We start from the raw sequence: 57671 nt of genomic DNA on the forward strand, positions 1-57671 counted from the left end.
CTTATATGAAGGCACTATTTGGAAGATAGACATCCATGAACTATCCGGTATGCTTGCCATCGAATGGAGAGATCAGGATGGGCTGCCCTACTTTTCGGTTATTCATTATCGCAGTGGTCGTTTGTTATCCGATCACATACACTATGGCGATCGTTGGTGGACGCTGGCAGCGGTGAATACCAACCAACTGTTCCTGCAGCATTATCCGCAACCAAACCAAGGGCAAACGCAGGGACTTGTAGCTATCGATATACATAGTAAACAGGTCACCTGGGAGCAATTCAATCTGCAATTCGTAGAGCTTACACAGGAAGGAATAGCGGTAAAGCAACGATTTTCAGATACGAATGCGGTCAGCTTGCTGGAGCCTTTGTCGGGAAGTATACTTGAAAATCATACATTACTAAATAAACTGTCGCCTTTGCCCAGAAATATACGCTCGGCCTCCCCTGTTCACCGGACTCCTCCACTTCCAATTACAAGCACTTTAGTTGGCCCCTATTTCTTTCTGGAAACTGACGGTAAAGAGCTGTGGGCCTATCATGAGAGGAAAGAAGATAAGTTACAACTCATATTAACGGTTATTCAAGAGCACAACGTACAATTTAAGGAATGTATAGTTGATCGATTAGATCATCTGCTGCCGGAAGTCTTTTTTATGGTTGGCCAACAATTGTTTTTTGTAACGAATAATAAACGAGAAATTGTTTCGTATTTTGTATAATTGTAATGTATATGAAGAATAAAAAAATATTAAAAGGCTTAGGCGTGACTGTTGCCTGTGTCTTAACAAGTAGTGTTGTTTTTGCGAATCCGATAACAAGGGATTCGATAGGAGTTGAAAATCAAAATGGTAAAAAAGTAATTCTACATAAACTACAGACCAGAGAATCTTACTACTCTCTTGGACGCAAATACAACCTGAAGCCAAAAGACATCATTGATTTTAATGCTAATAAGTCGCTCAAAGCTGGTGATGTCGTTAAAATTCCGACCGGCGCACCCTTCTCGAACCCTGCAAACAATGTTGTAAAAACTGCGACTCCTAGCTCAAAGCCTCCCGTTAATGGCGGTGCAGCTATTACCTCCCAGGGAACCGATTATATTGAATACAAAGTAGGTGCAAAGGAAACGCTTTTTTCCATTTCAAAACGCTTTGGAGTAACTGTTGATGCGATTAAACAAGCGAACAATTTATCCGGCAACTCTTTAAAGGAGGGGCAATTAATCAGAATCCCGAATACATCTATAGAGGAAGCCGCCACTGATCCCAGTGTTCCAAAGAAAGTAATTAGCAACGAAGAGTTAAACGGTGTAACAAGCGAAAACGAACAGCAGGTTGCAAGCGGCAACGCCAATACGATTGAAGAAGAACCGGAAGAAACACCTAAAGAGGATAGCACACCGGCCAATCGCTACGGAATCAAGCAGGTGACAGCAAGCGGCATTGGAATCTGGATGGACGACTTAAATGGCGAAAGCGGCAAAATGCTCGCCTTGCATAACTCCGCTCCGGTCGGCACCGTAGTTAAAATTACCAACCCGATGACCAATCGAACTACTTATGCAAAGGTTGTAGGTAAATTCAATGAGACATCGGAAAATAAAGATGCTATCATCGTTATTTCCAAATCCGTGGCTTCATTAATCGGTGTAATTGACAGACGGTTTCAGGTTAATATCTCTTATTAGTTAAGTGGTTAAGTAGTTGAGTGGTTGAGTCGTAAAGATGTCATGTAGTTAATTAGCTAATTTGATAATGGGACTACGTGAGATTAAAGCCTACGGCTATAGCTTACGCCTTAATAATAGTTAAGTAGTGAATCAATACTAACAACGAATAGCTAATAACGAATAACTAAAGTCTAATAGCTAAAAAAATGTCTAAAAAACCTTATGTCATTGGTATCGCTGGCAGTAGTGGTTCGGGAAAGACGTTCTTTCTGAAGTGTTTTCTTAATCACTTCAAAGATCATGAAGTTACGTTAATCTCTCAGGATGATTATTACCTGCCAGCCAACACCAAAACGCAAGAGGAAAACAAACTGTATAATTTTGATGTGCCTGCTGCTATCAACCGAACGCTCTTTTATCATGATATTAGCGCGCTGATTGCAGGGAAGACGGTTTTTAAAGAAGAATACACTTTTAATAATCCGGCAATTAAGCCAAAAATGTTGGAGATAAAGCCAGCTCCCTTATTAATAGTAGAGGGGCTTTTTATTTTCCATTTTGAAGAAATCAATACACTTCTTGACGAGCGTATATTTCTTCACGCAGATGAACATATTGCATTAGAGCGCCGACTTCGACGGGACCTTATCGAACGGGGGTATTTTGAGGAAGATGTCAAATACAAATGGTATAATCACGTACTCCCCAGCTTTGATGAATATCTTTTTCCCTACAAATCGCAGTGTGATTTAATTATCGAAAACAATAAGGACGATACCGCGATGATGGTACAAGTAACTGATGAAATTTCCGCACGCTTACGGAAAAAACTATTTTAAAGTCTCATTTCCGGAATATTATCATCGGCTATAAACTTGCCGGCGGTTGCATTCCGGATTTCATCCACACTCAGTCCAGGTGCTCTTTCTAAGAGGCGAAAGCCTCCGTGTGGTTCAATAACAAAGACGGCTAACTCGGTAAAAATCTTCCGAACGCACCTCACTCCTGTCAAAGGCAAGGTGCAGGATGGAAGCAATTTACTTTCACCTTCCTTGTTAACCTGTTGCATCGCAACAATGATATTTTTGGCAGACGCTACCAGATCCATGGCTCCCCCCATTCCCTTGACCATTTTGCCCGGTATTTTCCAATTGGCAATATCGCCATTTTCCGAAACCTCCATAGCTCCCAGAATCGTCAAATCTACCTTCTGAGCCCGGATCATTCCAAAACTCATTGCTGAGTCAAATATTGCCGATCCGGGAAGCGTTGTAACCGTTTGTTTGCCCGCATTAATTAAATCCGGGTCGACTTCCTCTTCCGAAGGGTATGGTCCCATACCAAGCAAACCATTCTCCGATTGCAATACCACCTGGATATCTTCAGGTATATAATTGGCTACCAAGGTTGGTATACCGATACCGAGGTTAACGTAATAACCGTCTTTTATTTCCTGCGCAATGCGTTTGGCTATTCCTTGTTTGTCTAGGGTCATGGTGTTAGTTGTTAAGTTGTTAAGTTGTTGAGTTGTTAAGTAGTTAACAGCAGTGTCGAATATATTGTCATTCCTTTCGTTTCTTAAGGTAAAGTATATATCCATTCAAAAGTGCTATACATTTTTCTAGATCGGCTTTGCATTTATCAAATGTGGCGTTGTCAATATATTGTTCATCCAAAGCACATATTAAATGATCGAGTATCTCATACAGTGACCCTCTTGATTGTCTACAAAATTGGATGTTTTCTTGATAATGAAATCGGCCGTACCCTTCCGCAATATTTGCAGTAACTGATCTAGCTGCTCTTTTCAATTGATCTGATAACCTATATTTTTCTTCATTCGGAAGAAGTTTTATAACTTCACCCAATTTGTTTCTAAAGCTTCGACAGTGTTTCCAAACCTCTAGATCCTCAAACGTGCTGGTCATTGAATTGTACTGTTTTTCAATTTTTGATGCGAATCTCACTACTTAACTACTTAACAATTGGTCTACTTGACTACTCCCTTATGGTTCTCTTCTCAATTCTTTTTTCATATTTTTCTCCTTGGAATATGCGGTGTACATAAATCCCGGGCGTATGGATATGATCCGGATCCAAGGATCCAACAGGTAGCAACTCCTCGACTTCCGCAATGGTTATTTTTCCGGCCATGGCCATGATAGGATTAAAATTACGGGCCGTTGAGCGAAAGATAAGATTCCCGGTTGTATCTCCTTTCCAAGCCTTTACAATGGCAAAATCAGCATTGAATGCCATTTCTAACAAATAGTCTTTATCGTTAAATCTTCTGATTTCTTTACCTTCTGCCACTTCGGTTCCTACTCCTGCGGGTGTAAAGATTGCCGGCATTCCATAACCGGCCGCCAAGCATCGAGTGGCCAAGGTGCCTTGCGGTATTAACTCAACCTCCAGTTCTCCCGAAAGTAGCTGACGCTCAAATTCTGCATTTTCTCCAACGTAAGACGCGATCATCTTTTTTAGCTGCCTTTTTTGAAGCATTAAACCGATTCCGAAATCATCTACACCGGCATTATTGGAAATACATGTTAAGTCTTTCACTTCTTTTTTCACCAATGCGGCAATGCAATTCTCGGGTATCCCGCATAGACCAAATCCCCCGAGCATAAGTGTCATTCCATCCTGAATGTCTCTAATAGCTTCATCGGCATTGTTCACTACTTTATTAATCATGGCTATCAAGTTTAAAAATCGGCTGCAACGATGTTAATTTACAATTTTGGTTCTATAAAACAAAAGGCTGTAAACAATAAACTATAGGCTGTAAGCAATAAGCCATAAAGCCAACTGATGCGCGTAACTAAGAACGCCGCCCCTCGTTATCACATTGGCTCATCATCAAATTGGCTAATCGGCTAATTAACGAATTAACTACTCAGCCACTCCACAGCTCAGTGACTTAACAATTCCAAAAAACATTTAGAATTAATTTAAATAATACTTACCTTTGGCAGCGTAAATTGATGAAGATGAAGATATTGAACATTTTTGAGATGGAGCTGGTAAGAAATGGCTGCCCGTTAGATCCTGAAAACCACAAAGGACTGAATCCTTATACCGGTTGTTGTGAGTTCAAGAAGTGTTGCAAAAAATATAAGAAGGGCAAGCGTTGTAAAAAATGTCCCAATAGGTAAAGAATTAGCCCATTCGATAGGCTAATTCAAATATACATACGTTATTCCATCACCGCCTCTATCAGCATGTTCGTCTTCCATCCTGTTAACCTGCGAATATTTACGTAAATAATCCCGTATCATTTTTCTAAGAATACCATCTCCTTTACCGTGAATAACCTTTAGGCTTGGAAAACCCAACATAATGGCCTTATCTAGGTGCTTTTCGATCGCCTGAAGGGCGTCTTCTGTGCGCATGCCCCTTACATCCAATTCAGGATAAAATCCCGTTAACTCTTCGGTAACCATTGCGCTATGAGATTTACGAATTTCTTTTGGAACCTCTTTTGTTGCTACTTTTTCTACACGTTTTCTTTTCACCACCGATCGCAAATCACCCATCGCCAAGATAAGGTTATCTTTCGCAACTTCCAGTACCTGAGCCACATTACCTGATTCTATAATTTTCACCCAATCGCCAACGTGTATTTCTTGGTTATTAGCGACCGTAGCTCCTTTCGTTTTTGGTTCATTGAGTTGGTGGCGTTCAAGCTCTTGCTGCAAGTGTTGTCTAGCTGCCTTCGTTCTCTCTCTATCTGCTTTGCTCTCCTTAATTTCTGAAATCGTGTTTTCCACTAACCTGTTGGCATTTTTTATAATTTCCTGGGCTTCTAGCTTAGCTTGTTTAAGGATGGTCTTTTTATTCTCGTCTAAATAGCGTTGCAAAGCTTCGGTATCTTGTTGTAACTTATTGAGCGCAGTTTCTCTTTTCTCAACTAAACGCTTGGTATCCAGGATTGTCTTCTTTTCCCGCTCTAAGTCAACAAGTAAGGTGTCAACCCGCTTTTGTTGTGCACCTATCTTTTGTTTTGCTGCTTGTAGAACCTCCGTTGGCAATCCAATTTTTTGTGCAATTTCAAAAGCATAAGAACTACCCGGTTTCCCGATTTCTAAAATATAAAGTGGATGCATGGCTGCATTATCAAAAAGCATGGAAGCATTTTCCAGGCCTTCTGTCGCATTAGCAAAGTTCTTCAAATTAGAATAGTGAGTAGTAATTACCCCTCTTATTTTTTTACGGTTCAAAACTTCCAATACCGCTTCCGCTATCGGGCCACCGAATTGTGGATCAGTACCTGTGCCAAATTCGTCAATAAGCACCAACGTTTTACCGTTCGCGTGTTCCGTAAAGTATTTCATCTTCGAAAGATGGGCACTATAGGTACTTAAGTCACTTTCGATCGACTGGTCATCGCCGATATCAGCAAAAAACTGTTTAAAAACACCTATCGTCGACGACTCGTCCGCCGGAATCAATAATCCGGCTTGGCCCATTATTTGCAACAAGCCGATGGTTTTCATCGCTACCGATTTTCCGCCTGCATTAGGTCCTGAAACAACGATTACGCGCTGCTGATTATCTATTTTGACATTCAACGGCACAACTGTTTGTTTCTCCTTCTTAAAATTGAGCATCAGAAGGGGGTGTCTGGCGTTTATCAGTTCAACGGCAGCTTCTTTTGACAACTGTGGCATATCCGCTTCCAATTCGATTGCAAAAAGTGCCTTGGCTCGCACAAAATCAAGTTTACTAAGCAATCCATGATAGGCTAACAAGAGCGGAATATTGGGACGTAATGTATCCGTTAATTCAATTAAAATACGGATCACTTCTCTTCGCTTATCAAATTCAAGATCGCGGACTTTGTTGTTTAAATGAAAAACTTCTTCGGGTTCGATGAATACCGTTTGCCCCGTAGCCGATTCGTCATGAATAAAGCCCTTCAACTTGCGTTTGTTTTCTGCCAATAGCGGGATGCATAAACGGCCATCTCGAACGGTTAGGTTTCCGTCTGCCGTCCAGCCGTTTCCCTGAGCGCTTTTAAAAACATGGTCAATCCGTTTGCGCGCCTCCTGCTCTGCTTTGGCAATATCGGTGATAATTTCTGAGAGAAGCGATGAGGCGTTGGGCTTAATTTTACCTTTCGCATCGATTACGCGTTCGATAGCATTTACAATCCCTTTTTCTATTGGCAAGTGTTCGAATAATGCTTCCAGGTTAGGATAATGTCCATTTCGGTCGTTAAAATATCGGATAACTGCAAATACAGTTTTCAACGACAGTAGCACATGAAAAAACTCTTCTTCTGTCAAAAACACCCCCTCTACCCTAGCCTTTTCTGCGAGGGCACGTATGGGATACAAATGTTCTATGGGCAAGGGGGAATCGTTCAGTAATATTTCTTTAAATTCATAGGTTTGACGCATGAATTTATTGATCTGGTCAAACTGATGCATCGGCTGGATTTTGTCCACCATTTGCCTTCCCATTTCACTTAAACAGTATGCTTTTATTAGTGCCTTGATTTCGGTAAAACCTAATTTATCAACAGCATTCTGAGGATATATCATTCTATTTAACTTTAGGTAGCGCTGTAGGCTGTAAGCCGCAGAGGGTTAGTCCCTACTCAAGTACTTACTACTCCACTACTTAACTACTCAACTTTTAACCATTGACTAATTGGCTAATTAAAAATTTGGCTAATTAACAACTTAACGCCTCTTCGACTTAACCGGCCCCTTTATTTTCAACGAGTCTGCCGGTTTGGACTTCTTGATTGAATCTATGGGTAACAACAACTTACTCAATTCGCTATTTCCATTCGGAATATAAAGGATTCGTTTAACCAATGCCTTCTCCAGGGGCAAAGACCATGCCTCCGATTTACGGTTAGCCGAATCGGTATGCTTCCGATAAAGTAAATTTTTGGTCAACTGAAAATTCACCGAATCAGCCTTTATTTTGTCTAGACTATCTTTAATGGACGCACTCTTTAAAGAATCGGCCACGAAGACCTTTCTCATTTTTGCATCTATCTTCGCTTGTTCATCCTTTTGATATTGCTGCAACCGCTTTTGCACCTCGGCATAAATCTGATTCAATAAGCCCGGATCTTTTGAATAGAAGACGAGGCTTTTGTTAAACCCAGCCGAATCAGTGTCATATTTTTTAAAGATGGAAGCATAATAATTTTTCGCCAGCAAGCGAGACGAATCCATGGGTAAGGAAGACAGGTATCCTTCAGCCAGATGAAAATCACATAAAAGTGGGACCATCTTCTTTTGGGCGATAACTCCTTCAGGCACCTTCTCCTTATTACAAGCCGCTAACAAAAACACTGAAAGAATTACTATTAATAACCGAGTCATTTCTTTAAATTCGCACAAACTTAGATAAAATGCTTTTCATATGCAATTAGTTACCTTTGCGTCCGCTTTAAAGCAGGCGTTTAGGTTGCGATGAGTAATTGTCCAAGAAAGGTACAAGTGTGGGCGGGCGAAAAAAATTGATAAGAGAAATGAGTATTAGTGATAATTTAGAAAAGATTAAAAAAGAAACAGATTCGGTAGGTGTAACATTGGTAGCCGTTTCAAAAACCAAGTCAGTAACTGAGATTCAAGAAGCTTATGACGCCGGACAGCGCACGTTTGGAGAGAACCAGGTACAAGAATTGCGCGATAAATACGAAGTTTTACCGAAAGATATTGAATGGCATATGATCGGTCATTTACAAACAAATAAGGTAAAATATCTTGCGCCCTTTATCAAATTAATTCACTCTGTTGACAGTTTGAAATTGCTTCAAGAAATTAATAAACAGGCGTCAAAACATGACCGAATCATTGATTGTCTTTTGCAAATTTATATTGCGGACGAGGAAACGAAATTTGGCTTAGCTTACGACGAAGTAATCGAACTACTACGATCCGACGAATTCAGCATACTTAAAAATGTTCGTATTGTTGGTCTAATGGGAATTGCTACCAATACCGATAATGAGAAGCTGATCAAAGAAGAATTCTATGAGTTAAAAACACTTTTTAATGGCATTAAAGCCAGCTTCTTTCGAAAAGACGACGCTTTCAAGGAGTTATCGATGGGTATGTCGTCCGACTATAAAATTGCCATTGAACAAGGGAGTACAATGATTAGATTGGGAAGCACCATATTTGGGTCACGTTGAGTTGTTGAAACGTTAAGTTGTTGAGTCGTTAAATAGTTGAGTCGTTGCGACGTTGAATAGTTAGGTGACTACTTAACTATTTTCCTACTAAACTACTTAACTACTCCCCAACTATTTCCCTACTAAACTACTTGACTATTTTATTACACAAAGCATGATACGTAAAGCGCAAAAAGAAGACTGTTCGAGAATTTTAGAATTGATACATGAGTTAGCCTTGTATGAGAGGGCCCCGGAAGAGGTGACCGTTAGTCTGGAAGAAATGGAAGATGCCGGCTTTGGAGCGAATCCCGTATGGGAGGCTTTTGTAGCTGAAATTGACGGCGTTATACAAGGTATTGCTTTATACTATACACGTTATTCGACTTGGAAAGGGCGACGGCTTTATTTAGAGGACTTAATTGTTACCCAAGAAATGCGAGGTCGTGGCATCGGCAAGCTTCTGTTTGATAAAGTTATTGAAGAGATGCAGAACAAAGGCTATAGCGGTATGGTATGGCAAGTATTGGAGTGGAATGAGCCTGCGATAAACTTTTACAAAAAGTATCGCGCAACTTTTGATTCCGAATGGGTTAACGTTTCGATAAACAATTAATAGATTACCTTGTTAATTTGTCTAATATGCCGTTTTGTCTCTTCCTTTAATAAAGTGCTGATATGTTTAGAATAAAAAAATCTTTACTGATAAACGCTAGCCTGCTACTAACTTGTGCAAACATGCTGTTCCTATCATGCAATCTTAACAACGAACGGAGAACTGTCGCAAAAGCTGACACGCTCCGTTATCGGTATCAGCATTATATATTATCAAGTAAGGAGGTTGTGGATAACGATGGAAAAAAAGACACGACTTATTTCAAAGCGATTTTTCCTGAATTTGAACAAAAGGAAATCAATGATTTAATCAAAAGACAGTTTACAGCTAATAGGCAGCCCGACACGCAATATAATTCAATTGAACAAGAAGCAAAAGCATTTATTGAAAACTATGAAGATTTTGTAAAAATGGACGAATATCCCCGTGCCTGGTATTCTGAAATGCACGCAAAGGTATTACAAAACAAACCTTCTTTTCTTTCTCTATCCTTAGAACTTAGCGACTATACAGGCGGAGCACACGGGAACTATAATACACTTTTTTACAATTACGACCCGTTAAAAGTCGACACCATTGGACTTGAAAAGATTATCCCTGTGGAAAAGCAACAATCGCTAACCAAGATAGCAGAAGTGATATTCAGAAAACAGGAGGGACTATCTACCGAGCAAGCACTGGACGAATCCTATTTTTTTGAAGATAATCGTTTTCATTTAAACAATAACTTTACCCTTACCCCAAAAGGTTTATTATTTTTGTATAATGTATATGAAATCAAACCTTACGCAGCAGGCATCACAGAATTGATGATTCCCTATGAGCAGATCGACTCATTGATGACGGAGGAAGGCAAACATATACGAACCCAGCTAAGACAGAATATTACAACAAATTAATGCAGGTATTTAAATTTGGAGGTGCATCTGTAAAGGATGCCGACGGGGTTAGAAATGTTGCCCGTATCGTAGAAGATTATAAAGATCAACAGCTTATTATTGTAGTTTCAGCCATGGGCAAAACTACGAATTTATTGGAAGAAGTAACAAAGGCCTATTATAACCAAGAGCCGGAGCTATACAACCTTTTCGAAAAAGCCAAAAAATTTCATGAACAGGTGCTAGACGAGCTATTTGAAGATAAACAGCATTCCATTTTTGACGAGGTCGCCAATTTATTTGTTGAGATCGATTGGATCATTGAAGAGGAGCCGCAAGACGCTTATGATTACTTGTATGATCAGATTGTTTCTATTGGTGAGCTGGTCTCTTCGCGCATTATAGAAGCATACCTGAGAAAAGTTGATATACATAGTCTTTGGATTGATGCTAGAAACTATATCCACACCGATAATACTTTTCGAGAAGGGCAGGTAAATTGGGAAAAGACCGAACGCAGCATGCGATCTTCGATTCCCGCTCTATTGGAGAAAAATATACTGGTTACTCAAGGCTTTATTGGTAGCACCTCTGAAAATTTCACGACTACCCTAGGCAGAGAAGGCTCTGATTATACCGCAGCCATTTTTGCTGCTTCCTTAGATGCAGAGCTAGTAACGATATGGAAGGATGTTCCCGGGGTGCTCAATGCAGACCCAAAATGGTTCGACTCAACTGAATTAATACCTGAACTTTCTTATTTAGATGCGATTGAGCTTACTTATTATGGAGCCACGGTAATACATCCGAAAACAATTAAACCTTTACAAAACAAGGGGATTGCGCTAGCCGTACGCTCTTTTGTTGATACCAAGAACAACGGCACAATCATAAGGGCAACCAATAATACATTACCGGTCTCCTCTTTCATCTTTAAAGTAAATCAGGTACTCATTTCTATTTTGCCCAAGGACTTTTCTTTTATAGTTGAGGATAACTTCAGTCACATCTTTGATGTGTTTGCCAAACATCGGTTAAAGATCAATATGATGCACAATAGTGCAGTTAGTTTTTCGGTGAGCGTCGATTATGATGAACAAAATATCGTTTCTCTGATTAAAGAGTTGAAAAAACAATATGATGTGGAGTTTACACGCGACTTGGAGCTCGTAACCATACGATATCATAATCCGCAAACAATTGAACGGGTATTGATAAATAAAGAAGTGATCATGCAGTTACAGGACAACTATACCTGCCAAATGCTTATTCGATCGGTGGGTAGTTAATTAGTTCGTTGAGTTGAAGAATCGTCGAGTAGTTGATTAGCTGTTGTGATTATATGGGCGATAGTCGATTGCTGCAAGTTGATTACTAGTCCTAAAAACCCAAAAAAATGAACCAAGCGATTTTAAAACCGGAAGTGCAAAATTTCTTGCGGGATCATATCCAAGCATCTCCCGCTTCAATAGCCTTAGGGAAAAGTCCCTTTCCGGATGTAAGCGCCCCTGAACTGGCCGAGCAGCTAGATGGGATGAAGCGAGCTCAAAAAAAATTACCGCAATGGTTTAATACAACGAATATCTATTACCCGGGCCTCTTGGGACTCGAACAGTCTTCTTCATCACTTACCGGCGCCTATAAAAGAGGATTAATAAATGTCGGCAGCTCGATTGTCGATATTACCGGCGGATTCGGCGTTGACGACTATTACTTTGCTCAACGCGCACAGCAAGTAATTCATTGCGAGCGCAATGCCTCTTTATCACGGATAGCCGAGCATAATGCCAAACAACTTGGCGTTACGAATATTCAATTTTTCCCGAATGACGGCATCGGCTACCTTCATTCCTCCGATAAAGTTTTTGATTTTATTTACATCGATCCCTCGCGAAGAGTCAAACAGCAAAAGGTGTTTAGGCTAAGCGATTGTGAGCCCGACGTAGTTATGCATGGACCTTTGCTTAAACAGAGAGGTAAAACTGTGTTAATAAAAGCCGCACCGCTTTTGGATATACAGGCAGCTGTTCATGAACTTTCGGGAGTTACCGACGTTCACATTATCAGTGTACACAACGAATGCAAAGAGCTGCTATTTGTTTTGCGTAATAACCCTACAAACGCAATCACTTTTCATTGTGTGGCGCTTAGCAACAAGACTTCAGACATTTTGCGCTTCAACGAGGAACAGGAGAAAACGAGCCAACCTGTTTTTGATAATCCCGGGAGGTACTTATATGAACCGGATGCAGCGCTGTTAAAGGCAGGGTGTTTTAAATATACGGCCGTTCATTTCAACTTATCGAAGTTGCATCAACATACCCATTTATATACCTCCGAAACTTTCAAAGAAGGCTTTATTGGCCGCTGTTTTGAGGTTATTAAAGTAGAAACGTATAGTGATTTCAAAAAAAATAAGAATTCAACTCAAGGAAATGTATCCACGAGAAATTTTCCATTGAAACCGCAAGAATTAAAAAAGAAGCACAAAATAAAAGATGGCGGTGATCAGTATCTATTTTTCTGCACCGGCCCCCAAGAACAGCTTCTTGTACTATTTTGCAGAAAGCGTTAAATTAAGATCACCATTAACTATTCGGCAGAGGGCTTTATATCTTTCATCTCCTCGTGTTCTAATCCGCTTACCCCACCCGAAACCACGAGCTTCATGGCATCTGTTGCGCTCATTTTTAGCGGTGTTACACGTTTTGCCTTTACCACACAAACTTGCCCGGCAAAAGAGTAGGAATACGGAAAATAAACAATAACATCTTCCGGCAAGTGTATTTTACGAAGATCGTGCTGCGTAAGAAAGCCGATTTTCTTGAGTCCCGTTTCATTCACTTCTACCAGAACCGGCTCGTTAAATTTTTTCTCATCCCCAACAAATGCCTCTGTAAAATCTTTAATCGACGAATACAATGTACTGAATAGCGGTACTCGGTTTAACAATTTATACAATCGATTATAGATTGGCTCGGTAATAAAATTGGTAACGATCACACCGGCAAGAATTAATATCAGGATCATTATGACAATACCTAAGCCCGGTATATACAGCGGTTGTCCTGTTTCGTCGCGTATCAGCCAACTTAGATTTAAAGCGGAATCAATTGTTGCTACGATCCAAAAGATCAATAGTAAGGCACCTGCTAAAGGCACCAAAAACAAAACTCCTTTGATTAGGTAGTTTAATAACAATCTCAACAATGTTCTATTCGACATTTTATGGGGTAGATTAAATTTATTCAAAGTAATAAATGCGTCTTACGCGTTGTGAAATACTTGTTAGGATTTCGTATGGGATAGTCCCGATCGCTTTTGCCAATGTTTCTGGAGAAAGTTCCTCTCCCATTACCAAAACCTCCTCTCCTTCCCTAACATCAATCCCTGTAACATCCAACATACACATATCCATACAAATATCTCCAACAGTGGGTACAAGCATTCCTTTTATAAGCATCTTTCCAACGCCATTGCCAAACCTTCGACTGTATCCATCGGCATAACCGATCTTTACCGTAGCAATGGTGCCGTCGCCGCTTAAACGCCCGTTCCTATTATAACCCACTGTATCTCCAGCCTTTATATACTTAACTTGGGTAATCCCCGTACGGAGGCGAGTTACCGACTGCAATGGCAAAGAACGATATTCATCTGCTGAGACACCATATAGCCCGATGCCCAAACGAACCATATCAAATTGTGCTTGCGGAAAGCGGGAAATAGCAGATGTATTAGCTATATGCCTAATAAAATGATAACCTAAGCCACGCGTTAAATCTTGCGTAAAAACATCAAATAACCGTATCTGTTCTGATGTAAAGTTATCGTGTTCCCGGATCCCGCTTGCCGCCAAGTGCGAAAATACACTTTTTACGACTATTTTATCGGTTCTTTTCAATTTGGCCAATAATCGATCCACATCGTCCGGTTCAAAGCCTAATCGATGCATACCTGTATCCACCTTAATGTGTATCGGATAGGCTTCCATCTTTTCTGAAGGCAACTTGCTGATAAAAGCTTCGAGTTCAGAAAAGCTATATATCTCCGGTTCAAGACGATACTCAATCATTTGTTCGAAAGTATCCTCTCCGGGGCTCATTACTACGATAGGAAGCGTGATACCACTTTTTCGAAGAGCAATCCCTTCATCGGCATAAGCAACCGTTAGGTAATCCACTTTATTAAATTGTAACAAATTAGCAATTTCAAAACTTCCACTCCCATAGGAAAAAGCTTTTACCATTACCATCAATTTAGTGCCTTGCTGCAACAATGATTTATAAACATTCAAATTGTGCTCCAGCGCATTTAGATTAATTTCCAACGTAGTTTCGTGCGTTTGTAGCGTAAGCGCTTTACTGATGTTTTCAAAGCCGAAAACCCGACTGCCTTTAATGAGTATTGTACTATCTCGAATCTCAAGCTTAGGTATATTTGTCAGCAATTGTTCCGTTGTATCAAAGAATTGGGTATCCATACGAAATAATGCTGCATTTTGACGAAGGTGTTTTCCTACGCCAATCAATCGATCAAGTCCTTTGCCTTCGAGCATGGAGGCTACTTTTGTATAAAGTGCCGTTTGATTTTGCCCTACTGTCGGTAAATCGGAAAGTATCAGCATTTTACGTGAATGTTGTTGCTGTTGTTTCAGAAAGTCTAAAGCGATCAGTAAAGATGACAGATCGTTGCTATACGAATCATCGATAATCGAGTTGTTATTAATGCCCTTTTTAAGTTCTAAACGCATACTTACAGGAAGGAGACGTTTCACACGATCAACGATAACCATCGCTTCATAACCTATTGCTAACATAAGGGCCCAGCAACAAACGAGATTTTCTATAGAAGCCTTATCCACGAATGGCACAGTTAGCACATAAGACTGTTGAAGGTACGTTGCTTCTAACACGTATTGCGATCCGTTTTCCTTGAGAGAAGCCGTTACCTCCAGCTGAGCGCCTTTGCCGATTCTCCATGTAAAATGATGTCGACCAGGTACCTCTATTGCTGAATCTACGAATATCGGGTTATAAACGATTTTATCAGCATCTTTAAAAAGCTTTAACTTTTCAATGGTCTTTTCTTTAGTGGAAGCAAAACCATCATCATGAGCATGGCCGATGTTTGTTAATATACCAATTGTTGGCTTCACCATTCTTTCAATGGCTTCCATTTCACCTACTTTACTAATACCGGCTTCAATAATGGCTAAATTATGTTGTCCATCCATTTGCCAGAGTGATAAAGGTACACCAAGCTGTGAGTTATAACTTTTTGGGCTCCGAACAATGTGGTATTCCGGAGATAGTAATTGATAAAGCCATTCCTTTACGATAGTTTTGCCATTACTTCCTGTAATCGCAATTACAGGATATGCAAATTGCTTCCGATGGTAGGTAGCCAACTGTTGTAATGCATGCAGTGTATCCTGCGCAAAAAGCCAATTGCAATTAAGGTAATCGGTAATGTTAACAGCTTCTGGCCTGACAACAAAATTCCTGACACCTGCACGGTAGGCCTCTTGCACATATTGATGTCCGTCTCTCCTTCCAGGCAGCGCAAAAAAAAGAGCGTGTTTCGCATCCGTTATTTTGCGACTATCATAGGCTAGCGTATAAACAATGGCTGAAGGATCAATTAATTCGGAAGCTACTGCAACAATAGTTGCTATATCTTGTACAGTATAAATCTTATTGCTCATTTCATGCTATATCTGGATATTTGGAAAGGCCAAAAGAAAGCCGTCTTTCTTTGAATAAGCAGTGGTTTTAGAACCTTTTTCTAACCATTTACCTTTGCAGGTCCAAAATTGAGTATTTTTTAGGAATACGGCAATTTTTTACGACTTTAGAAGTATGGACTACGAGAAAGAGATAAAACAAAAAAAGCTGACAAGACAACAGGCCAAATCAAAAGCGGAAAGCTACTGTGCCTATCAAGAAAGGAGCCAACAAGAAATGCGTGATAAGCTTTACAGCTGGGGGCTTCATCCAGTGGATGTTGAAGAAATTATTTCTGACCTTATTACCGAAAATTTCTTAAACGAAGAACGCTTTGCTTTAGCCTATGCTTCGGGAAAGTTTACGATCAAAAGTTGGGGTAAGATAAAAATCAGACAGGGACTAAAATTGCATCAAATTTCACAGCGACTTATTCACAATGCTTTGAACCAAATCAACCAACAAGCATATTATGATAAGTTGCGTGGATTGTTAGAAAAAAAAGCAGCGCATTTGAAAGAATCAGACCCTTATAAACGAAGAAATAAGTTGGCTCAGTACGCACTGTCCAAAGGCTATGAAAACGTACTTTTATTTTGATATACTGACTAACAATAACTTATAAAATACTTTACATTTTTTTTAAAAAATAATTTGCCAGAAATTGAAAACTGCCTATATTTGCATCACCAAAACGGAAAAACGGTCTCAAAAAGATCGAAACAAGCGAAAGTAGCTCAGTTGGTAGAGCGCAACCTTGCCAAGGTTGAGGTCGCGAGTTCGAACCTCGTCTTTCGCTCCGAATCCTTTCTCTCGAGAAAGGATTTTAATTTTAAAAGCTAGTATAGCTGCCTAGGTGGTGGAACTGGTAGACACGCAGGACTTAAAATCCTGTTCGCCTTAAAGCGAGTGCGGGTTCGATTCCCGCCCTAGGTACGAAAGCCGCAGTTTAGCAACTGCGGCTTTTTTTTGTAATAAATTATGACCTCTTCACCTTCGATTGAATAGTAAAAATGTCCAGAATGGATTCATCAATTCGTTCTTTGGTTTGGTTCCTTCCGTCAAGGAAAAGAGCACTTTCGTAAAAAACGAAACCGATAACCATATAAAATTTTATCTTAGTATTTTAAATAGCTGTATATATGGCGCAAGAACTACTTCATCATTTACGAAAATTCATTAAAATATCTGCAGAAGACTTTCTTGACGTGATTCCTTATTTTAGCGGCAGAAGTTTACAAAAGAAAGATTTTCTATTAACTGAAGGTCAAATATGTAAATCCAATTATTTTGTGATAAAGGGTTGTTTACGAATGTACTTTGTTAATGAAAAAGGAGTTGAACAGACAACACAGTTTGCCATCGAAAATTGGTGGATAAGCGATTATATGGCTTTTCAACATCAGGCAGCGACGTCTTTTTTTATTCAAGCGGTAGAAAAAACAGAAGTCTTGATTATCGACCGTATCGTGCAAGATAAACTACTTGATCGATTTCCGATTATGGAAAAATATTTCCGTCTAACTTTTCAGCATGCTTTTGCAGCTTCTCAAATGCGCATGAAATACCTATATGACTTCTCCAAAGAAGAATTGTACCGGCATTTTAGTACGAATTATCCTTCCTTCATCCAGCGAATCCCGCAGTACTTATTGGCATCCTACCTTGGCTTTACACCTGAATACCTTAGTGAACTCAGAGCTAAAATACGTTCTTAAACCAGTTTAAGATTTATCTCCACCTTCTTCCCGACCTTTGAATCCCTAAAGAAATACAAATTGTAAGATTATGAAAACGAGAGTCAATGTGCAGGCTGTAGAACCGGCCGCTTATTCAGCTATGTTTGGATTGGAAAAATATTTACAGGGAACTTCATTGAAGAAATCGCATAAGGAGTTGCTAAAAGTGCGGGCTTCGCAGATAAACGGTTGTGCCTTTTGTTTGGATATGCATACAAAAGATGCCATAAAAGGTGGTGAAACAGCACAGCGTTTGTTTTTGCTTAGTGCTTGGCGTGAAACCGATCTATTTGATGAAGAGGAAAAGGCTATATTGGCCCTGACAGAACAAATGACACTTATCCATCAGGGAGGCGTATCTAATGAAGTATATGAGCAAGCCGCCAACCTATTTGACGAGCATTACTTATCACAGTTAATCATGGCTATTGTTACGATCAATGCTTGGAATCGAATCGCGATTACCACCCATTTACCGATTTCCAAATAAACATCCAGTATATATGCGGTGATAAAGAAGATGTCTAAAAAAGTGTCGCTCGACACGCGAAGAAAATATCTTTTTAGGCATCTTCTTTCATTTTTAGTTTTAATTTTGCACCCGCAAAAAAACATTAATGAACTGGAAGAAAACGATCCGCATATCTTTTGTACTCTTTTTATTAATTATCCAAAGCTTATTTCTTATTGCTATTCTTTTAGAGCATCAGCGTACTACTTTCATTCCGATTTTTGTTATCTTCATTTCCATCGCGCTCACCATAACGTATCTTAGGGCACCTCTCCACCACGAAGAACATACTTATGAGCACGTTTTCGTTGCTCTCTGGATTCCTGTTGGTGCTTTATGTTCCTATTATATAAATAACATACTACATTTAGGGCCTGTCATGGCGGCGGGCATGGTAGGAACAAGTGCCTCCTTTCTTCCGAATTTAAATAAGCGTTCACATTATTTAAAACAGCTTCCGCCCGCTTTTTATTGCGGAGCCTTTATCGGGATGTCAAGTACCAAGGTGGCATCAAGTATGCTTTTCATATTAGCCGCCAGTATCTTCACGGGCATGTTGATGATTCTCTCCAAGAGCCTTTTTTCAGGTCTTGGTGGCAAGTTAGGTGTTCTCGCATTTGCCGGTGTAACCATTACATCTTTGATTTTTTTTCTTATTTTCTGATGTCTGTACTGATTTTATTCATTGTAAGCTTTGCTGCCGCAATTAGCACTTTCTATGTCAACGAGCATCTAAAGCAAGGTCCTGTCCGCTCATCAGCCTTTTTATCTTTAACTATTGCGATCTTCTTCTTTTTATTTCCCAAGCTTTTATCCCCATACCTCACGACGAATATTCCTGTGGTTTTTATCGGTTCGTCCTTTATTGGTATGGTATCCGCACGTCTTGTTTCAAATTATTTTTTGATCGGTGCTGCCGGACTTGTCTTTTGCACGGTTTATCTCAATACGAGTAGTTTTTTTAACGGATATGGGGGAGCTTTGGGGACGTCTGCGGCGATTTCGTTACTCGCAGTACTCAGTTTACCTATACTGAAAGCAAGCGGCAAGTTCACAAACGGCTTTCATCTTTTACGTAAAATCGTTTTTAATAGAAAACTACGAAAATGACCTTGTTTCCATTAACCATCGAAAATGTCAATTACGTACACGATTTTGAAAACAATTAAGAAAAAATTCGCGAAAAAATTATTTTTGCGTCTGCTTTATGGAAGATACGATTTTACCTGACGAGACATATTTTTATAAAAGCCAACCCCTAAGGGTAACTTTCAAGAACATAGACTACGAGGTTAGAATACTAAATAAAGACATCAAGAAGACCGATACATCGGTCAAAATCTTATTAGATGGTATCGTGCAAACCTTAGAGAGGTCAGCATCACAATGGTATTTTAGCGGATCAGATGATGATCCTGCTTTCGCGCAAGCTATCTGGCATTCCATTTCGCTACGATACCGGTTATAATCAATTGCTAAAAGTCGAACTTTCGCCCTTTAAACAATCATTACAATTCTGTTCTTCCTGAAAAATCAGATGGAATCCGAGTTGAAATCGTAATCCTCAGTCCTTGTTGCTTTGGCATTATTTTTAGACAAACGCTGGAACCGGATATATTTAGCGTTGTATAAACTACATGTTCCATTCGCTTCAATATGGCCATATTAATTGTCTGATAATGATAGGCGGGTAGTTTTTCGCACAATACATCCCACAAGCTACTTCCTTCCAGATTTACATCGGAATATCCCAATAATTCGGCAGCTTTTTTATCTACCTTTACAATTTGATGCTCGCTGTCCACTTCTAAGTGGCCTACATCCGGCGATACTGTTCGGAGCATAACCTCGTGGAACCGGTCCGGTAATGAGGGAGCAGATGTCCTCTTCATACTTTCTGATCTAAACTATCTATGAAACAATTAAGGGGTATAATTTGTTTGCAATGTTTGATGCTTAATAAGGCCAACATATTTTTAACAAGTTCGTTACGTAGGCCATACGGCAACGATCATCCTTGAATAGACAACAAATATTAAACCACGTATTGTAACAGGCTCCGAACACAGCGAAACTAAAATCAAAAAAACTTGTATATCAATAAATTATACGTATCTTTATAGCAATTAATATATTTTTTTATTTTATCTATTACACCATGCAAAAAGGCATAGTAAAATTCTTCAATGAAACCAAAGGATTCGGTTTTATTACTCCACAAGATGGCGGACGCGAAATTTTTGTTCACAGCTCCGGATTGAAAGACCGTATTCGTGAAAATGATGATGTTTCATTTGAAGTACAACAAGGCCAAAAAGGTCCAAATGCAGTAAATGTTAAGTTGATTTAATACAACTCCATGATATTGTCTTTAAACCGCATCAATGCAAATTGATGCGGTTTTATTTTTGATAATTGCTATTCGGTAAACAATGAATAACTCGCGTATCGTTACAGGATCGATAGTACCCCTTAAAAAAGTTTATTGATATCTTTGCAATAAAGTATTTAATATGGATCATACAAGATGATGCAATGGGTATAAAAAAAGAAAATGCAGATTTGAATATTGCCGTTCTTATTGATGCAGATAACGTTTCAAGTACTAAGATAGAAGGTATTTTAGATGAGGTAAAGCGGCATGGCACTCCTTCTATCAAACGAATCTATGGCGACTGGACTAGCACCTATGTTGCCGGGTGGAAAGAACCATTACTTACTCATGCCATCACACCCATACAGCAGTACAGTTATACCACGGGGAAAAACGCAACCGATTCTGCACTTATAATAGATGCAATGGATATACTCCATACCCAAAAAGTGGATGGTTTTTGCATTGTCTCCAGCGATAGCGATTTTACAAGACTTGCCATTCGACTCAGAGAGTCGGGAAAGCTTGTATTAGGCATAGGTCAAAAGAAAACACCTAAACCATTTATTGCTGCTTGCGATAAATTCATTTATATTGAGATTCTATATAATAGCCGCGAGTCTACAGGCAGTGGAACACAAGCGCTAAATAAAGAAAAGGAACCTACCGAGCGGGAATCTCTTCGGAGTGCGGACGCAGAAAGCATCAGCCATAATTTTCTTAAATTAATAAAGAACACGATTGATGACGTTGCCGATGAAAGCGGATGGGCATCACTCGCTGAACTTGGTGCCTTGCTGAACAAAAGGAAACCCGATTTTGATCCTCGTATATACGGGTTTAGCAAACTGACACCCTTCTTTAAATCACTTAGTCGACATTTCGAAATCGAAGAAAAGAATGTCGAAAATTCTAAAATCAAACACGTATATATCAAGAATCGGGAACTTCTAAAGCCAAGTCGTAAAAAAGCAAAATAATGACGATGATTAACTCTTCGACAAATAGTGATTATTCAAGCCTATATTAATTCGCTACGCCAAAACTTAAGCACACAGATATTAGAGATTACTCACCGGGAGGGAATCGCTTTTTTAGCGCTATAATCAGCTCCCGCTTTATTTTCTCATAAGCGGGATCATCTGTCAAATTATAGAACTCGTTGGCGTCCGTTTCATGATCATAAAGCTCGGCTCCTGCTTTACCGGCATCCCATTCGGTATATCGCCATCGCTCCGTACGAACGCTTCGTCCGACTACTCCATTTGGCCTTTTTACCTGAGTATAAGCGGCCTTGGACCATCGGGCTTTCGGATTATGAAGGAGTGGCACTAAACTTTCCCCCTCCAAGTCTTTCGGAGCGGGGATATCGGCTAATTCGGCGAGCGTAGGATAAATATCGAGTAGTTCCACTGTACGATCGGAACGTTTGCCGCCACTAATCCTTGGCACGCGAAAGATCAATGGCACGCGCGCGGATGTCTCAAAAAGGCTCTGTTTCATCCACTGCCCGTGATGCCCGACATTGTAACCGTGATCACTCCAGAAGACTATAATGGTGTTTTTTGTAAGATCCAATTCGTCCAGCGCATTTAGTACTCTGCCCAGCTGTGCATCCATAAAAGAGATAGAAGCGTAATAAGCCCGAAGTGCTTCTCTTTGCTTTTCCTCACTCAATCCCCAATGCGCGGATTTTGTAAACAAAGCATCCTCCGGTATATCATCTAAATCATTCGGCAATTGCTTCGGCAACGGAACCGTCTGGAGTGGATATAGATCAAAATATTTTTTAGGTGCTACATAAGGTGTATGCGGTCTAAAAAAACCAACAGCTAAGAAGAATGGTTTTCTTTTGCTTTTGCTTTGCATCAACAATTTGATTGCTTCAGTTGCGATTAGTCCGTCCGTCTGCTCCTCATCCGTACCTTGGGCATTGAAATAAGACAGGGCAGACCCCAAGGGCCGGTCCGGCGTCAAATTTATAACTGCTGATTCTTCCGCTTTATCACGTCCCTTCGGATTGATACGTATGTCCCATGAAATTGAGTCGTCCAAACCGTTCGTACCGATCTGGGAGGGTACACCATAGTGATAAATTTTTCCGACTCGCGCAGTGAAGTAACCGCTATTTTTAAAAAGTTGTGGCAGGGTTATGACATTCGGTAAAGTCTCACGGAAGTGGGTTTTAAGTTCGTATACCTTGGTTACGTCCGGTGTATGACCGGTTAGTAGTGAACTTCGACTGGGGCTACAAAGTGGGTATTGATTGTAAGCCTTGTTGAATTGGATTCCTTCAAGCGCTAGGCGATCGATGTTGGGCGTCTTCACATACGTTTGTCCATAGGTTCCTTCATGATTGTTCAGATCGTCGACAGCGATGAATAAAATATTTGGTTGTTCTTTTTCTTGCCTCGCAATTCCGGATGAATTGCAGAAAATAACCAAAAGAAACAGGAATAAAACAGATCTGAAGTCTACGAAATAGCGCATAATGATTGAATTTAGTTACAACGCAGGCTTGCAACGCCAATTGAAAAGCCTTTATTTTAGTAATGATTAACGCGCATCCCACAAGTCGGTACGCACGCTCTTGTCATTCGTTTTTTTTACAATAATAAAAAAATACTACTAATCTTATAGTCTTTATAAAAATATTTTTTTCAAATAACCTCGCAAGCACTTACGGTTCCGTTAATCTTTCAAAAGAGAAGAAGTACAAAAGTATAGGTCAATTTATCCCTTTACGTCAACTTCAAATCAAATCACAATGCCTTTGGTTCAGGCATTAGGAGTAATTGCAAAATAAAAAAATATGAAAAAAACGATTAACAAACCAAGCGTTAACATTCATGAGTTTAACACCAACACTTAAAGTATGGCACAGACAAATCCTCCTGTAAAGGCAGCGAATGATCCCTCTATTTTTAAGGAAATACGGGGGTTCTTAAAAGAATTGAACGCGGGTGATGGCAAACCAATTGAGCAGTTAGGTGCGGAAGAAGCGCGTCAGGTATTGTTGGCGCGCAGAAATCGGTAGAAGTAGATTATTCAGGTATTACAGAAACCGAAAGGGAAATTTACACGTTATAATGGACTGATTCACGACTACGGCTTACTAAATCCGATAGCTCATGTACCTGCAATTAAAACGGCTATACTTCAGGCGGCGGTCATAATTAAAAAAACATTGGTCGATTAATTGCTTCATTTCCTACTTTCTACGATACAATAAAGGTTGCCCTTCCTTCCGGGCAACCTTTTTAGAAACCGCGTCTAAAAAACCGCTTATCCAAATTGACCTACTTTATAGTCACCAGGCACCGTATGAAAAGCAATATTAAGTCGATTCCATACATTGATTGCGCCAACGGTTAAAGTTAAGTCCACAAGCTCCTCATCAGAAAAATGGGCCTTTGCTTCTTGGTAGATGTTATCAGGCACATCGCAATGATTGACCGCTTCTGCCCAAGCCAAAGCAGCCCTTTCGCGTGCAGAAAAATAAGATGTTTCTCGCCATGCACTTAAACCATACAGACGCTGCTCTGTTTCGCCTGCGGCTCGAAGTTCCTTGGAATGCATATCCAAGCAATAGGCACATTTATTTATCTGTGATATTCTAAAATGTACCAATTCTTGAAGATTTTTTTCAATTGACGATTTTTTCAAATAGGCACCAACACCGAATAAAGCCTTTAATGCATTCTGTCCTTTAGTCTGAAAATTAATTCTCTGTTCCATGATATATTTTGTTTTTATACCCCTATGACAATTGAGTATTCGCGATTGGACATATTATTTGTTTTTTTTTTAACAAATCAATACAAATTTGAAATTCAACAACTTCGTTAGTTATTTATGTTTCTCAGAACAATGAGCTATAGGATCTGTTATTAAATAGACGAGTGTTTTTCGTCTCGTTTTAGTAGCATAGTTGTAAAATCCCTCATCGCCTGTTGAGGGATTTTTTAGTAGGCTTAGCTTATCTGTTTTTCTATCTCTTTGGCAATCTTTTCCAAAAGCTTTACTTCAATATCCGCATTGGTTGTAATAGCAATAATGCCATCCCCACTGTCCTTGAATAGTACTTCACTATTATCGACATCGGTTGTGAAAGACAGCTCCGAACTGTTAAGTGCGGGTTTTATCAGATAGACCTTGCCGGCCACCGTAATATCAAAGGAATCCATGGGTAAATAGTTTACTATAAAACATAGAGACCATTTTAATTGTTTCACCTGTAGTTTTCGATGGGTGCTATTTAGTTAACTACCTTATAACCATTAAATTCATCACAATTAAAAAGTAGCAGGTCATCCAGCAAAATAATCTCTTCTTCTCCCAAGGCAGCAAATTGATTACTGTTAATTGCCTCCAAGTCCCACTTTTTTGGCGTCAATAGGCAATAATTCCCAGTTGAGTGCATTGAAGAAACCAATACAGTATACCCTTTGACAATAAGTTCATCGATCAATTTTCTATCTAGATTAACTTCCATTTCAATAGACTTGATGAGAAAACAAGTGATACCACTTAACTCGTGTGCAAAATGCATCAGACATTTTCATAATTTAAATATTACTTTCCCATCCTACATACTTCTGAGAAAGCTATTGGTTTTGCTGTATAACAAACGATTACAAAAGAAAGTTTGCTATATATATAGTGAGTCAATATAAAAACAGCTTCCACATTGGAAATGCAAGCATCGCTCACAAAATAGTGCGAAAGAAAAAATACGACCATTTGTCATGCCACTTGTCAGTGACAAGAAATTATAAAACAATGCTAGCTAAGCCCTGTCTCCCAAAAATTTACAACAACATTAGTACGGAAAGAACACCATTAAATGAACCATGGCTTAATTTTTGACAACAGCCTTACCTATTACAAATTTTCACACATGATTTTTATTTACTCCATTAACGAAAAACAACTTATCCAAAAAAACATTCAGGGAAAGCTCAAGAACGCGCAAGTTGAAGAGTCCTTCGTATTGGCAATTAGCCAACATTATATCTCTTGGTTGGGACCTTGGTTCCCAGCGAGTGTTAAGAAAAGTCGGCTTTATACGATTCAAGGAAAGGAAATTCTAAAAGCAGATTGGAGTGACCTTATAAAAAAGGAGGCTGAAGTACTAAAGGAGGCTGTCCCTTTTCAAATTGGCTTCTTCAGAAATACAATCATTTTCTTAATCGCTATTGCTGTCCTATCGGTTGTAATGCCAAAGATAAATGCAAAAAAATCAGCGGAAGCTGCCACTCGGAAAGAAACGTTGTACAATCGTTTAAGGCAGTTAAAACAGGGAGATATTTTACGTGTATCTTTTATTAATACCGCAGATGAGCAAAGTATAAATGGAATCGGATTGGTTAAGGTCATGAAGATTGAAGGTGATTCCATCTTTATTGTCAGAAGTAACACCCTAGTAGAAGATAATATGGATAATAGGCAAAGTGAACTATCAATCGGGAATTTCGGAGCTAGCCAAGAGCGCGTTATTAAACATCTAATGGAAGAAATTGTACAAGAAGATGTGCTTATTGCTTACCCAAAAGACATGCAAAGAGCTAACTATACTATAGGACGGGTTATTAAATTTGAGAATTGAGATTATGGGTTTTTTACATAGTTTAGGAAGTTCGCTACAGCACGTGGCGCACCTCAAAGAACAATTACTTTATTGTCATCAATGGATTGATCAACATCAAATTCCGGTAAAAAAAATTGAAGATAATTTAGATGAACAATTGGTTGAGCTGGAAAAATGGAGTCATACGAATAGCTATTCAGCCGTTCTGAAAAAAGGCAAGCTGTGGAAATCAATCACGGTATCCATAGCCCTGTTGATAGGTCTCGTTATCGGGGGAATATACTTGACAAACCTTCTCTTTCCTGAGTATTTTATTCAAAAGCAGGTATTTAGTTGGATGTTTAGTCATATACTACCAGTGACCATTATACTAGCAATTGTTCTTCTTTTTCTCCTAGTAAGTGTTCAAATAGGAAATAGCTATATGAGAAGCACTCGGGGTGGTGGCAAAGCTTATCAGCAAGCATGGAATGAATTCCGTCAACATTTAAAAAATTCCCACACTTCATAACGAATAAATGAACAAGCTGTATTAAGATACCAACAAAAACAAGCAGATAATACTTAATTCTTTTAAATGCATTCTTAAATGTTTCAAAGCATAGGTGAGTTGATTTTCTACCGTTCTTTTTGAAATTCCGAGCTGTTGGGCAATCTCCTCATTAGACAACTGGTCAAATCGGCTCATCGAAAAGATCTCCTGACATCGAGCGGGTAGTGCCGATAAGTAATATTGAACAAGTTGCATCGATTCGTCTTGTACTAGCCTTTCTTCTCCCCTGTTAGTTGTATCATCTTTCAACTTTCGTTCTAAATCGTCCTCATATTCCATTAAATTTTTTCGAAGCTGGGACAAATTCCGGAAGATAATGTATTTGGTAGCTCTCGTTACGTACGCTTCAAATGATTGGATCATCAACGCGTCTCTTCGTAACCAAAGCGAAGTAAACACATCGTGTACTACATTTGCAGCTAATTCTTTATCGCGCAGATAGCTATAAGAAGTCGTATAGATTTTTGACCAATATCGATCGTACAAAAAACTAAATGCTCGTTGATCGCTTCGCTTTACCGCGAGCCATAATTCAAGGTCGGTTAGTTTGCTGCTTGACATAATTGGTTTCTGCAAATAAAACACATTCTCAAAAAAAATAAAATTTTTATGTGTGTGTCTTTAATTTTTTGTCACTACCATAATAACCAGTTAATCTTATGAATCGAGAAGATTTTATTGCACTCTATAAAAAATATACCAAAGGACTGTGTAGCGCCGAGGAAAAGCAACGTTTACGAGAGTATTGGCAGGAGTTTCGGCTAGACGATAAGCCATGGGATGAAAAGTTCGGTATTGAGAACGACATAAAAGAATCCATTTTCGAACGTATTAAAGAAACCACCGCACTTTCATCTTCAGGAAACACGCGAACAGTTAAGAAATTGTGGTACTATGCGGCAGCCGCCATTGTCGGTGTTTTACTAATCGGTTCTTATATCCATCTTTTAAAACCAATGAAACAATCAACGCGGCATATAGCGAAAGCAAGTGAATCTCCTATAGTTCCTGGAAAAAATAAGGCAACTCTGACACTTGCCGACGGTAGCACCATTCAATTAGACGACACCCAAAACGGTACAATAGCCAACGAGGAAGCCTTAATTACAAAAGACGAAGGGCGTGTAGTATATAAAGCAAAGGACCAAAAGACAAAGCAAGATGCAAATATAATTAACACACTTCATGTCCCAAAAGGTGGTGAATATCAATTGGAATTAGCAGATGGTACGAAGGTGTGGCTTAATGCTGGTTCAACGCTCAGTTTTCCCAGTTCATTCGCCAATCTGAAAGAAAGAGTTATCACACTAGCGGGCGAGGCCTATTTCGAAGTTGCTAAACGGACTCAACAGCCTTTCGTTGTCCGAAGTGAGGGCAGCACCGTGCAAGTGCTGGGCACCAGTTTCAATATTAAAGCGTACCCAGAAGAGTCCCTTGTCCAAACTACCTTGCTATCTGGGAGTGTAGTGGTGAAAGAACCTACATCAGCAAACACTAAACAACTATATCCAAACCAGCAAGCAGTCGTCCAAAAGAATCGCGGAAATATGCAGGTACGTACAGTAAATCCAGCAGATATTATTTCTTGGAAAAACGGCTACTTTATATTTGATAATCAAAGTATCCAACAAATTATGCCCGTAATTGAACGTTGGTATGATGTGGAAGTAAGCTATCAACAAACTGACAACACCGATCGTTACGGAGGGACCTTTTCTCGCAATGCCAACCTACAAGATATTCTCCGTGATTTGACGACACTCGGCAACATTCGGTTTAAACTTCAGGGAAGAAAGCTTATTGTGATGGATAACAACGAGTACAAATAATGAAATAAGGCAACGTTACCAAATAAAGAAAGGAGAAAAAAGAAACCGGAAATGTTGGCGCATTTCCGGCTCAGTAGCACAGGCTACAGTTAGGTAAATAAATTCATTGCTTCTAAACAATTTTAAACCCAACAATCAAATGTATAAAAATTTTATCGAAACGTCATTCGGTATGATACCGTATTGTTTCCGTCACATCTTGTTAAAAATGAAACTGACCGCATTGCTAGTTGTACTAACCATGTTGCAGGTGCATGCATCCAGCTTTGCACAGAAAATCACCCTTAAGGCTAAAAATGCAACACTAAAAGAGATCGTCGCAAAGATCAGGCAACAGGCAGATTACGATTTTCTCTATAATAATCGTGTTGCACAAGAGTTGCAACCTATTACGGTAGATATGCGAAACAAAGATATCAGAGAAGTACTCGACGCCTGTTTTGCTAATCAGTCCTTAGACTATAACATCCGCGGTAAGACAATCCTATTGCAAAGAAAAGTATCCGTTATATCACAACAAGAAGAATTACTGACGGGAATTGTAGTAGACGAACAGGACAAACCCTTAGCAGGTGTCACGATAAAAAACAAAAGCAGTGGCGAAACAATTACAACCGATGACGAAGGCCATTTCCAATGCAAGATTAATCTCCGTACAGGAATTCTTTTAGTGCAATTTTTAGGATACGAAGCTCAGGAGATCAACCTAAATGGCCAAGCTACGCTAACAATCTCCATGAAACCACTGATTAACGATCTGAACGAAGTGGTGATAGTGGGCTATGGAACGCAAAAAAAGGAGAATGTCATTGGGTCTGTTGCTACGATTAATGCGTCATCTATAGAGAACCGTTCTACTTCCACTTTATCTTCTTCTTTGGCGGGCCTTGCAGCAGGGGTCAATGTGCAAGCGAGCACCGGAAAACCCGGAGCGGATGGGTCCAACATTTTAGTACGTGGAACAGGAACCTTAAACGGCACTTCCCCTTTAGTGGTTATCGATGGTATTGTAGGTTCTATGGATGCCGTCAACCCAAATGATGTGGAGGCAATTTCCGTTTTGAAGGATGCAGCGAGCGCAGCTATTTATGGATCGCTAGGTTCAAATGGTGTTATTTTGATTACAACTAAGAAGGGCACAAAGGGAAAAACAAGCGTATCCTATACCGGCATGACTTCCTTGCTTAGGCCTAACAATGTGCCCGAATTTGTCACTGACTACACCAGCATATGCGACTGGTAAATGAAGGTTTTATGAATCTTGGACAAGCTGCTATATATACGGACGCAACAATCGATAAATGGGAGACAGCGGCGAAAGATCCGAATGGTTTAACCGAACACGGTATTCCCAATTATGTCGCTTATCCTAATACAAATTGGGGAAAAGAACTTTTCGGAGAACGGAAGTTATTGCAAAATCATAACCTTGCTTTGAACGGTGGAACAGAAAACACGCAATATCTTTTCTCCGTTGGTTATTTTGATAATCCCGGAACAATGCCCTTAACCAGCGCCGACAATATTCGGCTGCGCGTTAACCTCCAAGCTAAAGTAGCCAAATTTCTGACGGTGGGCACCCAAACTTTCGGTGACATCCAGAATACCAGTGTCGTTGACGTTGCAACGGCATATTCTTACTTAACGCAAACGGTTCCAGGTGTATACCCTAGCTACCGCGGTGTTTATGGATTCCCTGCCGCAGCCGAGGAGTCGGCAACGGCCAACAATGCATTAGCCTTCTTAAACAGCCAAGGGGGAAAAAACCAGGTGAACCGCATTAATAGCACAATCTTTGCAAAATTGGACTTGGTAAAAGGCTTAACATTTGAAACAAAAGTTCACTACGACAATTCGTATACAGAGAATAACACCCACCCTATCCCCTATGAGAAATGGAATTTTGCAACCAATCAGCTAAGTACAGCTGCACAAACTCCAGCACAAATGACAACCCGATATTCTTTGTACAAAAGCTATAATGTGATAATCGATAACGTTTTACGTTACAACAACACCCTTGGAAAACACGACTTTGGTGCGATATTGGGGTACAACGAACAATATTATAACCAATATAATTTTGATGCTGCTAAATTAGGCTTGATACATCCTGATTTAACGACATTAAATTCAGGCACAACCATGACTGGCATTAACGGAGATGAAACAGATTATGGTTTGCGATCGGTATTCGGTCGTCTCAATTATGCTTTTAACCAGCGCTATCTTGGAGAAGTAGTCATACGCTATGACGGCTCGTCGCGCTTTGGAGCCGCGCGTCGCTGGGGCTTGTTCCCTGCATTTTCTGCTGGTTGGCGGATTTCCGAAGAGCGCTTTATGTCGTCTATTAAATCCTTTATCGATGATCTTCGCATTCGCGCCTCTTGGGGCCGAACCGGCAATAATGCTTCCGGCAATTATGACCATTTGCCGACATATGGTACCGTTCCCTATTCTTTTAACAATCAAGCGGTACGAGGCTTGGCGCAGACGAAACTTGGTAACGATTTACTCCATTGGGAAACAACCACGACAACCAATCTTGGCATCTCCGGTATCACGTGGAAAGGGAAGCTTAATTTCGAAGTTGATTTTTACCGGGGGTATACGGACGGAATCCTCTTCGTTCCAAATATTCCCGCAACTACCGGCACTGCGGCAGCAGCGACAATGAATATTGCTGAGGTAAGCAAAAAGGGGGTCGAATTGAGCTTGGGATATCAGGGAAAAGCTAACGATTTCCAATATTCAATTTCCGGCAATTTTGCATACAACACCAATCGGGTTGAAAAATACAAAGGACGCTTGCAGGAGGGCTTCATAACTGATGCCACGGGAAACCGTGTTTATCAATCCAACATTGGCCAGGTTTCAAATGGAAGCAACACACGAATTTTGGAGGGGCATGCTATTAACGAGTTTTACCTGTACAATATCTATCAAGGTACGGGTGACCATTTTTTGGCCGACGGTTCTGTCAACATAAACGGTGGACCGCATGATGGCATGATCCGCACACCGGAGGACATGGAATGGTTAAAGCAGATGGTTGCGGCCGGTTACAGCTTCCAGCCGGCAGATGGTATTGATCTTACTAAGATCTGGTATGGCGATTTGATCTATGCGGATTTAAATGGTGATGGTATATATGGCAATGTCTACGATCAACAGTTTATGAACAAACGTGCCACACCCGCTTACAATTTCGGTTTAAGCGTTAACATGGCTTATAAAGGATTCGACTTTTCTATGATTTGGTCGGCGGCCACGGGAATGTCTTATTATTGGAATACGATTTATTTAAACCAATCGATCGTAGCACAAGGTAAATCAGTTCCACTTTTAGTGGCTGACAATCATTACTATTACAACGAAACAAATCCCAATGATCCGGCTAACAATATCCAAGGACATTATCCGCGCCTAAAGGGAGTCACCGATGCACAAAACGGCCGAACCAGTAATTTCTATTTCTATGATGCATCCTTTGTCAAACTTAGAAATTTACAGATCGGTTATACCATACCGAGTAATTTTGCTAACCGATTTTCCATCTCCAAGCTTCGGGTTTACTTAGCTGGCGAGAATTTGTTAACGTTCACCAAATTTCCGGGTTTGGATCCTGAAGTTGGGCCCGACTCAAATTACCCCACCATGCGTCAATATTCATTAGGCATAAATCTAACCTTTTAAACTCAGATGATCATGAAAAAAATATTCGCGATATTAATGATTAGCGCTCTTTGTAGTTGCAAAAAAGACCTATTGGATACTTCCCCCTATTCTTCTGTTTCCAGCACCACGATGTGGACTACGGATAACCTAACCGATTTAGGTGTCGCCGGCGTCTATAATGCGTTACGATTAAAAATGGGGCATAGCGGACTCGTTTCGCCCTATGAACTGTATCAGATGGACAGATTCTCATTTACAGGACAAGGACGTTGGGATGAGCCCTTGTTAACAGGTACGATTACTGCCGGCGATCCTTTGTTCTTAAATATCTGGCAGATGATGTATGAAGGCATCCAACGGGCCAATGATGGCATAAAGAACATTCCGCAGAAGTCACCATCTAGTACGGAAAAGAAGGCAAGGTATATTGCTGAATGTAAATTTTTGAGGGCCTACTTCTATTTCCGATTAAATCAAGTATATAAGGGGGTGCCTATCTATTTGGAACCTTTCACGGCAACAGAAGCGGTTAAGCCAAGAAATACCGAAGAAGAGGTATGGGATCAGGTTTTAGCTGATCTTAGCGACTGTATTAATGAACCACAGCTACCGGAACGATACGCTACCGGAGATGGAAACTATGGACACGTCACCAAGGCAGCGGCCTACGCCTTGCGTGGAAAGATTTATCTATACAAGACCGATTGGGCATTGGCCGCTGCAGATTTCCAAAAGGTGAAGGATGCCGGACATACTTTATTCGCTGACTACAAAGCTCTGTTTAAGGAAGCCAATGAACAGTCGTCAGAGATGATATTTTCAATTCAAAATCGTAGTGAATTTGGTTACGGAAACAATTTCCAGCTATTCTGCGGATGGCCCTCCGCTTACACTCGCGGTTGGAACTATTATATGCCCTCTCCGCATCTCGTGGATCTTTATGAAAATATGGATGGATCGAAATTCAGCTGGGACGCGGTTATTCCCGGCTACACAAAACTTTCCGTTAATGAAAGGGAGGTGTTTTTCTTACGCGATAAACTAACCGAAAGTGAAAAAGCCGCTGCTGCATTACGTGGTGCAAAAATGGAGCTTTATCTACCACAGGGTAACGAAGAACGCATTAAGGCAGCCTATGATAACCGTGATCCCCGTTTGCAGGCGAATATAGTTACTCCTTATGCAACCTTCCGCGGTGCCTATAATTTTACTAATGTGGAAAGTATACAACATATGCGTTGGCCCTTTAGGGCGCAAGCGCCAATCGATGGTGATATTCAAAGCGACACACAGATCAATTTCTTTTACTTTTATAGAAAGTTTGTAGCCGAAGGGGTTACTGAACTAGTAGACCGGAATTTTGGGCCGATCGATTTTCCTATTCTGCGGTACGCAGATGTGCTATTGATGTGGGCCGAGGCCCTCAACGAACAAGGGCTGCTATCAGAGGCAGTCGAAAAAGTGAATGAAGTACGGGCGCGGGCGGGTGTTGCCTTGTTAAATTCAAATACAGCCACTACCGTGACAGGACAAGAAGACTTGCGCGAGCGTATTCGCAATGAACGAAGAGTGGAATTTCCTAATGAAGGTATTAACTATTTCGATGAATTACGATGGGCTACTTGGAAAGAAAAGGTTTTCCAGGTCGGAAATGGTCGAAAGCAGATTTGGGGTGCCAATGTCAGCGATTATAGCTATAAAGGTGATCATCTGTATACCTGGCCCATACCATCAAATGAAATCCAAATGAATCCCAACTTGAAACAGAACCCAGGTTGGATTGATTAAATCAGCATGCCGTAAATTATTAAAGATGAAAAAGTTTTTATTCCCATACACCTTATTATTGACTTTGCTACTGGTTTCATTTAACCATGACAGGCAAGATATTGTCCAACGAAGTTTCGATCGGGCAGCGCGACAATACACCCTCCTGTTATCCGCTGCAACCGATCTAAATCGCTATCCACGATCGACCGATGCCAACGGAAAAACTAGCTATACTGATATCCATGATTGGACCGGTGGTTTCTGGCCAGGGTGTCTGTGGTATCTATATGAGTATACCAAAGACAATAAGTGGAAAGCAGCCGCTCAAAAATGGACCCATTCATTAGAAGCAAATCAATACAATACAGATCATCATGACATCGGATTTATGATGAATTCTAGCTATGGCAATGCATACCGGCTAACCGGCGACACGTGCTATAAGAAAATACTGATTCAAAGTGCCAAATCGCTTGTTAGTCGCTACAATTCAAAAGTCGGTGCCATCCAATCGTGGAACAGTTTTAGTTCGTGGGATGGCCAATCGGTTTATCAATTTCCGGTAATTATTGATAATATGATGAACCTGGAGCTGCTTTTTCTGGCATCACAGCTTTCAGGCGATAGCTCTTTCAGAACCATCGCCATAAAACATGCTGAAACAACGCTCAAAAACCACTATCGTCCAGATTATAGTTCTTATCACGTGGTCAACTATGATCCTTTAACGGGAGTGGTACTGAGTAGAGAAACGGCTCAGGGTTATGCCGACAATTCGGCTTGGTCAAGAGGACAAGCTTGGGGACTTTATGGTTTTACGGTTATGTATCGGGAAACTAAAGACACGAAATTTCTCCATTCCGCCATCAAAATGGCGGAATATTATATCAATCATCAACACTTGCCCAGTGACCTTATTCCCTATTGGGATTTCCATGTCGGACAAGCAGGTTATCAGCCAAACTGGGATTATGATGCCTCCAAGTTTAAAGAAATTCCAAGGGATGCATCAGCGGCTGCAATTACCAGCTCGGCACTGCTTGAGCTCAGTACTTATGTAGAAGAAAAGCATAAACGCTTATTTTACAGCACTGCAAAGAAAATTCTGCAATCATTGAGTACGGACAGGTATATGGCTCAAGCCGGCACAAATGGCTATTTTCTGCTAAAACATAGCGTAGGCAGTATTCCTCATGGAGGTGAGATTGATGTACCCTTAGTATATGCCGACTATTATTTTCTGGAAGCACTTTTACGCATCCAAAAGAATTCACACACTTAACTTATTCACTTATTCAAACCATGACGATCCGATTCTACTTGCTTATCAGTTTATTTTCTGTTATAACCTCTGTTGCCACGCAGACAGCCATTGCGCAGTCTGAACAGACAATGAAGGAACGTTGGCGAGAAATGAATAGAAGTAAGGCCACTGCTTTGGAGGAATTCCAAGACCTAAAATTCGGGCTGTTCATTCACTGGGGGTTGTACGCCATTCCCGGTGGAATTTGGGAAGGAAAAAAATGGAAGAAATGGGAAGTCCCAGCGTTGCAGAGTGGATTCAGCTTGTCGCGAAGATTTCACGAAAACAATACGCCAAATTGGCGGACGAATTTAACCCAAGTACCTTTGATGCCAATGCTATTGCTAAAATGGCCAAGGACGCCGGGATGAAATACATCGTCATCACCGCAAAGCATCATGACGGCTTTGCGTTGTTCAAATCGAAAGCAAGTCCTTTCAATGTTGTTGACGCCTCTCCATTTAATCGCGATATTATAGCAGAGTTCAACCAGGCCTGTCGAAAATTCGGTTTACGTTTCGGCGTTTACTATTCTCATAACATTGATTGGGCCGATGGTGCTGATGCGCAGTATAAAGAAACCAAAACGATGAATGATAGAGAGGGAAAACGAACCGACGCTTTTGGTGCTAACCTATGGGATCCCAGTCCAAATAGTTTTCAGTCATACCTAGACAACAAATCGGTACCCCAAGTCAAAGAATTACTTTACCAATTTAAAGACATACGTTACATCTGGTTTGATATGCCGGGTTTAATGAAACCCGAACAAAGTTTCCGATTCTATAAAACAGTTTATGATATTAATCCCAAGATTGTTATTTCAGAACGCATAGGTAATCAGATGGGCGATTATGCTATTCCGGGTGATAATAAGATCCCCACAGAAAAGGACCAATACGCTATTCCTTGGGAAACTGTCGGAACCTTCAATAATTCATGGGGTTATAAGTCCTATGATCAGGATTGGAAAAGTAAAGAGGAGCTACTTTATTGGTTGCTGGAAATAGTTAGCAAAGGTGGGAATTATATGCTCAACATCGGCCCACGTGCCGATGGTTCCGTACCCGAAATGGTCATTAACAATCTGCAATCGATTGGCAAATGGCTTCAGGTGAATCAAGAAGCCATTTATGGCACAAGACCATGGCGTATAAACCATGAAGGCCCTGCGGAATATAAAATTACCGATACAGAACAGCGGGAGAAAGAAGGTTTCACACTACAGATCAGCCCGACCGATTTTTGGTTTACACAAAAAAACGGTTCGGTATATGCCATAGCACTCAAAACGTCCTCTCATTCGAACATCTTAATTAAAGCCTTTTCAAAAGAAATCAGGACTATACAAAAGGTAGAAATTCTCGGTTTCGGCAAAGTAGCATTCGCACAAAAAATTGACGGCTTGGAAGTAACTTTACCTTTATCAATTATCAATTTGCCAAACGGCTATACACTAAAGGTAAGTTTTAAACGCGAGCCTGAATAGCTTAAAAAGAAATCAACTTTATAACAAGCTTGTTATTATCGGGTTTTAGCACAAAGGACGCTTCATCGAAACGAGGTGCCTTAAATAAGGGCATCTTTCTCGCCGAAAAACCAAAGGGTTCTTTGGGGATACCTAAGAAATTTGTATCCATTCGACCGTTACCATTTTTGTCAAAAAAAATAGCGAGCGCATATTTACCTATCGGTAGTTCTTCAAAGAAAAAAGATAGCGTGTCGGCGTGATTGCTCTCAACAATCTTACTGGCGTAACATTCCTTTTCATTTAAAAAAGACTGTTGATTTCTATAAAGAGCCGCGTATAAAACTCCTTTATTATTTTTTAGATTGCAAACATCGACCCGAAGCACACTTTTTTGCTGCGCACGTAGCCCTATATAACAAAAAACAAACGTAAATAAGCAAAATAATAGACGATGACAGGAACTAAACATCATTTTCATTTTTTGGATCTGAATATTGAGGGTTATCCGATTCAAACATCGAAATCAATTCATCAAAAGAGCTCTTTTTATCCAACGAATAAATCGGGCGATGTCGTTGATCCAATTTTTGCAGTAACGATAGTAATACGAGATGCTCCTTTTCCGACAACGGCGACATAATGAGATCAGTAACTTTATTAATGCGTTGCAAAGCCAAATAAAAAGCTTGCTTTCCCAGCGTCGTGGCAGACAGAACTTTCGCTCTTTTGTCTGTTTCGGAAGGTGTTTGTTCTACTAATTGTTTCTTTAACAAGCGGCGTATAACCTCGATTCCTGTCGGTTTAAGTTGAAGGTGAGTTTCAATTAATTTAGATGGAGAATAATTGCCTTTGAAAACCAAGCTCAACATAAAGGCAAACTCGTCGTAAGTATCGAAAGCAGTCCCGTCTAGCGCTTGCCGAATGTAGTTCATTTTATGCCTACCTACAGCTGTAATCAAATGAGATGCATTATAATGGGCCTTACCGCCGCGATCTTTCCCATGCCAATTTATTCGCATAAACAAACTTTCATCCGCAGCATCATTGAAATCGCGCTTATTAATTAACCAAGTTGCAAAAGAATGAATATTGTCGGGAGATCTATTCATCTCCTGTTCGTATTGCCTAAGTTCGGACAACAGCTGTATCACTAAATTGTAATCCATGTCAGTAATTAACCACAAATGTATCAAAATAAACAACAAAGATTTTAGTATGTTTTAAAACTTATTTACTGATTTTTTTGTATTATTACATACAAATTAGTTATTCATCCTTATGACGCATAAAAAGCCATCCATATCCATTATAGGAGCGGGTATTTCGGGAATGGTAGCCAGCTGCTATCTACAAAAAAAAGGTTACCAAGTGACAGTATATGAAAAAAATTTAGAGCCTGGCGGTCGCGTCAGAAATTTTACGAATAAAGGTTTTACGTTCGATATGGGGCCAAGTTGGTACTGGATGCCGGAAGTATTCGAGCAGTTCTTCTCAGACTTTGGAAAAAAGATTAGTAATTACTATGAACTGATTCGTTTAGAACCTTCCTATAGTGTGTATTTCAATGATGGCAAATTCGAAGTGCCATCATCCATTGAAGGTTTAGGTGAAAAATTTGAAAAACTGGAACCAGGTAGTGCTGGAAGATTACGCTATTATATAAAAGATGCCAGAGAGAAGTACGAAATAGGAATGCATCGATTTGCGTTAAAACCCGCTTTACGTTTTGACGAATTCTTAAGTAAGGATATTTACACACTTTTGCGACGATTACAACCGCTTCGCAATATGGAGCAGCATGTGAACCGATATTTCGAGCACCCAAAAATCAGGCGAATAATGCAATTTCCAGTTATTTTTTTAGGTGCTATGCCTGAAAAAATTCCGGCGATGTATAGTCTTATGAACTATGCCGACATTGTTCTTGGAACGTGGTATCCTAGAGGAGGTATGTCCCGAATCGTCAGCGCTATTTATGCGCTCGCCCTCGAGCTGGGTGTCACGTTTCGTTTTAATGTCGATATCGACCACATTGAAGTTTCATTAGGAAAAGCAAACTATCTAAACAGTTATGACGAACGTTTATCTACCGATTTAGTGATAGGCGCCGGCGATTATCATCACATCGAGCAGCTTCTTCCCGTAAATTATCAACAATATAGTGAACAGTATTGGGAAAGCCGATCGATGGCTCCTTCCTGTCTGTTATACTATATAGGCATTAATAAGCGACTCGACTTAAATCATCACAATCTGTTTTTCGACACTGATTTTGAGAATCACGCTTCTTCTCTGTATAAAAATCCATCGTGGCCGGAAAAACCTTTATTTTACGCGTGCGCTCCATCTGTAAGTGACCCGAGCGTAGCCCCTTCAGGTTGCGAAAATCTATTTTTGTTGGTGCCGATAGCAGCTGGTTTAAAAGGAGATGACCCTTCTCTTAGGGCGAAATATTTCAAACACCTAATGAGCCGTTTAGAGCACCACCTTAAAACGGATATCACCGATCACGTAATTTATTATAAGGATTACAGTATTCAAGAGTTTATAACAGACTATCATGCATATTTAGGGAATGCCTATGGTTTAGCGAATACACTCAAGCAAACAGCCTTTGGCAAGCCTCGTTTAAGGAGCAAAAAGGTAGAAAATCTCTTTTACTGTGGTCAACTGACCGTCCCAGGTCCCGGGCTTCCACCGTCCATACTATCTGGCAAAATGGTGGCTGAGCAAGCAGATCAGTATTTGGCAAAACAAAAAGGAGTAATTATTAGCTAGCGAAATCTATGAATACAATTGACCTCTTTAATTCGACCAGTTATCTTTGCAGCAAAACGATCACGGTTAATTACAGTAGCTCCTTCTCGTCGGCAATCAAACTTTTTCATCCAGAATTACATGCGCCGATTCATGGAATTTACGGTTTTGTCCGCTTAGCCGATGAAATTGTTGATACCTTTCATAATTATCCCAAGGCCATATTGTTAGCGCAGTTCAAAAAGGACACTTTCGACGCAATAGATCAAAAAATAAGTTTGAATCCAATTTTACAGAGTTTTCAGCTCACTGTAAATCAATACAATATCGGGCATGAACTAATCGAAGCATTTTTTGACAGCATGCACTCCGATTTGGAAAAAAAAGATTGGACCACAAAGGAGGAGCTTAGCCGCTATATTTATGGATCGGCCGAAGTAGTTGGTTTGATGTGTCTTCAGGTGTTCTGTGATGGCAATTATGAGCAAGCAAAAATGCTTGCACCAGCCGCCACTTCACTTGGTGCGGCATTCCAAAAAGTCAATTTCCTGCGCGACTTAGCAGACGACTTAAAGAATTTAGAAAGAAGTTATTTTCCCCAGATTGATTTACATTGCCTTTCCCGGTCGGAGAAGGAGTTAATAGAGATGGACATCTCGAAGGATTTTGAAAGGGCTTACGCGGGCATTCTCCAATTGCCGGCAAAGGCTCGCTTTGGGGTATTGGTAGCTTATAAATATTACTTCTGCCTCTTTCAGAAAATTAAGGGGATCACGCCTGAACAATTGCTATCAAGCCGAGTAAGTGTTCCTCCAATAAAAAAAATGCTTCTTCTACTACAAATCAAAGTTGGTAATCGCCTTGGATTTCAATAGAATTTTAACTAGTTTAAACAATGGATATGTTATTATATATCGGGTTGACTATACTTGTTTTTGTGCTCATGGAACCGATTACTTGGGCAACTCACCGCTACGTAATGCATGGTTTTTTATGGTCGCTTCATCGCGATCATCACGAGCCTAATCACAGTAAACTGGAAAAAAATGATTGGTTTGCCTTTATTTTTTCCATTCCAAGTATGCTATGCTTTTATTTTGGCCATATGCGAGAAAATCCATGGTATTATTGCCTAGGTACAGGCATATTGCTTTATGGTATAGCTTACTTTTTTGTTCATGATATCATTATCCATCAGCGTGTAAAATGGTTTACCAGATCAAAAAATCGCTACATCAGGCAACTCCGCTGGGCACATAAAATGCACCATAAACATCTTGGTCCGGAGAACGGGGAGTCGTTTGGATTTTTATACGTTGAAAAAAAATACCGAGCAAAAATAAAACGTGATGACGATCTCAACAACAACAGCGCCCAGCGACAATAACTTCGATTACATTATTATCGGTGCGGGCCTAGCTGGATTAAGTCTAGCTGTGAGCCTACTAAAGAATAAAATAACGGGTCGTAAGCGTATCTTACTCTTGGAAAAAAGTCAGCAGCAATATCAGGGGCGTACCTGGTGCTTTTGGGAAAATGGTGCTGATTGGTGGGATAGCTTAGTTAGTAAAACGTGGTCCATTGCTACCTTTTACGAGGGTACACGTCAGTTAGCAAAAGAATTAGCACCTATGAAATACAAAATGGTGCATTCAGATGACTATCGGCGTTACGTTTTCAATATACTTCGTAAACAGCAAAACATCCATCTACTATCTCGCGATGTAGTCGATTGCAAAGACCTCGGTACAACAGTCGCTGTTCATACGGAGGAGGGACTATTTTTTGCGCCCCTTGTATTCGATAGTCGTTTCCAGTTGGCTGAATTAGAGAGACACAAAGGGCACATACTTTATCAACAGTTTATAGGCTGGTTTATAAAAAGTGAAGAGCCGATTTTCGATCCGCAAAAAGCGTGTTTAATGGACTTTAGGGCGACACAAGATACACATGTATCTTTTTGCTATGTATTACCCAAGACAGCACATGAGGCGCTTGTTGAGTTTACCATATTCAGTAAACAAATTTATTCCGATCAATACCTCCAAGCATTACTAACCACATATATTGACGAACATATTGACACTTTTAGTTTTAATGTATTAGGCAAAGAGACCGGCGTCATTCCGATGACCGATTATGCGTTTGGGAGTCCGTCAAATCGCATCATTCCAATTGGCACAGCGGGTGGTTGCAGCAAGCCATCTTCAGGCTATACCTTCACTTTTGTGCAACAACATGTCAAACACATCGTTCAACAACTCGCACAAGACCGATTGCCACTTCCCTTCCATAAGCTTCAGGCTAAACGTTTTCTTTTTTATGACCGCGTTATGTTACGAATCCTTAAAGAATTTCCAGAAAAAGGCGCCTCATTATTTTTTAGTATGTTTCATCGAAATAACGCTAACAGCATGTTCAAATTTTTAGCGAACCAAAGCACACTTTGGCAAGAAATTAATATTTTCCGCAAACTGCCAGTTTTATTTTTTTTAAGAATGGCTTGGCGAGAGATCGTTCGCGATAAGTAAGCAATTAATCTGTATATAAATGATCCACCGTATTTATACGATTACGTAAAAATACGGTTTCGTCAATCAAGGAAAACTTCATCTGCATTCTCCTGTTAAGTGCTGTAGCTAGTGATGTTTATATTTAACACCGAATTTATGTTAGCAATGAACTACCGAGGACCGTTTAGAGTCCGGACTGATGAAAAACCATATCCAAAAATCCTACATCCAGAGGACGCTATTGTTCGAGTTACTCGCTCCTGCATATGCGGTTCTGATCTACACTTGTATCATGGACTGGTACCCGATACACGCGTCGGCAGCACTTTTGGCCACGAGTTTATCGGCATTGTAGAAGAAGTGGGATCGCAAGTAACCGAAATTCAGGTTGGCGATCATGTGCTTGTACCCTTCAATATAGCTTGCGGTAAATGTGCCTTTTGTAAACAGGAATTATATGGCAATTGTCATGAATCAAACCCTGAAGCAACTGCTGTTGGCGGTATCTTCGGTTATTCGCATACAGCAGGTGGTTACGATGGTGGACAAGCGGAGTACGTCCGTGTCCCTTACGCTAATGTCGGACCGACCCGCATACCTCCCGAGATGGATCCGGACGATGCGGTATTATTAGCCGATGTGGTGCCTACCGCCTATCAGGCAGCCGAGATGGGAGGCATCAAAAGGGTGATACAGTAGTTATTTTTGGAGCCGGGCCAATAGGTATTATGACGGCAAAATGCGCCTGGCTATTCGGTGCCGGCCGTGTTATCGTTATTGACCACTTGGAATATCGACTGGAATTCGTTAAAAATTACGCACAATGCGAGGCTTATAATTTTCGCTCGATGGAAGACCCGGTTCTCTTCATTAAAAAAACAACCGATTGGTTTGGTGCTGACGTGTGTATTGATGCTGTTGGTGGTGACGCTGCCGGTAATGCCATGCAAACCATCACTGGAAGAAAATTGCTCTTGCAAGCAGGTTCGGCTACGGCACTTCATTGGGCAATCAATTCGGTTAAAAAAGGAGGCATTGTATCCATTGTAGGCGTATACGGACCTACCGACAATCTGATCCCCATCGGCAACGTAGTAAACAAAGGCATCACCATTCGCGCTAACCAAGCGTCCGTAAAACGCGTATTACCTAAGCTTATAGATCATGTTATGGCAGGGCGGTTAAATCCCAAAGGCATTATCACACATCGGCTACCATTGGAAGAGGTATCCGACGCTTATCGTATGTTTTCATCTAAGTTAGACAATTGCATAAAACCTGTACTCATACCACCCAAAGCAAAAATATAATATGAAAGAGACAAAGGATTATTCACACATAAAAGGTTGGGGTATCGACGCAGATCCTGAAAACGAACCTACTTACCCCCTAAAAAACTATACAGGTGACGACCATGCTCGTACTCATTGGGACCGCCCAAGTCTACAGGTAAAGGACGTGGAAATCCTCCACTCTAACGAAAGGCCAACTATTAGCGCTGTATTTGGCAATACCTTACCTCCAAAAGGTTTAAGTGGAATCGTTAGACGTTTTGCCTTCAGATACAGCGAAAATCGATACCGCCATTGGTTACCCTTATTGTTGGCCGACCGGATTGATGTGATAGAGGGCTTGTTTGACGACCTACGCCATGGGCATATCCCAAACATCTTTGCAGAGAAAGGGTATAAAGCACGTTGGAAACATGATCGAAACGGTGTCATTAAAAAAGCGGCAACGGTTGTGGTGATAACAAGCTGCCTAATCCTTCTTCTTCGACACGGAAAAAATAAGCGGTAATTTATTTTTTGCCCCAAGGCTTTTCCTATTTTTGGTGCTCAAATGCATCATTATGAAAATATTCGCCCTTGTACCTTTATTCTGTTTGTTACCGCTCGCACCTAAAGCTCAGACCCTCGAAAAAATGACTTGGTTTAATGAGCCCGCCGAATGGAAAATAGATGGTCGACAATTCACGATGGAGGTGACCCCTAAAAGTGATTATTGGCGAGTTTCGCATTACGGATTTACCGTAGATGACGCACCTTTTTATTATGCTAACTATGGAGGTGAATTCGAAGCGAAGGTGAAACTCATTGGCCAGTACCAGGCGCGCTTTGATCAAATGGGTTTAATGATCCGAACCGACCATGAAAACTGGATCAAGGCGGGCGTCGAATTTGTGGATGGCAAACTCAATGTCAGTGCGGTAGTAACGCACGGAAAAAGCGATTGGAGTGTGGTACGATTGGAAAAAATCCCGCCCCACATTTGGATAAAAGCGATAAGACGCTTGGATGCCATTGAATTTTTTTACTCCTTCGACGACAAAAACTATATTATGCTGCGCAACGCTCCCTTAGAGGACAATCGGCCTGTACAGGTTGGTTTGATGGCAGCTTGTCCCGATGGCGAAGGTTTTACCGCCAAGTTCGAAGAATTTACCGTCAAGCATTTACCTGATCAACGTCGGATTGAGTGGTTGAAAAAGAACGCTTCAGAATAATTGCAAGAATTAAAAATATCCTTCCTTTTCTAATTTATTAGACAATGATTATCGCCAATGCTTGGAATTCTGCATTGATTGCCTATTTTTGTTTGCAGTAAACCAAATCGCAGACCTAGTGGCTTTCGAGGAAAAAGAATTGATATTACAAGTATCAAAGGGCAATGAACATGCCTTTTCGCTTCTTTTTCGTCAATATCATTTACACCTGGCTACCTTTGTTTATAAGCTGACAGACTCCTATGAGCTTACGGAGGAAATTGTGCAGGATGTCTTTCTCAAAATATGGACAAACCGAACGCAATTAACCGCTGTTAAAAATTTTAAAGCCTATCTATTTACTGTTTCGAAGAACCATAGCCTCAATTGTCTGAAGCAGGCGGTAAAAGAAAAAGCAGTCCGCCAACACTGGAAACACGAACACAGTAGGCTGTTTAGCGAAGATGAGTTAACAAACTATCATCTTTTGCTTGATCAGGCGATCGATACGCTTCCTCCCCAACAGCAAAGAGTTTATTTGCTAAGTAAGCATGAACACTTAAAATACGCGGAAATAGCCGATCGAATGGGGATTTCTAAAGAGACCGTTAAAAGCTACCTAAAACTTGCAACCAGTACGGTTATCAGCTACCTGAAAAAGCATATTTACCTTCTCCTCTTTTTGCTCATTAAAATAAAGTTTTAATTTTTCGCTAGTCGCTACCCCCTTTTTTTATTTTTTATTGTCTTTTATATAGTCTCGCTTTGCTAGCAAGGGACATAACCATTTATAATAATATGAACAGCGCTTCAGAAAGATTCTATTTTTTGCTAAATCGTTTTTTAAATAAAAGCATTCATCGTGAGGAGTTAGATGAACTGTTGTTTCTGTTAGATACCCTTCCGAAAGAAGAGATCGATCAAGTGTTACAGGCCATCTATGAGGAGACTCTTGTATCGCCCCTGTTAGCAGAAAAGCTAAAAAGCGAAGAGATGCTCAAACAAATATTAGGAAAGAAAGTAGCGCGCCCGATCTCCAAGCGTCATTCTCTGTCCCTATATGTCAAACTTGCGGCTACCGCGGCAGTCTTAGCGGGACTTGCTTTCGGAGTTTTTATTCTTCAGCAAAAAAACAAACCGCTGAATTTGCAAACGACAAACACTGCGCCAAGTAAGGAAAGCGATATTTTACCGGGAGGAAACAAAGCCACCTTAAGAATGGCAGACGGAACTACCATTATACTGAACGACTCACCGAACGGCCTTTTAGCCAATGAGAAAGGTATATCTATAAAGAAAATAGCTGACGGAGAACTCATCATTGATGCCGGTACAATAAAAAATGATGAAACGCCAACACAGCGTTGGAATACCGTAGCGACCCCTAGAGGGGGTCAATACCAAATACGGCTCCCCGATGGAAGTAAGGTCTGGTTAAACGCAGCAAGTTCCTTACGATTTCCTTCGCAGTTCCATGGCAATGAACGCAAGGTAGAATTAAGTGGTGAGGCTTACTTTGAGATTGCTAAACATTCAAACAAGGCATTTAAAGTGATTAGTAGGCATTTAGAAGTGCATGTATTGGGCACTGATTTTAATTTATTGGATTACGATAACGAAACGGTAGTTAAAACCACCCTGGTTAACGGAGCAGTTAAAATAAAGCGCGGGACACAGGCGAAGTTGTTAAAACCGGGCCAACAAGCATTACTGCATCGCAATGAGACCATTACTATAACTGATCATGCTGACATAGAAAGTGAAATTGCCTGGAAAAATGGCGTCTTTATATTTAAGGACGCTAGTATTCAACACGTTATGGAACAAGTGGCCAGATGGTATGATATTGAAGTGGAATATACCGGTGTTCGATCCAAGAAATTACTGAATGGAAGCGTTTCCAGAAATGTCAATCTATCTGAGTTGATGAATATGCTTGCCTATACCGGCGTAAATTACGAAATACGAGGAAGAAAAGTCTTGATTAAAAACTAACTGCAAAGCTTCGTCTTTGAGCCTAACCAATAACGTAAACCCAAACATGATGAGCGAATAAAAACAATAAGAATGACAGTAAAACGGAGAGTGCTGGTACCACTCTCCGAAAAGCTTGGAGTTATTTCCACATTGGTCTGACAACATTTATTAACCCAAACACAACAAAAGTAATGAAATTTATTTCAAAGGCCGCGCTATGTGATCGGCCGTTCCTGCAGCAATTATTATTGACTATGAAACTTACTGCGTTTATACTACTATTAGCCCTGATGCAGGTCAGTGCCAAAAGTTATAGTCAAGGGATAACCTTAAAAAAGGAAGAAGCTTCCGTCACTGATATCCTCAAGTTAATTGAACAGCAAAGTGGGTATCATTTTCTGTTCGATAAGATGGATATAGAGAAAGCCAGCCCCATCACCGTCGATCTTAAAAACGTATCCATTGAAGAAGCACTGAAAAAAAGCTTGGAAAACCAACCGCTATCATTCAAAATCATGCAACGAACGATTGTTTTGAAAGGCATCCATCGGGTAGTAAAAAGCGTTGCTACCTTTCAGCAATTTGTCAGTGGAGTAGTGAGAGACGAGAAAGGACTACCCCTACAAGGCGTTAGTATAAAGATAAAAGGTACTAACACCGGTACAACAAGCAATGTAGATGGGCTTTATAAGCTCTCGATTTCTCAGGAAAATGCAACTCTTTTATTCAGCTATATTGGTTATGTTACACAAGAAGTACCCATTAAGAACCAAAACACGATTGATATTACCTTAAAAGAAGATGCGAATACGCTTAATGAAGTGGTAGTAGTAGGATATGGCACACAAAAACGCGAACAAATTACCACCGCCATTGCCAGTGTTAAATCAGAAGATTTCGTTCAAGGTTCGGTAAATGACGCTGCACAATTGATTCGTGGTAAAGTTGCCGGTCTAAGTGTAGTATCACCCGATGCCAATCCGGTTGCAACTGCTCAAGTTAATCTCCGGGGAGTACCCTCTATTTTAGCCAGTAGTGCCCCTTTGGTGTTAATTGATGGTGTACCCGGAACGCTGTTTACCGTTGCACCGGAAGATATCGAGTCCATCGATATCCTGAAAGATGGCTCTGCGGCAGCCATTTATGGTACACGGGGCACCAATGGGGTTATTCTGATTACCACCAAAAAAGTAAATGGGGAAACACCCGCAACTATTGACGTCAACACCTATTTTACCACACAAAGTATTGCCAGAAGACTGGATTTTATGGATGCTGCTCAATACCGTCAACGGGTGGCTGAGGGAAGGCCAGGTGCTACTGATTATGGTTACGAGACCGATTGGTTGGACGAAATAACACAAACACCTATTTCACAAGTATATAATATCAGTTTAAAAGGCGGAAACAGTAAAACCAATTATATCGCTAATGTAAATTACAGAAATCTTGAAGGTATTATCAAAAGGTCGAACAACCAAGTACTTTTCCCACGCATTGAGTTTAATCATCAGATGTTTGACGGTAAGTTAAAATTGAATGCCAATATAAATGGTTATCAACAAAAATATTTTTCCGGCGCAGACGGTACGAGCTTCCGAGGAGATGTGTACAGAAACGGACTTACTTTTAATCCGACTGATCGTCTAAAAGATGATAACGGGACATGGGTTGAGCGGATAGAGAAAACCGACTATATGAATCCCGTAGCGCTCTTGGAAGAAACACAGGGACTCATTCAGAACAACAATTTCAGAACGTTTGGCAATATCACTTATTCGCCTACACAAGACATCCATGTAAAGCTTTTACTTTCGCGCGATCTTTATAATAGCACCCGGGGTTACTACGAAACAAAGAAGCATTTCTCAACCATTCGAGATGGAAGAAATGGCTACGCTTCCAGAGGCACTACACGCACGCAAGAGGATCTGTTAGAATTGACAGCTGACTACCATACAATTATTAAAGACCATGAAATTACCGGCTTAATCGGTTACAGTTGGCGAAACAATAATTACCAAGATTATTGGATGCAAAATTGGGATTTTCCGACGGATGATTTTTCATATAACAATATGGGAGCCGGATTAGCCTTAAAACGCGGACAAGCGCCTGAGAATTCCTTACAAAGCGAGAACAAGTTAGTCGGTTATTTTTTCAGACTAAACTACAATTATAAAGAAAAGTACCTTCTCATGGCCAGCATTCGTCATGAGGGGTCTTCTAAGTTTGGACGAAACAGCAAATGGGGTAATTTTCCGGCAGTTTCAGTAGGGTGGAATGCCATTCGCGAGCTTTTTTTCCAAGATGTCAAAGCTCTTAGTAACCTAAAATTTCGGGCAGGGTTCGGCATCACCGGTACGGAACCACCCGATCCGTATCAATCCTTAAGCCTAGTTAACTTTGATACCTATAGTCTTGTTAATGGACAATGGATTCAGGTAGTGAATCCTTCGCTAAATCCGAATCCCGATCTACGTTGGGAGAAGAAAGAGGAGTTAAATATGGGTCTTGATTTTGGGTTCTTTGACAACCGTTTGTCCGGTTCGGTCGACTACTACAGAAGAACCACAAAAGATTTGTTAATGGATTATCCGGTACCTACCCCACCCTATTTGTACAATACGATTCAAGCAAATGCAGCCTCTATGCAGAATAAGGGAGTCGAGTTGCAGGTGAACGGTGTACCTCTGCAAACGGGCGACTTTCAGTGGCGTACATCCGTAAACTTTTCCACCAACAGTAATAAGATTTTATCCTTATCTGATGAGAACTTCCAGCTCGCTAGCGGTTACTTTGATACCGGAGAAACGGGTGAACCGATTCAACAACGTACCCATCGCGTGCAAGTGGGTCAGCCTATAGGCAATTTCTATGGATTTAAGACCGTTGATATTGATGAGAACGGCTATTGGATTATTGAAGGTAAAGATGGCAACCCAAAGCCCATAGCCAATCAACAAGCCGATGACAAGCAAATTATAGGCAATGGGTTACCGAACTATTACGCAAGCTGGAACAACACTATAGTATACAAAAATTTCGATTTGAATATTACTATGCGTGGTGCCTTCGGTTTCCAAATCTTGAATATGCCCGAAATGTTCTATGGCAACCCGGTGATGCTTACACGCGGTAATTTACTCAATTCAGCCTATAACAACGTCTTTGACAAACGTCCACTTGCCGATGATCAATCCCTTAATTACGTAAGTTATTATATAGAAAATGGCGACTACTGGAAAATCGACAATGTCACTTTGGGCTATAATCTTCCGGCTACCGGCAAATACATTAAGCGCGTACGTCTGTATGGATCGATTTCGAACCTAGCTACCATTACCGGTTATAAAGGGATAGATCCCGAAGTAAGTATTAGCGGCTTATCTCCAGGTATTGATAATAAAAATCGTTATCCGTCTACTACTAGTTACACCTTGGGTGCATTCTTAACTTTTTAAGTCCTTGAAAGATGAAAACACTAACATATTATATACCGTTTTTTTTATTCGTCATTATGCTCTCTGCTTGCAACAATGACCTAGACGAAATCTTATATACTGAGGTAACTGATGATCAGTTAACCTACACCAATGCTTATCAGGCAACCGGCATTCTCTATGCCAATATGCGTGAACTTTTCGACCATCACAATTGGGCGGGCGTACAGGAAACTTCCTCGGATGAGTTGGTCATGCCTGCTAATGCCTCTGGTTGGGATGATGGTGGCATATACAAGAGAATCCACTTACATACATGGAATTCAGAAAACGAGCAAATGAGTGCCATGTGGAACAGCTTCTATAAAGGTGTAATCAACGCCAATCGCATTATAAGCTTATTTGAAGCGGACAAAATTCCCTTAAGTGACGGATTAACAAAAGAAAGCATCATAGCAGAAGTAAGAGTAATACGTGCTTTTTTTTATTGGCTCGTTTGTGATAATTTTGGCGATGCACCCCTCGTTACAACAGTCAGCACTCAGCTTCCGGCTAACGTGTCGAGAGCTGAACTTTATCAATTCATTGTTTCGGAAATCAACGCTGCCATCCCCGCACTAAGTGAAGATCGTGATCAGCTTTTCTATGGTCGATTTAATAAATGGGCCGCGAAATCCCTGTTAGCTAATGTGTATCTCAATGCAGAAGTTTACAGTGGTGCACCCGCCTGGCAAGATTGCATACAACAATGCAATGATGTGATCAGCTCTGGTAAATACAGTCTAAGCACCAACTTTAGGGAGATATTTAGCACCTTTAATGAAAATTCTCCGGAAATTATATTTGCCGTTCCCTTCAATGAAACTGTTGGCGGTGGTTTTCTCTTCCATATGTTTTCTTGGCACGCCTCGCTAAAAGCCAAAGCGAATATGCAAGCCACCCCTTGGGGTTCCGGTTCAGCCATGGCCGTACCACAATTTATCGACAGCTATGATCCAGTTGACGGACGCTTAGCCGACACTTGGTTGATGGGGCCTCAATTTGCCGCCGATGGCAAGACAGCACTTCTGGGTGCATACGATCAAGCCGGCAAGCCGCTTGTATTCACAAAAGCAATTCCGGACGGATTGTACACCGGTGAATCAGAAGGCTATCGGATGAATAAATTTACCGTCAAGATGGGGGCCATGCATAATTTAGATAATGATTTTCCTTTCTTCCGATATGCTGATATCCTGCTGATGAAGGCCGAGTGCCTGTTGCGTAACGGCAGCGCAGATGAAGCAGCGATGTTAGTTAGCCAAGTAAGAAACCGGGCTTTCAGAAATAATCCTGAAAAAGCGAATGTAACCGGTAGTGAGCTGAAGCAGAACAGTCGCTATCCTTATGGTTATGTAGAAGATTATAAAATAATAGATGAAGGCAACACAGCACCCATACAATATGGACGCATGCTTGATGAACTCGGGTGGGAATTCGCTTGGGAAGGTCACCGTCGACGCGACATGATTCGCTTTGGCATATTTACCAGCAAAAGTTGGCTATCACATAAACCAAATGGTGATTATCGTATTATCTTCCCGATTCCGCAGCAGACCATCAACTCGAATCCTAATTTAACACAAAACCAAGGTTACTAACATCATGCTTCATACAACGATGAAAACAAAACAAGTTATATGTTTTATTCTTCTTGCTTTCGGCCTAGGCGTTGCAAGCGAGGCGCAAGTACAGAATCGTAGCCCCCTACGTCCTAATCCTTATCTCGAGCTCCCGCTGGGTAATATACAAGCAAAGGGTTGGCTGGCCGATCAACTTAATCGAATGAAAGCCGGACTTACCGGACACCTGGATGCACGTTATCCGCAAGTAATTGGCTCGCGAAACGGCTGGTTGGGTGGCGATGGCGATGCGTGGGAAAGAGGCCCCTATTGGGTCGATGGTTTACTTCCTTTAGCGTATATTTTGAAAGACCAAGCTCTTATTAACAAAGTGAAACCTTGGATTGAATGGACTTTGAACAACCAGCGTGAAGACGGTTATCTTGGACCTAAACCCCTTGCGGAAAAACCAGAGCCCGAACCCGGTATTCAAAAAGAGCCCGTAGAAGATTGGTGGCCTCGTATGGTTATGCTAAAAGTGCTCCAACAATATTACAGCGCCACAGGCGATAAACGCGTTATTGAAGCGCTGACTAAATATTTTAAATATCAGCTGCAAGAACTTCCCCAGCATCCCTTGGACCAATGGTCTTTTTGGGGAAATCGCAGAGGAGCTGACAATTTAATGGTCGTTTATTGGTTGTACAACGTGACGGGCGAAAACTTTCTATTGGATTTAGGTAATCTGATTTATCAACAGACTTTTCCCTATACAAAGGTATTTTCAGGCGCTTACGGCACAAAACAGGATGGTATTGAACATCTCTACCCATATAACACCGGCAATACTTATCCATTTAAGCAAGCGCTTATCGATAAATTACATGTTGGTCAGTTGCAAAGCTTCCACTGTGTTAATCTTGCTCAAGGTATTAAAACACCGGTTATTTATTATCAACAGCATCCCGATTCGACCTATATCGAAGCAGTAAAAAAAGCCTTTAATGACATCGCTATCTTTCACGGTCAAGCGCAGGGCATGTACGGTGGAGACGAACCTCTCCATGGGAACGCGCCTACGCAAGGTATTGAATTCTGCTCGGTGGTCGAAATGCTCTTCTCCTTAGAAAGTATGCTGACCATTACAGGCGACACGGAATTTGCCGATCGAATCGAAAAAATCGCCTATAATGCCATGCCTACACAAGCTACGGACGACTTTAATTATCGGCAATATTTTCAAAGCGCAAACCAAGTTATGATTTCCCGCGCCAAACGTAATTTTTTCGAAGATGATGGGCACCAAGGTACTGATCAATGTTATGGATTACTTACGGGGTATCCCTGTTGTACAGCCAATATGCACCAAGGATGGCCCAAGCTTGTACAAAACCTCTGGTATCAAACGGCCGACGGAGGCGTAGCGGCGCTTTTGTACGGTCCTAGCCACGTAAAAGCACAAGTAAACGGACAGCCCATCGAAATCTCCGAAGACACCTATTATCCTTTCGATGAGCGTATTCATTTTACTATTCATAGCAAAAAGGATTTAAGTTTCCCTTTTCATCTACGCATTCCACATTGGGCAAAAAATGCACAAATTAAGATGAACGGCGAACTAAGTAATGAAGAGGTTAAGCCAGGCAGCATCGTAAAAATCAGTCGCCTCTGGAAAAATGGAGATCAAATAACCCTTGTTTTGCCTATGCAAATTGAAACCAGTCGCTGGGCTGAACTATCCGTTGCCGTAGAGCGCGGACCGCTGGTATACGCGTTGAAAATCGATGAGGATTGGCGTAAAGTGAACGACGGCGACTATTTTGGCGACTACCTCGAAGTGCATCCCAAATCGGATTGGAATTTCGGTTTACTATCGAAAACGATCGCAGATCCTCAGAGCGGCTTTGAAGTCATAAAGAACAAGGCAAACGGTCAATATCCATGGAATTTATCCGGCGCACCGATTATCCTTCAGACCAAAGCTAAAAAAATTCCGGAGTGGAAACTCTATAAAAACATGGCGGGCCCGCTTCCCCATCAATTTACGGAAGCAGCGGAAGAAGAAATCCCAATCACCTTGATTCCCTATGGTTGCACTACCTTACGAATCACACAATTCCCTGTAATTAATTAAAAATATCATGACGAGAAAAAGAATGCTTTATATCGGCAGTTACTTCCTATTCGCAATAGGAAATGCTTATGCGCAGGAGACATTGTCCTCTATACGGCCCGTCAACTTTTCGAAGGTTGAAATAACCGATCAATTTTGGACGCCAAAAATCAAAACAGTGAGCGAAGTAACCATTCCGGTCTGTATAGAGCAGACCGAAGTTAAAACACCCCGTATTCGAAATTTCGAGAAAGTGGCACAACATTCGGGCGAAAAACACGAAGGAATTTATTACGATGATTCGGATGTTTACAAAGCCTTGGAAGCGATCGCTTATTCGCTCAAAAACCACCCCGATCAGCAATTAGAGCAAAAAGCCGATGAGTGGATTGATAAAATAGCCGCTGCACAGCTGCCTGATGGATATTTGAATACGTACTATACACTTAATGGATTAGATAAACGATGGACGGACATGGATATGCATGAAGATTACTGTGCAGGTCATCTTATCGAAGCTGCTGTTGCTTATTATAATACCACCGGCAAAACAAAACTCCTGGAAGTTGCTACTCGTTTTGCCGATCATATAGATTCTACTTTTCGGCAACAAAACCGGCCTTGGGTGAGCGGGCACCAGGAAATCGAGTTAGCTTTGGTCAAGCTGTATCATATGACCAAAAAAGAACGCTATTTAGCGTTAGCAGACTGGTTTCTTCAACAGCGAGGACGCGGTTACGGTAAGGGCCATACATGGGACGACTTAAAAGATCCGGCTCGCTGCCAAGACGCCGTGCCGTTGAAAGATCAAAAGGAAATTACAGGACATGCGGTGCGGGCAATGTATCTTTATACAGGCGCCGCTGATGTGGGAGCCGCCACAGGCAATACCGAGTACATGCAAGCGATGCAAACAGTTTGGCAAGATGTCGTATACCGTAATATGTATATCACCGGAGGCATTGGGTCCACTGCAAAAAATGAAGGTTTTAGTCAAGATTACGATCTTCCCAATGCCAGCGCTTATTGCGAAACCTGTGCCTCCGTCGGCATGGTTTTCTGGAACCAGCGAATGAATCTACTTACCGGCGAAGCTAAATATTTCGACATACTCGAACGAAGTTTGTATAATGGCGCGCTGGACGGTCTCTCCTATAGCGGCAATCGTTTTTTCTATGGAAACCCACTCGCATCACATGGCGGCTACGGCCGAAGCGAGTGGTTCGGCACTGCTTGCTGTCCTTCCAATATTGCACGTTTAGTGGAATCTTTGGGCGATTATATTTATGCACATTCAGATAAAGCGGTTTGGGTGAACCTATTTGTAGGCAGTAAAGCTGCCATTCCTTTATCCCAAGGTACTGTTGAAATAGCACAACAGACCGGTTATCCATGGCAGGGCGATGTTAATATTCGGGTAACGCCCGATAGAAAAAGAAAGTTCCCGTTACATATCCGCATACCTGGCTGGCTGCTCGGTCAACCAGCTCCAGGCGATACTTATCGATTTTTAGACACTACGGAAAACAAATACACCTTGCAAGTCAATGGTAAGAATGTTCCTTATCAAATCGAAAAAGGTTATGTTGTTATAGATCGAATTTGGGACAAGAACGATGCTGTCAGTATTCAAATGCCATTGGAAGTAAAAAAGATTGCGGCCAACGATCAAGTCGTCGCCAATAAAAATCGTATTGCCCTACAACGCGGACCACTCGTTTACTGTGTAGAGCAAGTTGACAATCAGGATAACGCTATGAACTTCATCGTACCTCCAGACGCCCATTTTACAGCAAGCTTTCAAAAAGATCTACTGGGCGGGGTAGTTACTTTACAAAGCAAACTGCCGGCAGCCACTCCATCGAGTGATGGAAAATCGATTCAGGTTACCAAGCAAACGATCACAGCGATTCCTTATTTCTGTTGGGCTAATCGAGGCAATGGTGAAATGCAAGTGTGGTTACCTACTAAAATAAAAAATGTGCTGATTAATTCGAAGGGTCTTTAGTTAAGCTAGCTGTACCGACGATATTAAACTGTACTGTCCTGTTTTCCAATAGTTAAAATGGTTATGTTTGCTTCTAAAGCAACATATATTTAAACAGGCAGTACAGTTATATGAGGTCGTATAAATTTGAAGTATTCACTGTATCCATTGAAAAAAATATTCGTAAGGGTATTTATCAGCCAGGGCAAAGATTGCCTTCAGTACGCGACTTAAAAAAAATGCACCATTGAGTACAACTACTGTGCAACACGGTTATGAACGACTTGTAAGTCAGGGATTAGTGACCAGCGTTCCAAAGAAAGGCTACTACGTAAGTGAACCGATTACAGACCTGGAAAACACCGTATATCCGATTGTAAGAGATCCGATATTTGTAAATAATCGCTTCCATACTACTTCAGCAAATCTGAAGAGGTCTGTATCCGAGTTTAATGTCGCTGCTCCGGGAGACCTCCTAATTCCTCAGAAACTGTTATTACGCACCATGCAGCAAGTGATCCGGGATAAAAGTGCTGGTCTCTTGCGGTATTACGATTCAAATGGTTTACAGGATTTAAAACATAAAATTATCAGTCATGCGGCCATTTACCGAACGATTATTTCGCCTGACGAATTACTAATTACTGACGGAGCCCTACAAGCTCTTTATATTGCGCTCAGTTCAGTCTGCGAAACCAATGATGTCATTGCCATCGAAAGCCCTTGTGTCTTTTCCGTTCTTGAAGTTGCAAGGGTGCTTAAGTTAAAAGTAATAGAGATTCCTTTTACCACTAAAATAGGATTTGACCTCGATTTCTTACGGAAAGCCTGTCTCAAAAACAACGTAAAGGCACTCGTCATTACGCCCAACTTTCACAATCCTACGGGAGCGATGATGACGGATGAGGAAAAACAGAGTCTTCTTTCCATTGCACAAAAGCATGGGCTTATCGTAATAGAGAATGATATTTATGGCGACCTTCCTTTTAATGGAGAACGACCTTCAACTATTAGGAGTTTCGACGAAAGTGGTTCGGTAATGACCTACTCTTCTTATGCTAAAACCTTGGCTCCGGGGGTTCGGCTAGGATGGCTATCGACGGCTCATTTTATGCATCGCGCCGAACAGATTAAGTTCGCTCTGGGAAGTACAGTATCCCCTATTTATCAGGAAACTGTTCATCGCTTGCTATCGAATGCCAGCTATCAACGACATATTCGTTCTTTTAGAGCACAACTCGCAAAAAATGCACAATTTACCATTGACTTACTAAATGAATGTTTTCCAAGGGGAACGCAAATCAGCGATCCAAAAGGGGGATATAATCTCTGGGTAAAACTGCCAAAGCATATCGATGTTGACCTATTTTATCGTAAATGCGAGGAAACAGGAATCAGGTTTACACCCGGTGACACTTTTTCTTTTTCCAACGCCTTTGAAAATCATTTTAGGGTCGTTTTCTCGGACAAATATTCATCTAAGAAAATTGAGGCAATAAAATCAATTGGAAAATATATTCATTAAATGCTGTACTGAAGAGTCTTAGTATTTCTGTATCGAGGATGCTACTGAAATGTTATATACTTTCGTATACTTCATAATGCTACAAGAATGAGAATCATAACTAAATTTACCGTCGGAACGGAGCAAGGAATAAATGACTTAATGCAATTAACAAGCACTATTGCCACCGAAAAATATGTACATTTATTGAGCCCGGAAACACTCGAGAATTATCTATCAAAACATTTCAATGAAGATGAGCTTATTCGCGAAATAAATAGTTTATCGAATCAATGGCTCGTTGTATATGCGAACGACAAAGCGGTTGGTTATGCCCGTTTAACCACCAAAGGAGAAAGACCCACCTATTTAAGCCAACAGCGCCTGATCCGAATTGCCGATTTCGGCATTTTGCAAGACCATAAAGAACAGGCGATAAAA

General features: G+C 40.8%; 56 protein-coding genes, 2 tRNA genes and 1 pseudogene (2 of these 59 cut by a window edge). 44 read left to right on the plus strand and 15 right to left on the minus strand.

What is annotated here, in order from left to right; translation table 11 throughout:
* From QT327_RS03795 to QT327_RS03805, 3 genes are all read left to right on the plus strand, one after another.
* A protein-coding gene (locus QT327_RS03795; RefSeq protein ID WP_130856817.1) for a DUF4905 domain-containing protein crosses the window boundary here: on the plus strand, window positions 1-724 show its 3' portion. Its footprint begins 20 nt before the window's first position; the window shows 724 of its 744 coding nt (coding positions 21-744); the start codon falls outside the window, past its left edge; its stop codon occupies window positions 722-724.
* A gap of 11 nt (window positions 725-735) precedes the next feature.
* Window positions 736-1692 carry a DPBB and LysM peptidoglycan-binding domain-containing protein gene (locus QT327_RS03800; RefSeq protein ID WP_013667882.1) on the plus strand — a complete coding sequence of 319 codons (957 nt, stop codon included), beginning with the start codon at window positions 736-738 and terminating at the stop codon, window positions 1690-1692.
* A 188-nt stretch (window positions 1693-1880) separates the two neighbouring features.
* Window positions 1881-2513, plus strand: coding sequence for a uridine kinase family protein (locus QT327_RS03805; RefSeq protein WP_013667883.1), 633 nt, complete (start codon window positions 1881-1883; stop codon window positions 2511-2513).
* On the opposite strand, the gene QT327_RS03810 is transcribed toward QT327_RS03805, so the two are convergent.
* The 5 genes from QT327_RS03810 to QT327_RS03830 all read right to left on the minus strand — a co-directional run bounded on the left by QT327_RS03810 (window position 2510) and on the right by QT327_RS03830 (window position 8018).
* On the minus strand, window positions 2510-3169 hold the full coding sequence (locus QT327_RS03810) for a CoA transferase subunit B (RefSeq protein ID WP_289552081.1): 660 nt from the start codon (window positions 3167-3169) through the stop codon (window positions 2510-2512). The two genes, QT327_RS03805 and QT327_RS03810, sit on opposite strands and share 4 nt — an antisense overlap.
* A gap of 67 nt (window positions 3170-3236) precedes the next feature.
* Entirely contained in the window at window positions 3237-3602 is a 366-nt protein-coding gene (locus tag QT327_RS03815; RefSeq protein WP_130856814.1) for a four helix bundle protein, read from the minus strand.
* A gap of 70 nt (window positions 3603-3672) precedes the next feature.
* Window positions 3673-4368: a CoA transferase subunit A gene (locus QT327_RS03820; protein WP_130856813.1), complete on the minus strand. Its 696-nt coding sequence runs from the start codon at window positions 4366-4368 to the stop codon at window positions 3673-3675.
* A 482-nt stretch (window positions 4369-4850) separates the two neighbouring features.
* On the minus strand, window positions 4851-7220 hold the full coding sequence (locus QT327_RS03825; protein WP_289552083.1) for an endonuclease MutS2: 2370 nt from the start codon (window positions 7218-7220) through the stop codon (window positions 4851-4853).
* A 141-nt stretch (window positions 7221-7361) separates the two neighbouring features.
* On the minus strand, window positions 7362-8018 hold the full coding sequence (locus QT327_RS03830; protein WP_130856811.1) for a DUF4296 domain-containing protein: 657 nt from the start codon (window positions 8016-8018) through the stop codon (window positions 7362-7364).
* Window positions 8019-8167: 149 nt separating this feature from the next.
* On the opposite strand from QT327_RS03830, the gene QT327_RS03835 reads away from it, so the two are divergent.
* From QT327_RS03835 to QT327_RS03855, 5 genes are all read left to right on the plus strand, one after another.
* Entirely contained in the window at window positions 8168-8833 is a 666-nt protein-coding gene (locus QT327_RS03835) for a YggS family pyridoxal phosphate-dependent enzyme (protein ID WP_013667890.1), read from the plus strand.
* Window positions 8834-8987: 154 nt separating this feature from the next.
* Complete coding sequence (locus QT327_RS03840; RefSeq protein WP_013667891.1) at window positions 8988-9428, plus strand: GNAT family N-acetyltransferase; 441 nt, start codon at window positions 8988-8990, stop codon at window positions 9426-9428.
* A 122-nt stretch (window positions 9429-9550) separates the two neighbouring features.
* On the plus strand, window positions 9551-10327 hold the full coding sequence (locus QT327_RS03845) for an RsiV family protein (protein ID WP_165447010.1): 777 nt from the start codon (window positions 9551-9553) through the stop codon (window positions 10325-10327).
* A complete protein-coding gene (locus QT327_RS03850; RefSeq protein WP_013667893.1) occupies window positions 10327-11595 on the plus strand; it encodes an aspartate kinase in 1269 nt (422 codons plus the stop codon). Before QT327_RS03845 ends, QT327_RS03850 begins: the two co-directional genes overlap by 1 nt.
* 107 nt (window positions 11596-11702) lie before the next feature.
* The gene (locus QT327_RS03855; RefSeq protein ID WP_130856807.1) at window positions 11703-12881 is read left to right on the plus strand and encodes a class I SAM-dependent methyltransferase; all 1179 of its coding nucleotides are present in this window, start codon (window positions 11703-11705) and stop codon (window positions 12879-12881) included.
* A gap of 17 nt (window positions 12882-12898) precedes the next feature.
* On the opposite strand, the gene QT327_RS03860 is transcribed toward QT327_RS03855, so the two are convergent.
* Together QT327_RS03860 and QT327_RS03865 are read right to left on the minus strand one after the other, a co-directional pair.
* The gene (locus QT327_RS03860) at window positions 12899-13531 is read right to left on the minus strand and encodes a DUF502 domain-containing protein (RefSeq protein WP_013667895.1); all 633 of its coding nucleotides are present in this window, start codon (window positions 13529-13531) and stop codon (window positions 12899-12901) included.
* A 19-nt stretch (window positions 13532-13550) separates the two neighbouring features.
* Complete coding sequence (locus tag QT327_RS03865; protein ID WP_289552084.1) at window positions 13551-16013, minus strand: bifunctional UDP-N-acetylmuramoyl-tripeptide:D-alanyl-D-alanine ligase/alanine racemase; 2463 nt, start codon at window positions 16011-16013, stop codon at window positions 13551-13553.
* Window positions 16014-16167: 154 nt separating this feature from the next.
* On the opposite strand from QT327_RS03865, the gene QT327_RS03870 reads away from it, so the two are divergent.
* From QT327_RS03870 to QT327_RS03905, 8 genes are all read left to right on the plus strand, one after another.
* Window positions 16168-16632: a regulatory protein RecX gene (locus QT327_RS03870; protein ID WP_289552085.1), complete on the plus strand. Its 465-nt coding sequence runs from the start codon at window positions 16168-16170 to the stop codon at window positions 16630-16632.
* A gap of 126 nt (window positions 16633-16758) precedes the next feature.
* Window positions 16759-16831 (plus strand) — tRNA-Gly (locus tag QT327_RS03875).
* 51 nt (window positions 16832-16882) lie between these two features.
* Window positions 16883-16968, plus strand: a tRNA-Leu gene (locus tag QT327_RS03880).
* Window positions 16969-17174: 206 nt separating this feature from the next.
* Entirely contained in the window at window positions 17175-17750 is a 576-nt protein-coding gene (locus QT327_RS03885) for a Crp/Fnr family transcriptional regulator (protein WP_130856804.1), read from the plus strand.
* A gap of 70 nt (window positions 17751-17820) precedes the next feature.
* Window positions 17821-18261: a carboxymuconolactone decarboxylase family protein gene (locus tag QT327_RS03890; RefSeq protein ID WP_013667900.1), complete on the plus strand. Its 441-nt coding sequence runs from the start codon at window positions 17821-17823 to the stop codon at window positions 18259-18261.
* Between the two features lie 127 nt (window positions 18262-18388).
* Window positions 18389-18946 (plus strand): hypothetical protein, encoded by a 558-nt coding sequence (locus tag QT327_RS03895; RefSeq protein ID WP_013667901.1) that lies wholly within the window; start codon window positions 18389-18391, stop codon window positions 18944-18946.
* Entirely contained in the window at window positions 18946-19392 is a 447-nt protein-coding gene (locus QT327_RS03900) for a hypothetical protein (RefSeq protein WP_013667902.1), read from the plus strand. Before QT327_RS03895 ends, QT327_RS03900 begins: the two co-directional genes overlap by 1 nt.
* A 97-nt stretch (window positions 19393-19489) precedes the next feature.
* Window positions 19490-19750 carry a hypothetical protein gene (locus tag QT327_RS03905; RefSeq protein WP_013667903.1) on the plus strand — a complete coding sequence of 87 codons (261 nt, stop codon included), beginning with the start codon at window positions 19490-19492 and terminating at the stop codon, window positions 19748-19750.
* Window positions 19751-19790: 40 nt separating this feature from the next.
* Here the strand turns inward: QT327_RS03905 and QT327_RS03910 are convergent, their stop codons facing one another.
* Window positions 19791-20174 carry a PAS domain-containing protein gene (locus QT327_RS03910; protein WP_083812330.1) on the minus strand — a complete coding sequence of 128 codons (384 nt, stop codon included), beginning with the start codon at window positions 20172-20174 and terminating at the stop codon, window positions 19791-19793.
* Between the two features lie 266 nt (window positions 20175-20440).
* Between QT327_RS03910 and QT327_RS03915 the strand changes: the two genes are divergently transcribed.
* Both QT327_RS03915 and QT327_RS03920 read left to right on the plus strand, forming a co-directional pair.
* The gene (locus QT327_RS03915) at window positions 20441-20632 is read left to right on the plus strand and encodes a cold-shock protein (protein ID WP_013667904.1); all 192 of its coding nucleotides are present in this window, start codon (window positions 20441-20443) and stop codon (window positions 20630-20632) included.
* 185 nt (window positions 20633-20817) lie between these two features.
* Entirely contained in the window at window positions 20818-21636 is an 819-nt protein-coding gene (locus QT327_RS03920; protein WP_013667905.1) for an NYN domain-containing protein, read from the plus strand.
* A gap of 88 nt (window positions 21637-21724) precedes the next feature.
* Here QT327_RS03920 and QT327_RS03925 read toward each other — a convergent pair whose 3' ends face one another.
* Window positions 21725-23146 (minus strand): sulfatase, encoded by a 1422-nt coding sequence (locus QT327_RS03925; protein WP_289552088.1) that lies wholly within the window; start codon window positions 23144-23146, stop codon window positions 21725-21727.
* 385 nt (window positions 23147-23531) lie between these two features.
* Here QT327_RS03925 and QT327_RS03930 point away from each other — a divergent pair, with 385 nt between their 5' ends.
* Window positions 23532-23693, plus strand: coding sequence for a hypothetical protein (locus QT327_RS03930; RefSeq protein ID WP_207303774.1), 162 nt, complete (start codon window positions 23532-23534; stop codon window positions 23691-23693).
* A 248-nt stretch (window positions 23694-23941) separates the two neighbouring features.
* Here QT327_RS03930 and QT327_RS03935 read toward each other — a convergent pair whose 3' ends face one another.
* The 3 genes from QT327_RS03935 to QT327_RS03945 form a co-directional block, all read right to left on the minus strand.
* Window positions 23942-24394 carry a carboxymuconolactone decarboxylase family protein gene (locus tag QT327_RS03935; RefSeq protein WP_289552089.1) on the minus strand — a complete coding sequence of 151 codons (453 nt, stop codon included), beginning with the start codon at window positions 24392-24394 and terminating at the stop codon, window positions 23942-23944.
* 236 nt (window positions 24395-24630) lie between these two features.
* Window positions 24631-24843 carry a hypothetical protein gene (locus tag QT327_RS03940; protein WP_013667907.1) on the minus strand — a complete coding sequence of 71 codons (213 nt, stop codon included), beginning with the start codon at window positions 24841-24843 and terminating at the stop codon, window positions 24631-24633.
* A gap of 71 nt (window positions 24844-24914) precedes the next feature.
* Window positions 24915-25208: a hypothetical protein gene (locus QT327_RS03945; RefSeq protein ID WP_013667908.1), complete on the minus strand. Its 294-nt coding sequence runs from the start codon at window positions 25206-25208 to the stop codon at window positions 24915-24917.
* A gap of 348 nt (window positions 25209-25556) precedes the next feature.
* Between QT327_RS03945 and QT327_RS03950 the strand changes: the two genes are divergently transcribed.
* Both QT327_RS03950 and QT327_RS03955 read left to right on the plus strand, forming a co-directional pair.
* A complete protein-coding gene (locus QT327_RS03950; RefSeq protein ID WP_130856797.1) occupies window positions 25557-26264 on the plus strand; it encodes a hypothetical protein in 708 nt (235 codons plus the stop codon).
* 4 nt (window positions 26265-26268) lie between these two features.
* Window positions 26269-26757: a DUF6097 family protein gene (locus tag QT327_RS03955; protein WP_289552090.1), complete on the plus strand. Its 489-nt coding sequence runs from the start codon at window positions 26269-26271 to the stop codon at window positions 26755-26757.
* 21 nt (window positions 26758-26778) lie between these two features.
* Here the strand turns inward: QT327_RS03955 and QT327_RS03960 are convergent, their stop codons facing one another.
* Complete coding sequence (locus QT327_RS03960; protein WP_013667911.1) at window positions 26779-27360, minus strand: RNA polymerase sigma factor; 582 nt, start codon at window positions 27358-27360, stop codon at window positions 26779-26781.
* A 98-nt stretch (window positions 27361-27458) separates the two neighbouring features.
* Here QT327_RS03960 and QT327_RS03965 point away from each other — a divergent pair, with 98 nt between their 5' ends.
* From QT327_RS03965 to QT327_RS03990, 7 genes and pseudogenes are all read left to right on the plus strand, one after another.
* Window positions 27459-28628, plus strand: coding sequence for a FecR family protein (locus QT327_RS03965; protein ID WP_130856795.1), 1170 nt, complete (start codon window positions 27459-27461; stop codon window positions 28626-28628).
* 208 nt (window positions 28629-28836) lie between these two features.
* The gene (locus tag QT327_RS03970) at window positions 28837-29871 is read left to right on the plus strand and encodes a SusC/RagA family TonB-linked outer membrane protein (RefSeq protein WP_289552092.1); all 1035 of its coding nucleotides are present in this window, start codon (window positions 28837-28839) and stop codon (window positions 29869-29871) included.
* Window positions 29872-29882: 11 nt separating this feature from the next.
* Window positions 29883-32324, plus strand: coding sequence for a SusC/RagA family TonB-linked outer membrane protein (locus tag QT327_RS03975; protein WP_289552093.1), 2442 nt, complete (start codon window positions 29883-29885; stop codon window positions 32322-32324).
* Between the two features lie 12 nt (window positions 32325-32336).
* Complete coding sequence (locus tag QT327_RS03980) at window positions 32337-34094, plus strand: RagB/SusD family nutrient uptake outer membrane protein (protein ID WP_289552094.1); 1758 nt, start codon at window positions 32337-32339, stop codon at window positions 34092-34094.
* Window positions 34095-34119: 25 nt separating this feature from the next.
* On the plus strand, window positions 34120-35358 hold the full coding sequence (locus QT327_RS03985; RefSeq protein ID WP_289552096.1) for a glycoside hydrolase family 88 protein: 1239 nt from the start codon (window positions 34120-34122) through the stop codon (window positions 35356-35358).
* Between the two features lie 131 nt (window positions 35359-35489).
* Window positions 35490-35573, plus strand: a pseudogene (locus tag QT327_RS28125) (alpha-L-fucosidase); the annotation flags it as partial.
* Window positions 35574-35584: 11 nt separating this feature from the next.
* Complete coding sequence (locus QT327_RS03990) at window positions 35585-36868, plus strand: alpha-L-fucosidase (protein WP_289552097.1); 1284 nt, start codon at window positions 35585-35587, stop codon at window positions 36866-36868.
* Window position 36869: 1 nt separating this feature from the next.
* On the opposite strand, the gene QT327_RS03995 is transcribed toward QT327_RS03990, so the two are convergent.
* Window positions 36870-37235 (minus strand): DUF2141 domain-containing protein, encoded by a 366-nt coding sequence (locus tag QT327_RS03995; RefSeq protein ID WP_289552098.1) that lies wholly within the window; start codon window positions 37233-37235, stop codon window positions 36870-36872.
* 76 nt (window positions 37236-37311) lie between these two features.
* Window positions 37312-38016 carry a helix-turn-helix domain-containing protein gene (locus QT327_RS04000; protein WP_289552099.1) on the minus strand — a complete coding sequence of 235 codons (705 nt, stop codon included), beginning with the start codon at window positions 38014-38016 and terminating at the stop codon, window positions 37312-37314.
* Between the two features lie 112 nt (window positions 38017-38128).
* Here QT327_RS04000 and crtID point away from each other — a divergent pair, with 112 nt between their 5' ends.
* The 16 genes from crtID to QT327_RS04085 form a co-directional block, all read left to right on the plus strand.
* Window positions 38129-39628, plus strand: coding sequence for a bifunctional phytoene desaturase/3,4-desaturase (gene crtID / locus QT327_RS04005; protein WP_130856788.1), 1500 nt, complete (start codon window positions 38129-38131; stop codon window positions 39626-39628).
* Window positions 39629-39636: 8 nt separating this feature from the next.
* A complete protein-coding gene (locus QT327_RS04010) occupies window positions 39637-40482 on the plus strand; it encodes a phytoene/squalene synthase family protein (protein WP_130856787.1) in 846 nt (281 codons plus the stop codon).
* A gap of 26 nt (window positions 40483-40508) precedes the next feature.
* Window positions 40509-40994 carry a sterol desaturase family protein gene (locus tag QT327_RS04015; protein ID WP_289552101.1) on the plus strand — a complete coding sequence of 162 codons (486 nt, stop codon included), beginning with the start codon at window positions 40509-40511 and terminating at the stop codon, window positions 40992-40994.
* Window positions 40957-42138 (plus strand): lycopene cyclase family protein, encoded by a 1182-nt coding sequence (locus tag QT327_RS04020; protein ID WP_130856785.1) that lies wholly within the window; start codon window positions 40957-40959, stop codon window positions 42136-42138. The genes QT327_RS04015 and QT327_RS04020 overlap by 38 nt, the downstream gene beginning before the upstream one ends.
* Window positions 42139-42276: 138 nt before the next feature.
* Window positions 42277-42819 (plus strand): alcohol dehydrogenase catalytic domain-containing protein, encoded by a 543-nt coding sequence (locus tag QT327_RS04025; protein WP_289552102.1) that lies wholly within the window; start codon window positions 42277-42279, stop codon window positions 42817-42819.
* Window positions 42820-42848: 29 nt separating this feature from the next.
* Window positions 42849-43430, plus strand: coding sequence for an MDR/zinc-dependent alcohol dehydrogenase-like family protein (locus tag QT327_RS04030; RefSeq protein ID WP_289552103.1), 582 nt, complete (start codon window positions 42849-42851; stop codon window positions 43428-43430).
* Between the two features lies 1 nt (window position 43431).
* Window positions 43432-43920, plus strand: a complete 489-nt coding sequence (locus QT327_RS04035; RefSeq protein WP_130856783.1) for a hypothetical protein — start codon at window positions 43432-43434, stop codon at window positions 43918-43920.
* Window positions 43921-43972: 52 nt separating this feature from the next.
* A complete protein-coding gene (locus tag QT327_RS04040; RefSeq protein WP_130856782.1) occupies window positions 43973-44626 on the plus strand; it encodes a DUF1349 domain-containing protein in 654 nt (217 codons plus the stop codon).
* 118 nt (window positions 44627-44744) lie between these two features.
* Complete coding sequence (locus QT327_RS04045; protein WP_013667920.1) at window positions 44745-45311, plus strand: RNA polymerase sigma factor; 567 nt, start codon at window positions 44745-44747, stop codon at window positions 45309-45311.
* Window positions 45312-45403: 92 nt separating this feature from the next.
* Window positions 45404-46600, plus strand: coding sequence for a FecR family protein (locus QT327_RS04050; protein WP_130856781.1), 1197 nt, complete (start codon window positions 45404-45406; stop codon window positions 46598-46600).
* 173 nt (window positions 46601-46773) lie between these two features.
* A complete protein-coding gene (locus tag QT327_RS04055) occupies window positions 46774-50046 on the plus strand; it encodes a TonB-dependent receptor (protein ID WP_289552104.1) in 3273 nt (1090 codons plus the stop codon).
* Window positions 50047-50057: 11 nt separating this feature from the next.
* Window positions 50058-51665, plus strand: coding sequence for a RagB/SusD family nutrient uptake outer membrane protein (locus tag QT327_RS04060; RefSeq protein WP_289552105.1), 1608 nt, complete (start codon window positions 50058-50060; stop codon window positions 51663-51665).
* 19 nt (window positions 51666-51684) lie between these two features.
* The gene (locus QT327_RS04065; RefSeq protein ID WP_165447008.1) at window positions 51685-53760 is read left to right on the plus strand and encodes a beta-L-arabinofuranosidase domain-containing protein; all 2076 of its coding nucleotides are present in this window, start codon (window positions 51685-51687) and stop codon (window positions 53758-53760) included.
* A gap of 7 nt (window positions 53761-53767) precedes the next feature.
* Window positions 53768-55747, plus strand: coding sequence for a glycoside hydrolase family 127 protein (locus QT327_RS04070; RefSeq protein WP_149106017.1), 1980 nt, complete (start codon window positions 53768-53770; stop codon window positions 55745-55747).
* 226 nt (window positions 55748-55973) lie between these two features.
* Window positions 55974-57251, plus strand: coding sequence for an aminotransferase-like domain-containing protein (locus QT327_RS04080; protein ID WP_289552109.1), 1278 nt, complete (start codon window positions 55974-55976; stop codon window positions 57249-57251).
* An 87-nt stretch (window positions 57252-57338) separates the two neighbouring features.
* Window positions 57339-57671 carry the 5' portion of a GNAT family N-acetyltransferase gene (locus tag QT327_RS04085; RefSeq protein WP_130856775.1) on the plus strand. It continues 195 nt past the right edge of the window, so 333 of the gene's 528 nt are visible here — the first part of the coding sequence; it begins with the start codon at window positions 57339-57341; its stop codon lies off the right edge, out of view.

The sequence above is a fragment of the Olivibacter sp. 47 genome, from assembly GCF_030372825.1.
GTDB classification, from domain to species: Bacteria; Bacteroidota; Bacteroidia; order Sphingobacteriales; family Sphingobacteriaceae; genus Olivibacter; species Olivibacter oleidegradans.

Bases quoted from the DNA above. Each gene is read 5' to 3' on its own strand.
- QT327_RS03815 (WP_130856814.1), bottom strand. From the start codon at position 3,602: ATGACCAGCACGTTTGAGGATCTAGAGGTTTGGAAACACTGTCGAAGC.
- QT327_RS04065 (WP_165447008.1), top strand. From the start codon at position 51,685: ATGAAAACAAAACAAGTTATATGTTTTATTCTTCTTGCTTTCGGCCTA.
- QT327_RS03820 (WP_130856813.1), bottom strand. From the start codon at position 4,368: ATGATTAATAAAGTAGTGAACAATGCCGATGAAGCTATTAGAGACATT.
- QT327_RS03930 (WP_207303774.1), top strand. From the start codon at position 23,532: ATGGCACAGACAAATCCTCCTGTAAAGGCAGCGAATGATCCCTCTATT.
- QT327_RS03850 (WP_013667893.1), top strand. From the start codon at position 10,327: ATGCAGGTATTTAAATTTGGAGGTGCATCTGTAAAGGATGCCGACGGG.
- QT327_RS03980 (WP_289552094.1), top strand. From the start codon at position 32,337: ATGAAAAAAATATTCGCGATATTAATGATTAGCGCTCTTTGTAGTTGC.
- QT327_RS03860 (WP_013667895.1), bottom strand. From the start codon at position 13,531: ATGTCGAATAGAACATTGTTGAGATTGTTATTAAACTACCTAATCAAA.
- QT327_RS04050 (WP_130856781.1), top strand. From the start codon at position 45,404: ATGAACAGCGCTTCAGAAAGATTCTATTTTTTGCTAAATCGTTTTTTA.
- QT327_RS03975 (WP_289552093.1), top strand. From the start codon at position 29,883: ATGAATCTTGGACAAGCTGCTATATATACGGACGCAACAATCGATAAA.
- QT327_RS03865 (WP_289552084.1), bottom strand. From the start codon at position 16,013: ATGAGCAATAAGATTTATACTGTACAAGATATAGCAACTATTGTTGCA.
- QT327_RS03800 (WP_013667882.1), top strand. From the start codon at position 736: ATGAAGAATAAAAAAATATTAAAAGGCTTAGGCGTGACTGTTGCCTGT.
- QT327_RS04035 (WP_130856783.1), top strand. From the start codon at position 43,432: ATGAAAGAGACAAAGGATTATTCACACATAAAAGGTTGGGGTATCGAC.
- QT327_RS03900 (WP_013667902.1), top strand. From the start codon at position 18,946: ATGTCTGTACTGATTTTATTCATTGTAAGCTTTGCTGCCGCAATTAGC.
- QT327_RS03915 (WP_013667904.1), top strand. From the start codon at position 20,441: ATGCAAAAAGGCATAGTAAAATTCTTCAATGAAACCAAAGGATTCGGT.
- QT327_RS03885 (WP_130856804.1), top strand. From the start codon at position 17,175: ATGGCGCAAGAACTACTTCATCATTTACGAAAATTCATTAAAATATCT.
- QT327_RS03985 (WP_289552096.1), top strand. From the start codon at position 34,120: ATGAAAAAGTTTTTATTCCCATACACCTTATTATTGACTTTGCTACTG.
- QT327_RS03905 (WP_013667903.1), top strand. From the start codon at position 19,490: ATGGAAGATACGATTTTACCTGACGAGACATATTTTTATAAAAGCCAA.
- QT327_RS04015 (WP_289552101.1), top strand. From the start codon at position 40,509: ATGTTATTATATATCGGGTTGACTATACTTGTTTTTGTGCTCATGGAA.
- QT327_RS03925 (WP_289552088.1), bottom strand. From the start codon at position 23,146: ATGCGCTATTTCGTAGACTTCAGATCTGTTTTATTCCTGTTTCTTTTG.
- QT327_RS04030 (WP_289552103.1), top strand. From the start codon at position 42,849: ATGACGGCAAAATGCGCCTGGCTATTCGGTGCCGGCCGTGTTATCGTT.
- QT327_RS04020 (WP_130856785.1), top strand. From the start codon at position 40,957: ATGACGATCTCAACAACAACAGCGCCCAGCGACAATAACTTCGATTAC.
- QT327_RS04025 (WP_289552102.1), top strand. From the start codon at position 42,277: ATGTTAGCAATGAACTACCGAGGACCGTTTAGAGTCCGGACTGATGAA.
- QT327_RS03825 (WP_289552083.1), bottom strand. From the start codon at position 7,220: ATGATATATCCTCAGAATGCTGTTGATAAATTAGGTTTTACCGAAATC.
- QT327_RS03920 (WP_013667905.1), top strand. From the start codon at position 20,818: ATGGGTATAAAAAAAGAAAATGCAGATTTGAATATTGCCGTTCTTATT.
- QT327_RS03965 (WP_130856795.1), top strand. From the start codon at position 27,459: ATGAATCGAGAAGATTTTATTGCACTCTATAAAAAATATACCAAAGGA.
- QT327_RS03835 (WP_013667890.1), top strand. From the start codon at position 8,168: ATGAGTATTAGTGATAATTTAGAAAAGATTAAAAAAGAAACAGATTCG.
- QT327_RS03870 (WP_289552085.1), top strand. From the start codon at position 16,168: ATGGACTACGAGAAAGAGATAAAACAAAAAAAGCTGACAAGACAACAG.
- QT327_RS03805 (WP_013667883.1), top strand. From the start codon at position 1,881: ATGTCTAAAAAACCTTATGTCATTGGTATCGCTGGCAGTAGTGGTTCG.
- QT327_RS03960 (WP_013667911.1), bottom strand. From the start codon at position 27,360: ATGTCAAGCAGCAAACTAACCGACCTTGAATTATGGCTCGCGGTAAAG.
- QT327_RS04060 (WP_289552105.1), top strand. From the start codon at position 50,058: ATGAAAACACTAACATATTATATACCGTTTTTTTTATTCGTCATTATG.
- QT327_RS04040 (WP_130856782.1), top strand. From the start codon at position 43,973: ATGAAAATATTCGCCCTTGTACCTTTATTCTGTTTGTTACCGCTCGCA.
- QT327_RS03855 (WP_130856807.1), top strand. From the start codon at position 11,703: ATGAACCAAGCGATTTTAAAACCGGAAGTGCAAAATTTCTTGCGGGAT.
- QT327_RS03895 (WP_013667901.1), top strand. From the start codon at position 18,389: ATGAACTGGAAGAAAACGATCCGCATATCTTTTGTACTCTTTTTATTA.
- QT327_RS03940 (WP_013667907.1), bottom strand. From the start codon at position 24,843: ATGGATTCCTTTGATATTACGGTGGCCGGCAAGGTCTATCTGATAAAA.
- QT327_RS04070 (WP_149106017.1), top strand. From the start codon at position 53,768: ATGACGAGAAAAAGAATGCTTTATATCGGCAGTTACTTCCTATTCGCA.
- QT327_RS03830 (WP_130856811.1), bottom strand. From the start codon at position 8,018: ATGACTCGGTTATTAATAGTAATTCTTTCAGTGTTTTTGTTAGCGGCT.
- QT327_RS03845 (WP_165447010.1), top strand. From the start codon at position 9,551: ATGCTGTTCCTATCATGCAATCTTAACAACGAACGGAGAACTGTCGCA.
- QT327_RS03955 (WP_289552090.1), top strand. From the start codon at position 26,269: ATGGGTTTTTTACATAGTTTAGGAAGTTCGCTACAGCACGTGGCGCAC.
- QT327_RS03945 (WP_013667908.1), bottom strand. From the start codon at position 25,208: ATGCATTTTGCACACGAGTTAAGTGGTATCACTTGTTTTCTCATCAAG.
- QT327_RS04000 (WP_289552099.1), bottom strand. From the start codon at position 38,016: ATGGATTACAATTTAGTGATACAGCTGTTGTCCGAACTTAGGCAATAC.
- QT327_RS03910 (WP_083812330.1), bottom strand. From the start codon at position 20,174: ATGAAGAGGACATCTGCTCCCTCATTACCGGACCGGTTCCACGAGGTT.
- QT327_RS03890 (WP_013667900.1), top strand. From the start codon at position 17,821: ATGAAAACGAGAGTCAATGTGCAGGCTGTAGAACCGGCCGCTTATTCA.
- QT327_RS04055 (WP_289552104.1), top strand. From the start codon at position 46,774: ATGAAATTTATTTCAAAGGCCGCGCTATGTGATCGGCCGTTCCTGCAG.
- QT327_RS04010 (WP_130856787.1), top strand. From the start codon at position 39,637: ATGAATACAATTGACCTCTTTAATTCGACCAGTTATCTTTGCAGCAAA.
- QT327_RS03970 (WP_289552092.1), top strand. From the start codon at position 28,837: ATGAAACTGACCGCATTGCTAGTTGTACTAACCATGTTGCAGGTGCAT.
- QT327_RS03840 (WP_013667891.1), top strand. From the start codon at position 8,988: ATGATACGTAAAGCGCAAAAAGAAGACTGTTCGAGAATTTTAGAATTG.
- QT327_RS03935 (WP_289552089.1), bottom strand. From the start codon at position 24,394: ATGGAACAGAGAATTAATTTTCAGACTAAAGGACAGAATGCATTAAAG.
- QT327_RS03810 (WP_289552081.1), bottom strand. From the start codon at position 3,169: ATGACCCTAGACAAACAAGGAATAGCCAAACGCATTGCGCAGGAAATA.
- crtID (WP_130856788.1), top strand. From the start codon at position 38,129: ATGACGCATAAAAAGCCATCCATATCCATTATAGGAGCGGGTATTTCG.
- QT327_RS03950 (WP_130856797.1), top strand. From the start codon at position 25,557: ATGATTTTTATTTACTCCATTAACGAAAAACAACTTATCCAAAAAAAC.